The sequence below is a fragment of the Vibrio pacinii DSM 19139 genome (assembly GCF_000711795.1).
In the GTDB taxonomy this organism is placed as follows: Bacteria; Pseudomonadota; Gammaproteobacteria; order Enterobacterales; family Vibrionaceae; genus Vibrio; species Vibrio pacinii.
Window position 1 is genome coordinate 1 of record NZ_JONH01000001.1, and the last position, 57,671, is coordinate 57,671.

Here is a 57,671-nt window from a genome sequence, read left to right on the forward strand (position 1 = left end):
ACTGCTTATCCTTGATGACTGGGGAATGGAAAAACTGACTCAAGAGCATGCGGGCCATCTTCTGGAAGTGCTGGAAGACCGCTACCAAAACAGCAGCACGATCGTTATCAGTCAACTACCCGTTAAGGAATGGTACAACATGATCGGCAACGCCACTGTTGCAGACGCTCTAATGGATCGGCTGGTACACAATAGTCATCGAATAGAACTGGGAGGTGAGTCAATGAGAAAACTGGCGCAATCCGATCACTTAGAGTAAAAATAGGAAGAGAGAAAAACGGCAGGCTCAAGTGATCGGAATAAACCGAAACGAGCGATCGCAATCACCGAAATACGCAAACAATGCAATATCGTTACAAACAATTAAATGTGATATTAAAATACCCAAATCTGATCACATCCTTGAGTCTCGAACTTTTCATTTATATCCATATTTGACAACTTGTTTCATAATGGTCCGCTATAAAACGCTCAGTTATGGAGATAAAGTTGATATGGATTTAGGTCTAAAACTAAAAGGGGTTCTACTACTTCTGCTATTGGCTGGCAGCGTTCAGGCTCGTGAGTGTGATAACTCACCTACACCTAAGGAAAATCATGTTGTCGATAAAGGTACTTTTATGGTGACTTTAGTTGACAGTCATGCCCCTGTCTCTTCCTACCTGCCATCAGGCGCTGTTGTAAAACTGCTTGGTAAGCAAACGATTTATTACAAAAAGCGGCAAGGAAGACCCCCTATCTCGCAATGCTACTACCAAGTAAAAACGAACCTAGGTAAATCCGGGTATGTATTGCAAAACACTTTAGACCCCGCATCTATGTATGAAGGTGAATATGTCTTTCCCCGAACTGAAATTGAAATCTATAAACGAGCAAACCTAGAGCAAATAACCGACTATCGCTCGCAAGGCAAGACATCACGAAGTGCCGTTTTCATGTCTTCAACCAACCCAAAGGTTAATGAAAAACTTAAAGTGATTGGCATGGATCCCAATCAGGATTTTTATATCGTAACGGCTGAATTTCTGGGAGAAAATGTAAAAGGGTTTGTATTTGCAGACGATATTGATCGAGGAATGGCAGCGGTCGTGGACCCAAGAAATGTCGATTTTGTCGACCGACAAATCAAACAAGTGAGCAGTGACCTTAAACAAATCTTCAAAACACTCTTAAGTGATAAAGTGTATGATGAAATGAGCGGTTATTTCGAGGGCTTTGGACAAGGCGCGACCTTGGAAATGTGCAAACTTCCTTTAAGTGTCACTCCGTCAGCTGAACTAAAAGCCAATGCATGGTGGATCAGTGGCTCGATTAAGGTCGAAGGGAAGATGATGATTAAGCCGGAGAATCGAAGCTTCTCTCACGAGTCTTACACCATTGCCCGAGGAAATGAACACTATGATATTGAGTTCATGAAAAGCTTATCATGTGATACCGAGAGTATGTTGTATCCCGTGATACTTAAGATTAAGCAAGGATCTCTCGAGCTCAGAAGAGAAAACTTCAGCAAACTCGGTCCGATTTTTCGAACGAAGAAAGATCCTGTTGGAGAAAAGCAATATGAGACCATGTTAACCATCAAATCATACGGTGACTGGTATTCCGTTTATAGTCATTTAGACGACAATTTATCTGATTGGAAAGCCGAATTTGGTGATAGTTACGATGTCCTACTGGATATTCTCATTGACTCAATTTCTTATTTTCCACCATCTGAAAAACGTTCCGCTAGTAAAACATCGTAACCACTATCATTTTCTCTACGATGCCTCCAATCGTGTTACCCCAGTCATGAACAAAAAGTCATGGCTGGGTTTCAACGGGTTGACTCACTTTATTTCGATTTAACCTAACACCGTCATAGGGTCCCGTATTTTTGGTCCCTAACGTTTGCTTCCAGCGGCATTCTGCTTTGAGCCAAGCTTTCACTGATAAACTCAAGAACATAAATACCAAGTTGTTATACCCATTCTCCAACACATACAGGTTAAGATGTTTTGCATCACCATTGCTATTGAGGTGTTTTAGCCACAGCTCAAGATCCCTCCACAGCTGTATGCAGAACCAACATAGCGAGAAGTGCCATCAGTTGACCGCTGTAGGTAGACTCCAACTTGAGACAATACCTTCTTAAGTTCGTTGTCTGGCGACTCATCTTCAGAAATCGCAATGATCTCTTTCCAGGTAAATTCCATCCCCAAAACCTCGGTATCTGAAGTGTCCACATCAGGCAAAGCCAGACCTTCATACGCACTATTACGCGTGTATGTAACCCTCCCCAAAAAACTGTTATAACTATTCTCACTTAATTCACCTTGTTGCTACGACATAACACTAAAACCGTTCTAACTTAGAACCCCCTGTTGCTAAAACATATCGCCAAAGCCGTTCTAATTTGGAATGCCCTGCAGCTCGACATTCCGCTAAACAGCTCTAACTTAAAATGACGAGGCCATTATTCAACGTCCTAGATAAACCGCTGTCACTTCCTCTCGACTATGCCCTAACTCTTCGCTAATGATCATTCTGGCTTCATAGTCACGCTGCTTGTCTGCACCACTCAACCCTTTCGTTGACGGGCCTCCCGCAGCAGGAGCGCTATTACCCGTCAACTCAAGGTATCGCTGGTGCGCATACGCATGTCTCAAGCCATGTGCACGATCGAGCCCCATCTTGATACACGCTCGTTCGTATCTACCTAGGTGAGTTTTATACGTATCCTCTTTCGGTATAAGTGAGCCATCCCCCACCCACTTTTTTATCGAGTCGATGAGTTCACGCTGTGCTTGGGTTCTGATTGGTATGATTCGCGGTCTAGCGCCTTTCGTTTTAGTCAGGACTAAGTGATCACCTTTATCCGAAAATCGCAGTATTATCTTCATGCACTCTTCACGGCGAAGACCAAAAGCGGCTTGTAATCTGAAACTCGCTTCTAAATAGCGGTTATTGAGCCTAGATAACTTCTCATTTGATATGTGACGGGATCGATTGATGTTTGTGACATAGTGGCGCTTTTCAATACCTAGAGATGCATTGTTAGCGGGTATAAGCCCAGGCTTACCAATTTTTTCTGATAGCCATCTTAGGTGAGACATTCGGTTTTTTACTGTACCTGCCGATAAGCCTTGAGATTGCCAATGAGTTAACAACTTTACGGCGTGTCGACGGCCAAAGTTCTTTAACTCTAAATTTCGTACATTCAGCTCTTTCAGTTGACTATCCACCAGCTTGAGCACTTTCTTTCTCTCTGCTTGAGTGGCTTTCGAGCCATCTGGGTTTCGGTGTAGTAAACGGGTAATTTGGAAATAGAAATTAGTAGCCATGCGCTAACCCTCTTCTTGTTCAATGAAAAATAAAGAGCCGTATGGTGTCGGCTCTTTCTCTTGTCATTCGAAGGTTCTTATTTCACGGGTGCAGTAGTTAGGTATCAATGCGATTTCAGATTAGTGTTGTTACTCCCGTTCATTTCGACAGAACGCCTATCACTTCTTTGAAGCAATTAGGTAATGGAGTGAGACTACTGTGCGGTCAGAAATTCCGAACAATTGAATGACTGTAAGCCATGTGCAATTGCTTAATCCCCAGAAACCCGTAGGGCTGGTGAGATAAGAATGCGCTGGTAATTAGTTGGTTTCTTTTACAAGTAGGCTATGCAGCAATGGCTGCGTATTTAATTCCATTTCATTGTGTTCGATGGAGGCTGAGTATTCAAATTTAGTGACGCTCTCAGCGCCAGTTTTGGTTCGGCGTCATTCGATGGCAATTCTGAAAATCAGCTCGGAAGGTAGTAATGGTGGGCGCTGTCTGTCCTGTCACTCCATGTTTGGAGTGACAGGACTCACGTATCTTTACTTACTTCTACCTTGTTTTTATATCATTACTCCAACTTGTTCGCCCCCAAAAAACTGACTTAGATAGAAACTAAATAATCCACTGTATTCTTTAAGATGTAGGTGCGCATCGAGCAAATTTTTGCCCCGACCATTTTACTGATATGGTGCTAGGCTTTCAGTTCAAATGCTGAAAATTGGTCAACATTTACACACCTTTAAAGGCAGCGTTCATTTCTTGAAAGGCAATATACAGCAGACATCTCTAAGGGCATTGCAGCTGGTTTTATCGCTCAAGGAGTCACTCTTCTTGGGGTCGCAACGCTGAGTACTGTATTTGCTGTGCCAACAGCCTTAACACTCGGAGTCTTCGCTGTTAGTGCGTTTATAGTTGGACAGGAAATATCCAGACTAGATGATGAATTTAAGTTCACTGACCCCATGAAAAAGCAAATTGAGAAAACGATTGATGGTTTCTAGTATCGAATTTAACCGAAAGTTAAAGAGAAAACGTTGGCTAAAAGTAATGCTTAGTTGGCCTGTTATGGTTTTTATGGTTTGGTTGAGTTACAGCTCAATTAATGAGTTAGTCGGTATTAACAATTTAATTGGTACAGTTCCCAAAGTAAGAATTGCAGGGTTATTGAACAATATCGCTTCTTTTGTCGGCTTTCTAATATTTGGGTTTGTAACGATCATTCCCTTAGCTATGCTCCACCCATCAACGGAGCTATTACTAAAAATACCTTTTTCAACAAAAGCAGGGCTATATACTGTAGCGATAGTGGTGATGAGCAGTGTTGTTTCTGCTATATGGTTGGATAACAGCATCAGAAAAAAAATAGACCAATATAACTACATCGAATGTACATCTCAGCGAGAACTCACACTAAAATCCTCAAGCCGAACATATGTTTTAGACCCTAGCTTGTGTGACTGATTTGTCTTTCAAGCTCTTGACGTAACACGTTTATGTTCAAATGTATCCTTGAAGGCATTGATACCACTTGAGCAGTTCGAACTAATGCTCATTACTAACCTTAGGTTCCACCTCAATCGCTGGAACTTGATTCCAGCGAATATCATTTTCTCTCGTGTATATCTTCGTTGTATCTGCATTGGCATGGGCCATTCGCTCAGTTGCGCTTATACCCTGCTCTTCAATCATTCTGGCCGATAAACCTCGAATCTCGTGATAGGTAGGTCGAAGGGCTTTCTTGAGGTGATCGTATAGGCCCAAAGAATCTCTTACTTTACTGAACTCTTTGCTTATATTGTGGTGGTGAACCTGATAAAGATGGTCGGTTTCTTTAGAGATACCTCGCTGCAACTGACGAGGTTTTCTATGCACTACATACGGGCAGTGCAACCTTGAAGTTTTAGACAGATCGACAATGTCTTTAATCGCCTGAGTGACAGGAATCGCTACCGCAGAAGTCTCCGACTTTTGGACTTTCTGGCGATGGATATACAGCGTGCCATAGATGGGTTGGCCGTCAATGTAATCTACCCTGCCCTCTGGGTTCCAAAGGATGCCACATACACCTTCTCTAGGCTTCTTGATTCGATAACGTAATCGGTAGATTTCTCGCACAGCATGAGTCGTTTCTAGGGTTAAAGACATTGCGACTTTCAAGAACAGTGGCGCTGCTTCATAGATCTGGAGATAACTTTCGTAATCTAAGTTGTGACGCGCTTTGGTGTAATCCTCTTTCGATAAACGTCTCTGTTTCTTGTTAAGAACAAAGTTACTCTCTATCGCACTTTCATCAGCCAAATAGGAAAATATCTTTTTCAGATTGCTGATTTTTCCATTTAGCTGTCGATTATTAAGTTCTGCATAGTATTTACCAATGTGCTCATTGATATGCTGTAACTTCAGCGATTTTGTTAAGCACTTACCCATGTGCTCTTCCAACCTTTCGCAGTCACGTTCTAAGTTTCTAAATACATCTTTTGAAAGCTTCTCTTCAGCTTTGACACGGGCCAATACAACTGGAAGCCAATCTTTTAATGGCTTATTAAACTTATCTCTACGCCCTTTGGAGATAGCTCTTTGAAATTGAGTTGGCTCATTAAGATCGAAGTCTTGCGTCAATTCCGGCCTATTCTGCATGTTATAAACATACGCCGCTTGAATCGCTTCTTGCTCAGTTGTGCCACTAGGGAAAAGTCGTTTAACACCTTCAACTGTTGTAAAGCGAAAGCGAAGCTCTCCCCTGTGGCTCATTCGTACAAGAAATGCTGGGTAGTGAGCCGTTTCTTTACTTCTTGCTCGGCCTACCATTACGACTCCAGAAATCTGACTAACTCTGAAATTCGATCGGCTGGGTTGCCTATATCCTCATCTATACAGACAAGGTATCGGCCTGTGGGGGTTCGAGTGCCACCCAACTTCCCAATTTTTATCCAATTAATGATCGTGGCGCTGCACATACCAGATCCAGGATAAAACTCCTCAATGTACTGACTCGGTCTTAAGTATCGGATTGCCATGTTCTTCTCCTCACATTTCAAAAAATGAAAACTGCTTGAGAAAAACTATGCATGAAATTTTCGGTAAGATTTGTTTTACGCGGCAATTGGCCACAAAAGCAAATGAAGAGGAGTAAAGTGGCCGATGCCAGTCGCTATAGGGTGGACTTATACAGTAGTAGCAAAATTACAACCAATTGATTTATAAGCTTTTACCAATTAGAGCCTTTTCGCATTTAAGACGTCACTTTAAGATACGAAATGCTCTATAAAGTAATGAAAACATTTAAAATCAATACCCTACAATTGTGCTTACTACCAACATCGGGGTTTCACCGTTTTTGAGCCCTCAAAAACGCGCTCAATTTTCTTCAAATCATTGAAGTTAAAGTAATTTTCCGTTCTCTTTAATCACACTCTTCGTACTGAGTAGATACAAGATACCAAAATAGAACGTGCTAGTAAGAATGGTTTAAACATAGAAAATGAGCCTTACTTTTAGGTGGTACAGCGCTAAACTGAGAAGTTTCTGATTAAACTCTAAGTTGAAAGTTTGACTCAACTGAATTTTGGAAATAATAGGTTGTATATGCGTCAATAAGATAACTTGAGCCATCGGCTCGAATGATTTCGAAGATCTGCCAACGCGATGTACCTCTATCTGCTGGTTGAGGGATGTAACCCGCTGGACAACGCAACACCTTGGTATAAAAGGTATGCTCGTTAACCTTGAAGACATCAAAATACCGCCCCGTTGTCTCTGTTACGCGTCCCCAATTTCCTTCAATGGTGATGTAGTCATCCTGCTCTGAAATTAACCAATCCCAATCGCTCCCGTCAGGTAGGCCGCAAAAGACATAAGTGTAAGTGTCAGCAAAAGAGGAAGTGCTAATCAGTAGCGTGGTAGATAAGGCAAATAGAGGTAATTTCATAAGTTGATTATTAAAAAATTGTAAACAGGCAGAATGGTAAGGTATCAATGACCTGTAGAAAACACGTACACAGTTGAAGTTTGATCTGACTCTCATTGATAAAACTCGGTTTGACGTATTCACCAATGCGATAATACAAAGAAGTATTAATGGTTAATGGAAATAAGACCTAGGTATTATAATTTCATATCTGAGAGTAGGATTTTAGATGGACATAAGCTGCAAACATACAAATTTTTAAAGTCTCAAGATACTTTTTCTTATGTGAATTTATTCCTCTAAGTCATTTTAACTAAGAAACTTTTGTCCAAAAATTAGTTACGTCAACATGAATAGCTGTTGCCTTGATAGCCGTGTGTCGTTTTAAACGTTAAACTAAAAATCGGCTTAACGCTCAGTTAAGCCGATTTGATGTTTTTCTGTTTCTCGCTTTAACTATTTGAATTAGCTCAGCTTAAAGTTGGCGACCTGTCGCTTAAGATCGTCATTGGTGTCATTAAGCAACTCCGTCGCTTGTACCGTTTGCTGACCGCTAGTGACCAATGACTCGACAATATCTCGGATCGACAGCATATTACGACTTAACTCTTCTGCTACGGTACTTTGTTCTTCTGTAGCTGCCGCAATTTGAGTACTGACATCATCAATTTCTTGTACCGATGTGCTCATTACGGTCAGGCTTTCAGACACTTCAGCGGTTTTATCTGCGGTCTCTTGGCATTGCCTTTTGGTTGAGTCCATAGCCTTAACGACGCTTTCTGTACCACCAAGTAACTGATTAAGCATGTCAGAAATTTCCATCGTGCTGTTTTGCGTTCTCCCGGCAAGAGCACGAACTTCATCAGCAACAACGGCAAAACCCCGACCCTGCTCACCCGCGCGAGCGGCTTCTATCGCAGCGTTAAGCGCAAGTAAATTGGTTTGTTCAGAGATCTCACCAATCACAGTCAACACATTACTGATCTTATTCGCGTCTTGATTCATGCGAAGAATGCGGTTTGACATGTCCTCTACTTCTGTCACTAACGCACTTACGGTGCTAACAGCGTTATTAACAATGGCAAGAGATGATTCTGCTTCTTTACTCGCCTCTTCGGTGATGCGATTTGATTGATTGACGTTTTCTGCTACGGTTCGAGCGCTCTCACTCATTTCAGTAATGGCAGTCACCACTTGCTCTGTTTCACTTGAGTGGGTCACCAGTTTGGCCTCATTTTCACGCGCCGTCGTGCCCAACTGTTTAGCACTAACCGAGATATTTTGGCTGGCTTGCGATATATGCAGCATCATCTCTTGGAGGTTTTCAACAAATCGATTGAAGCCCTGACTTATCTGAGCTAAATCATCATCGCCTTCAATTTTGAGTCGCTGCGTCAGATCACCGGTACCATGAGACAAGTCAAGCACCGCGCTTTTTAATTTCAACAGCGGTCGATAAGCGTATTGTAAAATAACAAAAATCGCGCCACAGCTGACAAGCAGTAATATGCCGCCGGTCAGCAAAGATTCGTACATTGCTGCGTAAACATCCACCAGCGCACTCTCTTGATCAACAAATACCATCAAGGTCCAATACATATCGGGGGTCAGGTTAACGCGTTCGAAATAACCATCAAATTGAATACCGAGATAAGGAAAACTTAAATGGCCAGATTGTTGCGAGAAAAAGGCGCGCTCCATGTCAGCGAAATTTGCGCTAATTTGCGAAGGGGTTTTTCCGATATCATTCGAATCGTCACTGGCAAAAAATACCGCATTGTTGTCAGTTAGTGTCGCTGCACCACCAGCAAAACGCATATTGCTCACCGCACTGATCACATCGCCAAGTTTTATATCACCCAATAAAACGCCTATCAGCTGCCCCTCTTGCTTAACAGGCATCGTTACACTGACCACTTTCTGTTGAGTAATTTGGTCTTTATATACTCCGGTAACCGTGACGTCAGAGGCGTTTTTCGCACTTTGATACCAGTCTCTGGTACGAAAATCGTATTTGCTATCGTCAAGCGACATATACGAACGACCGTCTTGATAGGACATGATGACATTTGAAATCGAAGCGCTTGTCGCCAGAAGTTCAACTAAGCGTTGATTGTCGTCATCGTTGAGTTGGAGGTTAAAACTTTTGGCACCATTCTTAATCGCCTGAGTTTTAAACGTCATCATCTGCTCAAGCTCTGCCACATGAAAACTCAGTTTGTCTGATGTTTTCGCCACTAGGCCGTCAACCATATTGTCTCTCATCGCGACGATATTGAGCGTGCCCAATACGATGAGAGAAGCCGCGACGAGCACCCCTACGCCAATGTAAATTCTTGATTTAAAGCCTAAATTCATCTTATACCTCACGGTTTGCGTGTTAGAGCGGTATTTTTGATGATGTTGGTCATTAATTTTGTGCTTCACGTTACTGATCACTCAATACGCAAAGACGAAAACCAATCTATCACCTAGCCATGATAACTCTTTTTAATTATATGCAACTAAGTTATCAATAGAATGTTTAGTTGTTTTGACAACAACTATCAACATTTGAATAGTATTTATTCTCGAAAAATCGCCTTATTTAGTCTTTAGTAAATCCCGACAAGCATATATGCGACTGAGTTAATACTTTTAAAATTGCTCAAGATGATATTCAACCAGGTGACTATAGTAAGCGATACACGAACATATCGTGGTTGGCTAGGTAGCGAAAAAGCTCTCGCTACTTGTTCCGGATAAAACAATCTTAAAAACTTGGAGCAACAATTATGAGTGAAAAAACCAACATTAAGTACGGTCCTAGGCGAGAACCCTGGATAGAACAGGTGCCCGACTTCGCGCTTGGCAAGATCTCCCCACCTTCAGCAGATCCGACCAAGATCTATGCCGAAAGAAATTATGATTTTCACTACACCGAACAAGCCGTTAACAGCTTTGATGTAGAGCTGCCTCCCGGTGGGCAAACGGCAAGTGAACAAGACCAAGTTTTTCGACAACTTCTTGCCTATGTTGATGGACAAAAACTGCACTTTCTTGGTTATCAAACGGAAGAAAAAATCCACTATCAAAGTCATTTACCCCCTTTTCTTAACGCCAGTCTAAACAACGTGGGTGACCCTTTCGTCAACGGCAACTATACGATCAATTCAAAATGTGTAGAGCGCTCGGTGCTCGACTATTTTGCTTGTTTATGGAATGCAAAATGGCCATCTCAAGGGCCATATATCGATAAGAACAACCAGTTTCAATCAGGTGATCCACAGAGTTACTGGGGTTATGTCCTTACCATGGGCAGTACCGAAGGAAACCTATATGCGATGCTCAATGCTCGAGACTATTTAAGTGGTGTGATGTTGTTAGAAGAGGAAATACGATCTGAAACCGAAACCGGCACAACCATAATGAATAGCGAAGTCTATGCACACTACCCTTGCCCACCACCACAAAACGCCAATGCTTATACTCCTGTCGCATTTTTCTCAGAGGACACTCATTACTCGATCGTGAAGGCGATGGCGGTTGAAAAAATCGATACCTTTGGTGAACTTGGGAATCGACTTTACCCGCAACAGAACCCCGTCGAACTAGGAAAACCTTGGCCAAGCGAGGTCGAGTCAGAGAAACCAACTGCAGACCTTCCAGCAGGCTCCGGTGCAATTGATATTGAAAAACTCGTTAAATACGTGACGTTTTTTGCTGAAAAAGGTCACCCTATTTTGGTGGTTCTCAACTGCGGTACGACGTTTAAAGGCGCCTATGATGATGTTGACCATGTTACTCGTCGATTGGAACCAATTTTAAAAGCCAATGGACTGTGGCAAAGAAAGGTGCCCGTTGACCCTAAAGATCCCCAGAGCCACTACGAGACTCGCACAGGTTACTGGCTTCATATCGATGGAGCACTTGGCGCCAGCTACCTACCCTTCATTAAAATGGCCAAGGATTGCCAAGAGTATCAGACGTACTTTGCCAAGCATGGTGACGACACTGGGCCTAATTTTGACTTCAGTAACCCTATGGTTCACTCGATTGTCACTAGCGGACATAAATGGCCGGGGGCTCCTTGGCCGACAGGCGTCTACATGACCAAACAACAATTTATGGTTTCCCCACCTGATAACCCAGAATACATTGGCTCCCCCGATACCACCTTTGCTGGTTCACGTAATGGGCTCTCTCCGCTAGTACTTTGGGAATATTTTGCTCGTAACAGTTATCAGCAACAAATCGAGCTCGCCATGCAAGCACAACAAATGGCACATTATGCTTATGAGCAGTTGTCTCTTGTGGCCGACTTTTGGCGTAACAAGGGAGTGGGATTACCAAAAGGATTGTGGTTACAAAGAACACCATTGTCGCTCTCTCTTATCTTCTGCCAACCGAATGAATCGATCATTTTCCGTTACTCGCTTGCTAAAGAGAGCATCACCTTAGGAGAGGGCCAAAATAAAGAGCAGAGGCACTATGTTCACCTTTTCACGATGTGGGACGTAGACAAGACTCTGATCGACAGCTTATGTCATGATCTCAAACAGCCAGATGCATTTGATCCTGTTTTATTTGAGTCAATTAAGCACACAACAGTGACTAAACCTCGTGTCACGAATACCCTCAAACAAGTTCGTTTACCTCTTAGGGGGCGTTCATTTCGCTGATCAATTCGAACATTCATAAAGGCTAGTGGCACCTCAAATTCATCAGCATGTTTTTGAGGTGCGCGGCCTACTTTGGATATCAACGCATTTCACACCACTCATCACATTTACCAACTCAAATACTGTAATTTTGAGCAGCATCACTCGTGAAGCAACTTTTTTAGACTAGCCTTTCAGTGATTGAAAATTACTTAACTATCATTAGCTTGAGGTGTTCGTTGGTGGAAAAGATAAAAACCGTAGGTGCCGAATCCTTTTCTGTGGATCTTAAGCACGCGCTCGTCTGGGTAGCTCGGGCACTAGACTATGTCGGTGTCGATGACATTCACCACAATCATCGCGTCGCCTATATCGCGCATGAGTGTGCGAAACGACTCAACTGGCCGATAAAAAAACAAGAGTTTACTTTTTTCGCAGGCCTTATACACGATTGTGGTGTATCGCAAACGAATGAACACCAAGAACTTATCCGCGAATTAACACCAGCCCACGTCCAAACGCACTGCTCTGTCGGATTTAACGCCCTTAATAAGTGCAGTTTACTGGCCAAGTTTTCTACAATCATTCTTCATCATCATACCCATTGGGAGCTATTGAAAGAGATCGATTTGTCTCCTTACGAGAAGGATATCGCGGCGCTTATTTTTATTTCGGATCGATTGGACTTTCTGCGTGCCAAACATATTAGTTCTAATAGCGCTGACTTGGTAACACTACGCAAAAAGGAAATATCTGACGAACTCAATAAACGCAGCGGCACGCTTTTCCGTCCAGAATACGTTGAAGTTCTGTGTGAATTAGTGACCAAAGATGGTTTTTGGTTTGCGATGGAGCCTGAAAACATTGAATCAATACCGTTGCACTTCACTCACTTAGAATGGCTGCACAAAGATCTCTCGATGCATGATCTGATTCAGTTAGGCCGCTTTATTGCGGGTATTGTCGATGCTAAAAGTCCTTTTACTTACCAGCATTCAATCAAAGTTGCCGAGTTGTGCTTGCACCTTGCTCTGGCAATGCATCTACCTAGGCACACTGCACGTATGTTATATGTGTCTGGATTGGTTCATGATATCGGTAAGTTGCGTACACCAGACGAGATTTTGCATAAGCCCGGTCAGCTCACTGCTGAAGAGTATATTCACATCAAACGTCACACGATCGACACAGAAATTGCGCTGCAGATGGTGTTCCCTAACTCAAAGATTGGAGAATGGGCCTCAAATCATCACGAAAAACTCAATGGAACAGGTTACCCGTACAATAAATCAGCTAAAGACCTTGATTTACCCTCAAGAATCATTGCTGTTGCCGATATTTTTCAAGCCTTGTCGCAAGACCGCCCGTATCGTGATCGTCTTACAGCCAATGAAATTATCGACATCATGCAGCCGATGGTGACGGATAAACTAATTGACGATGAAGTTTTTCAATATCTCAATAATAACTTGGATGATTTCTACCTAATGTCGATATCACCAGATGAAAACATTCATCCTCTCTATGCAGCATGATCCATTGGCGAATCGATGAATAAAATGTCAAAAACGGGGAGCTAAGTGCTCCCCTAGTAATATCTTTTTATGCCACATAAAAGCCGTATCTAGTGAGTTGAACTATCACTACGCTGACCAAATTCGGCTTGGTGGTAGATATTGGCAAGACTTCGATCCTTACGAGACTTAGCTTTATTAGCTTGGCTCACACAACGTTGTTCTTGCGCCTGCAATGCTTTCTCATGCTCTTTGGCAGAATTAAGAAATTTAGGATCGCTCAACGCTTGTTGGCGTAGGCGGTTTACACGTTCAATCGTTTCTAACAACATACACACCTCCTTAACCTGTATTTATAAACAGTATAGTTCAGTTTAATAGCAATGCAAGAAAACACCTGTGTATATGCACAGACAATCATTTTAACTGCTTGTTTGTCTGGCCATTTAGTTAAGCTAGTCCTTATTGGTGTTATCTTGAACCAGTCATTCCCTATCAATTACATTGGTATTTTCTATCAATAGGAACACTCTATCGCAGTGATATACACCACCCATTTCAAAAACCTATCAACACTAATTACACTGTCGATATTGAAGAACAGCAGATGATGAAGTAACGATGAAAGCGATAGTGGTTGAAGGTGGGGCAATGCGAGGTATTTTTGCGGCAGGTGTGTTAGATCAGTTTATCGAGCAAAACTATTATCCCTTTGATTTCGCACTTGGAGTATCGGCGGGGGTCTCTAATTTAGTCGGGTACTTAGCCAAACAATCTGGTCGTAGTTACCAAGTGATTACTCAACTTGCGACAGATAAGCAGTTTTATAATCCTGCTCGCTTCCTTAAAGGAGGCAACCTTGTTGATGTAAAGTGGTTGGTGACACAATCGAATCAACAGTATCCGCTTGATACCGATACTATGTTTAACAACATCCCTTTAATTGCGACGGCGACTAATATCGAAACAGGCCGTGCTGACTACTATCAGGTAAATGCTGACAATTTAGAGAAAGTGCTAGAAGCCACTAGCGCGCTGCCAATCGCCTACAAACAGACTCCCTGTTTATCACGTGGCTGTTACACCGATGGCGGCGTCGCCGATTCGATCCCTGTCATCGAAGCTTATCGACGTGGTGCACGAGAGATCACGGTAATACTGTCTCATCCGCTCAGCTATCAAATGCCAGTACGAAAAAGCGCGTTAGTCTTTAAACGCCTTCTTAAACAGTATCCAAAGATAGGCGATGCGATGGTCGACCGAGCTAGGCGCTACAATCAATCGCTTGAGTTTATTCGCCATCCACCTGTTGATGCCACCATCAGAGTTATCGCACCCTCACAGACATTTGCCGTCAAGCGTTTAACCATGAAACAAACATTATTAGAGCAAGGTTATCAGATGGGACGTTCAAAAGGACAACAACACCTTGCTAGTCGACAAGGTGTACATGGCTTAACCCGTGAAAACTGTCACTTCTGTATCTAGTTGGCGATATCAAGCCGGTTGTTTTGTACTCCATTGACGCGAAACCACCCAGCAATACTGTAACGCTCACTATTGGTCGGCAACACTTCATGTGGAAATTGCTCAGAAAAAAACACCAGTAACCGACCTGACTTTGGGGCGATAGTCAGCAAGTGCTTATCTTCAAGGTCATAGATCGCTAGCTCACCAGCATCATCCACTGTCCATGAGTCGTTCAAGTAAAAGACGGTTGTCAGTTTACGATTCTCATTGCCTTTAAAACTGTCGAGGTGTTTTTGGTAGTAATCTCCTCGCTCGTACTTGGCAAAGTGGGCTTCATACTCAAATAAACCAAGAAAGAAATGACGATTTGCTTCTAATCGTAGGCATTCCATCTTATCGAGGTAGGACAAAACAGGGGCGTCCATCGCTCGGTGTAGCCAATGAACTTTATCACTGCGAATTGAGGTTGCACGCACTGCTTGCTCACCACGCCCGATTCGTGCTTTTTCCCATTCAGGTGGTAGACACTGCCGTAACTGCTCAACTTCATTTGGCGACAGAAAGTCATCCCAAACATAATATCCTTGGGTAAATAACGCATCGATAAGCTGGTTCATTTCTCGCGTGGAGTCCATTAAGGCGATTGGAACCACGCTTATACACAATCAATACAGACAACAACTAATCAGATTTCTTGTCGTAACGACAAATGAGGTCAAAACAGAAAATTGTGGCGCCACCACCAAGTCACGCCAAATTTCACACAAGGAAAACATTCACTACGCAACGATACCCTGCTCAAGCGCGTATTTTGCTAGCTCCGCGGTACTGTGTAAGTCCAGTTTGTGTTTGATATTTTGCCGATGCGTTTCCACTGTGCGGTAACTGATATTTAAAAGTGATGCGATTTTTTTACTACTATTGCCCTCCGCCACCAACTTCAAGATCGCCTCTTCTCGGCGACTGAGTGGATTTGGCCGTTGCGCTGCGGGGATCACTTCTTGGGAAAACAAGGTTTGTGTGACCGATTCACAAAAATAGGTCGAGCCTTGATAGACGGTTTTGATCGCTTGAACCATGCGTTGTGCGCAGATCTCTTTGAGCATATAACCGACGGCCCCCACCTGCATCACTTTCATAATGTACTCACGATTGTCATGCATGGTTAACATCAACACTTTTACATCAGGCATCGATTCTTTGATCACCTTCGTTGCATCAATACCGTTCATCAATGGCATGCTAACGTCCATTAAAACAACATCCGGTTGCAGCGCCTTCACAACCTCTATCGCCTCTAGCCCGTTACTTGCAGAGCCAACAACATCAATATCAGATTCGGTCTGCAGTCGCGCTTTAAAACCGTCTAAAACAACTTGGTGATCATCAACAATCACAACTTTAATCGGTTCATCCATAAACTAATCCGTCCAACTCCAACAATACGGTTATCTCAGTGCCCAACCCTGGCTGACTTTCGATATCCAGTTCGCCACCAATAAATTCGACACGTTCACGCATATTACGCAGACCAATGCCGCTTTTCCTCAAGGTTGCATTAACATCGAACCCGACCCCATCATCACGAATGATCAACTGCAGCATATTGCCCATCTGCTGCAAAATGACACTGACGCTGTCAGCGTGAGCGTGTTTTTCGATATTGGTCAGTGACTCCTGAGCTACGCGATACAATGTGGTCGCCACTTCCGATTTTAGCTTATTCGAAGAGTCAGTATTGAGTGTCGCTTCAACATCGATACCTGAGTGCGCCTTAAAGTCTAGCAGTAAACTGTTTAATGCGGCTTCTAAGCCAATATCATCAAGCGCACTTGGTCTCAGGTTATGCGAAATGTGCCTCACTTCATTGATCGCCGTCATCAATGATTGTTGCGATTGAGCCAGGTGCTGTTTAAGGGGAGCGTCATCAATTTTACTGGCCAATAACTCCAAATGACACTTGCTCGATACCAATAACTGATTGATACCATCGTGTAGCTCTCTGGCCAGATGCTTTTTCTCATCTTCTTGAAACATCACTGTTTTATGCGCGAGCTCTTTTAAACTCTTATCCGCCAATCGATGTTCATGCAGGTTAACTGCTAGCGTAATCACCACAATGACTCCTACGGTGACGCTCATAATGACGATCACCGAGAAAAACGTCGTATCAATGTTATTATTAACCTCGGACTTTAAATTCGCTACCTCATAGGTAACATCTTCAATGTAAAGCCCTGTTCCCACCATCCAGTTCCACCTTTCAAGCCAGGCGGCATAACTGAGTTTAGGGACATTTTCTCCTGTTGATGGTTTTTGCCATAAGTAACGATGAAAACCTCCACCATTTTGTGCCTCATTAAGCAGAGCTTCAATAAGGTGATCACCATTTTCGTCTTGAAGAAGCAGAAGATTTTGTCCGACCAACTCTGGCTGTATCGGGTGAACTAAGTTGACGCCAAATTGATCATAGGCAAAAAAATAGCCGTCTTTATCTTTGCCGTAACGAAGCTTATTTAACACCTCTTTAACCTGCTGTTTGGCTTGTTGCTCAGGTAAACTGGTGTCATTGTAGATATGCCCGATAGCATCAAAAGCAAGGTCAACATAATCTTTCAATGCTGTCTCTTTGGAACGAATCAATCCATCTTCAAAAATTTGAATCTCTTTTTCACCAAGCGTTTTAGCTTGGTGGATAGATATCCAACTGGTCAATGCCGTCACCAACATAAGTGGCAGTAGACTGAGAAGTATGAGTTTTCCTTGTAGAGGCATCCCTTTCCCCAATAAAAAAACAAAGGCTGCTTACCTTTCGGTTAAGCAGCCTCACTTTAGCAGGAGTTGTGATCAAATCGTAACTTGTTGATCACATTCCGTAGAATCCAGGGAAGACCAACAAGGAAGCCAGCACCAACACCTGAATCGCGATGAATGGCATTACACCTCGGTAGATGTCTCGGGTTGTCACACCATTTGGAGCGACCCCTTTTAGATAGAATAAACTAAAGCCAAACGGTGGGGTTAAGAATGATGTCTGCAAGTTCATCGCAACGAGGATTGCGAACCATGTCATGTTGATGCCCATCAGTTCAGCCACTGGCGCTATAATTGGCACAATGATGAAACAGATTTCAACGAAGTCGATGAAAAAGCCCAACACTAAGATAACCAACATAGTGATAATCAAGAAGCCCCATTTCTCACCTGGAAGCTGAAGCATCCACTCTTCAACCAAATAGTCACCACCTGTGTAGGTAAACGCCATTGAGAAAGCCGTTGCACCGAGTAAGATCGCAAAGACCATCGCCGTCACTTTAACCGTTTCTTTGGCCGCATCATAAACCATCATGAAACTGAATTGACCATACAGTAGCGCGAGTACAATCGCACCGGCACCACCCAACGCCGCCGATTCTGTCGGTGTCGCCACACCCGCAAAAATCGAGCCCAGTACCACAATAATCAACGCTAATGGCGGGACCACCGCTTTCAAAGCAGCAATAACTTCTTGCTTACGATTAAGATTCTCATCAGCTGGCATCGCTTTGGCCGCTTCAGGGTTTAATTTGGCATAGATAAGTATGTAGATGATGTAAGCTGCAACCAACACGAAACCTGGCCAAATCGCCGCTTGGAACAAGTCACCGACAGGGACACCTAGTACGTCGCCAAGCAGAATCAAAACAATAGAAGGTGGGATGATCTGGCCAAGCGTACCAGAAGCACAAATGGTGCCACACGCTAAGCCTTTATCGTAATTGTACTTGAGCATAACAGGGAGTGAAATCAACCCCATGGCAACAACAGAAGCACCAACAACACCTGTTGACGCCGCTAAAAGCGCACCAACCAATACGGTAGAGATTGCGATACCACCATTAACGCCGCCAAATAACTTGCCCATCGATTCTAGCAGTTGCTCAGCAAGACGCGTTTTTTGCAATACCAACCCCATAAAGACAAACAGGGGAACGGCCATTAACACGGTGTTTTCCATAATCGACTGGATTCGATATGGCATAAAGGCAAACATATCCATGCCTTCTGCCCAAACACCAAAAATCAACGCAATACCGCCAAAGGTAAACGCAACTGGAAAGCCAAGTAGCAAAGCAAACAAGGCTACAAAAAACATTACAATACCGACCATTTTCTTGTCTCCTTACTTTTGCTCTTGTGAATATATAAGATGTGGATTGACGATTTTGTTGATGGAGTGAAGCAATAAACCAACGCCACTTATCGCCATAAAGAAGAATGAAAGTGGGATCATCGCTTTGATTATCCAACGGTAAGGCAGACCACCAGGGTCACCGGATGTTTCGCCTAGCTCGTAACTCTCGCGAGCAAAGTCGACGCCGTAGTAAGCCACTAGCAGACAAAATGGGAATAAGAAAAACAGCGTACCGAGCACATCGATAATGGCTTGAGCTTTGTTCGACAGACGCTCATAAAACAAATCAACGCGAACATGCCCACCGGATTTAATCGCATAAGGAACGCCGAGTAGGAAAACGGCCGAGAATAGATGCCATTCCATTTCTTGAAACGCAATGGAAACATCATTGAACGCATAGCGCATCACAACATCGTAGACGACATTGGCCAGTAGCAAGATAAACAAAATGCTCGATAACCATCCGAGGAAGTCACCAAGGCGATTAAATGCTCGCTCGATATATATTAGGCTTCTCATTCCCTACTCCATGGAATTTTGAATAGATGCCACTCATAGAGCAGCGAAGTACTATCTGATAGGTTTCTTGGGTTAGCGAATGAGTGACAACGTCACCCATTCGCTTATTGTTATTGGTTACGCCAAATCTTTTATTGTTGTGCTTGGCTGTTGAGGTATGCGCGATGTGAGATGTTAGACCACGGACGAACCTGATTTAGGTAGTTCGCTTGAGACTGTTGAATCTCATTCGCCAATGCATCTTTCTCTGCATGATCTTTTAGCAAGCGATCATTAGCTTCACGTAGCGCTGTCATGACCTCTTCTGGGAAATCTTTAACCATGACATTAGGGTACTCAGACTTGATTGACGCCCAGTTCTTACCACTTTCGTGTTTTGACTGTGTGTACATATCGTAGGCTGCAGTCTTCATCGCGACACGTAAGATAGCTTGTAGATCAGCCGGTAGACGTTCCCATACACGTTTGTTAACCAAGAACTGAAGTTCTGTTGCTGGCTCATGCCAACCTGTGTAGTAGTAAGGCGCAATTTTGTGGAAGCCCATACGTAAATCAAGCGATGGACCGACCCACTCTAGTGCATCAATGGTACGACGCTCAAGTGAGGTATAAAGCTCGCCCGGGGCAATGTTAGTCGGTTTGGCGCCAAGTTCGGCAAGGATCTCACCGGCAAACCCTGGAATACGCATTTTCAGACCTTGTAAGTCTTCAACGGAGTTAATCTCTTTTTGGAACCAGCCACCCATCTGGGTATCGGTATTACCGCCAGGGAACGATAGAAGGTTATGTTGAGAATAAACCTGCTCCATTAGTTCCATACCACCGCCGTAGTAGAACCATGCGTACTGCTCTGTTGGTAGCATGCCGAAAGGCATCGAAGTGAAGTAAAGGGTGTTTGGCACTTTACCTTTCCAGTAATACGACGCTGAGTGGCCCATATCATATTGGCCAGACTTAACCATATCGAAAACACCTAGCGGCGCTTTATGTTTGTTGGCAGAGTCGATACGAATCTGTAGACGTCCGTTTGACATCTCTTCAGCCATTTTGGCCATATTTTTAGTGGCATCACCAAATATTGGAAAGTTTGGTCCCCATGTTTCTGCCAGCTTCAAGCGATATACTTTTTCTGCCGCAGAAGCAGAGGTAGCCATAACAGCTAACGCAGCTGCCATTGCGGTTCCTTTAAAAATTCGTTTTAGCGATTTTTTAATAACACTCATGTTCACGTCCTTTGTTAACGGGTCATACCTTTTTAGATATGTTCTATATCGATTACAGAGTGGTCGATCATTAGCAAAGATGAAATCAGCGTGAACACGGATGTTTTTTAACACACATGACGGAAGTTAGACTAAAGAACTACGTAGTACTACGTAATCCATAAGATACGAGATAATTTTATAGTAAAAAAATCAATAAATTAAACGGAAGAGAAATATAACTACCATGCGTTAACTACGTAGTGATAAACGCGAGTAAAACAACGCAGACATTAGCTGGAAATGTGACAAAGATATTAATAACACATTGAATAAATGATAAAGCCTCGACAAAATCGAGGCTTTTCAATGTACATTTAGCGGCATAAAGCACGCTGCTGCGGCGTTTAAATGGCTTTGTAAATAACTTTGTTACCCGCAAGCTGCTCTTTCGCTACTAGGTTTTCTTCCAGTAGTTTTTTCAAAGCGCCAGTCGCCCAAGAAGCCGCTTTAGCGTCATCTTGACCCGCTTCAAGGCCAATGCCTTTTGGATTGATACCGTCTGCATTTTTCACAACGATATCTAAAACTTGTTGTTGCTTTGGAGTGAGCGCAACGTCAGTTATTTTCGCCGCGGCTACAACTTGTTGTTTCGCTGCTGGCTTGGCCACTAGCTTTTTCTCAACAGCAGGCTTGGCTTTCTGTGTTGCTTCTACGTTTGCAACTGTCGCTTTAATGCGTTTTTGCAGCTTTAACTGCACCTTACGCTTATGAGCAAGTCTCATCGAGTATTTCTCCATTTCACTGCATACGTGGCAGTGGTGAAAATTTGAAGCGCGATTTATAGCAAATTTTTGGCTGAATTTACAGGGTATCGACGCCTTTATGCCACAAAAATACCCGATACGCAGGTATCAGACTACAATTTAATCAGTGTTATTGTGATCGATTCTTAGACTACTGATTATATAAACAGAGGTATCTCGCGACTTGAGTAATGAAGGATGCAAACCGTACACTTAACCAATCAACCTTTTGTATTTTCTTCTATCACCGTACGTTGGCTAACGGGTATTTTTACCATTGGTTGCGTATTTTTGATGGTGTATGCTCCTGGTTGGCAGCAGGGGTTGATCACGATAATCGCGATAGGCTGCGTGCTCGCCTTCGGCTACCTACTGATCCTGAAAAGCACCGTACGTTTTACTCTCACTGCCACGCATTTCCAGCAACACTTATTCAAGGGCGGTTGGGTAGTTAAATGGAATAACATCCAAAAAATTGATATTTGCACCTACGAGCAAGACGGTTGGCAGCACCCCTTGCCGTGGATCGGAATCAAGTTGAAATGCTACTCCCCTTACATCAATAGTATTTGCCCACGCATCGCTACCGAGCTGTTGCTAAGTCAACGAGCGCTGCTTTATTTAGGTGCGAGACAGCATAAACAAAGCGAAAATTTTGAGGATATTGTACTCGACTCAGCTATTTATAGAAATGAAGAGGGTGTGGAGTTTAAAGGCCTACAAGCGATGTTAGCCAACCGCATGCGCTATCAGCGGCGTTATTTCGATTACGATATTTTTATTGCAGCGCAAGACTTAGACAGAGCGCCAGAAGAATTCGTTGGCCTTGCACGGCGCTATCTCGCCGCTGCCGAGTCTGAGCCGACAGCTTGATGAACAACGGCGATAAAAAAGGCCGCATCAGCGACCTTTACTGTTTAAATACGCGTTAATAGAGCGGCATTTCGTCGGCAACAAATGGGTTTGAAGCGCGTTCGCGACCAAAAGTGGATTCTGGGCCATGACCTGGCACAAAGCGCACATCGTTACCTAACGGCCACAGCTTAGTTTTAATTGAAGTAATCAGAGTATTAAAGTCACCCTGAGGGAAATCAGTACGACCAACAGAACCATTGAATAGCACATCGCCAACAAAAGCTAATTTCGCTTGTTCGCTAAATAGCACCACATGGCCTGGAGTGTGACCAGGGGTATGAATAACATCAAGAACTTGCTGACCAAAGGTGATTTTATCACCCTCATCAAGCCACTGATTCGGCTCAAATGCTTGAGTCAGAGGAAAACCAAACATTTGGCTTTGCCCTTCTAATCCTTGTAGCCAGAAGTTATCGGCTTTATGTGGGCCAACAATCTCAACACCACCCAATTCACTGGCTAAAGGCTCAGTGCCACCTACGTGATCTAAATGGCCATGAGTCAAAACTAACTTGACCACTTTCACACCGAGTTGATTAATCAACATGCTAAGTTGTTGGACATCACCACCTGGATCGACAACGATGCCTTCCATGGTTTCATCACACCAAACAATAGAGCAATTCTGAGAGAACGAGGTAACAGGAACAACTTGATACTTAAGCGACATAGCTAACCTTTAGCAATCTTCTAAACTGGCAGAACTATGACATTTGCCGAGCCTTTTGACAACCAGAGACACGGCGAAGCTACGCCCAGTAACGTACGGGACCGGTGTCAATGTGAACAAAATTACTGCGTGGGTAATAGCCAACGCCACCAAAATCAAGCTCACGAGCGATATCTCGCACGCGTTTTAACTCGACACCATCAAGACGGAAATCGAGAGCTTGCCCCAACATGTGGTAGCTTTTCTTCGCCACACCATCGGATCGACTGCGCAGCGCTTCATTGGTTGCTGGCGAACGGTAGCCAGAAATGATCTGCACTTCGCTTTCAACACCGAGCTCGGTTTGAATTTGGCTAATATGATCAAACAAGCGTTTGTCCATCGGATGTACTTCATTGCGCCTGAAGTCTCGGCACAAATGGTTAATACGGCGCAGCTCTTTTGAAACGTACTCTGCCCCATCAAAATAGCAAGTTTCAAGCGCTTCTCTTGTATGCAGGTTAGTCAAAGCAAGCGAGCGAGGTTCTTCTGGGTAAGAGGCCAAGGCGATCGTCGGCGCACAACTTGCGACCACTAATCCACTTCCGGCTAATTTTAAAAAATCTCGTCGAGATAATGCCACAATCTTTTACCTTCACAATTGAGTTATTCAGTTTTCGGCAGCGACCGTACCGAACTCTATAGTGAAGTGCAAATGCATAAAACATGCTCAAACCGCTGTAAGCCACGGTAAGAAATGCTTACTTATTGAACCTATTAATAAAATAAACCAAATATAAAACACGTCATGATTGTGTTAATTCTATCCTTTTGTGTAACCAAATCTATCGAAACGGTAAATGTCTTCCCGATAGTGGACGGTTCCTTCCTCAAACCATGCCGTTTGGTAAATGATATGCACAGGAATACGGCTTCGCAGTGGAATTGACTGGTTTGGGGTCGGTTCACTGTCTGACTTAGGTTCCATCATCAAACCTTGTGACTCGAGCAATAAATTGGCAAACACATCGGCATTCTCAACGCGAATACACCCCGAACTGAACGCGCGCTGAGTCTGAGTGAACAGGTTTTTACTCGGCGTATCATGCAGATAAATGGCACGGCGATTTGGCGTATTAAATTTATACAACCCCAACGCATTGGCATTTCCTGATAACTGGGTCATCCGATATGGAAACGCTTGCGGTTTCAGGTTATCCCAATCAATCTCAGCAGGGTTGACTACTTCAGGCGAGCCCCACTTGGGTATGATTTTGATATTATGTTTTGTCAGGTACTGCTTGTCTTGTTTCACTTTCGGAATGATATCTTCGATCATAATCTTCCATGGTATATTCCAAGTCGGATTGAGGATCAGTGAATCTAAATTGGTTGTCATTACCGGGGTAGGACGCGCTTTTTTACCGACCACGACTTTAGAGTGAAAAACCTCTTCTCCTGCCGCCCAATATCTCATCTGAAAACTAGGAACATTGACCACAATTATAGTGTCACGTTGCACAGGCCAGTAACGAACACGTTCGGCATTCAGTGCCAACGTAGCCAAACGCTTTTCAATCGGCAGATTAAGCCACCTAACTGTCTCAGGGCCAATAATGCCGTCATCTTTTAACCCGTGTAAATACTGAAACTGCTTGATCGCAGCTTGTAATGACAAATCATACCAACTAACGTCTTTACGGACATCAGCCAGGTTAATGTCTACCATCGCCAAGCGTTGAAGCAACACGTCACGATAATCCAGCGTATCACCTACTCGTTTTAACCCAGCTTGTTGATAAAGCGGGAGTTCGAGTTGCTGAAACTTAATCAGATGCAGATAGGTATCCACCAGCTTTTGGTACTCACGGCTGTCTGGTGTATAAGCTTCTATTAACTCGCCAAGTTGCTGCTGAGCAATGGCTCGGTGCATCGCAATAAAGGCGCTATTTGGTGGCAGATCTAAGCCTCGTTTGAGTTTCGTCTGAAAAAACCATTGTTTGCCTTGAGTTTTAGCCAGTTCTGCATAGCTGAGATAGAGCAATAGCGTGTCAGTGGCAAGAATGTCGTATTCATACCAGCGATTACTTTTGCGATAGAACTGAAGGTAGCTAAGTTGACGAGAAAACAGCGGGCTAAACCCCGCATGTTGGATAACTTCTAATTGAAACTCCAGCTTGCTGCTTTGTTGCAAGTCAAACCAAATCATCTGGGTGTTATTGTTGCGATAGATGTCTTCTACAACGGCTGGATATTGCAGTATTTTCGTCAGTTGACTGTTCGACTCAAGCCAACCTATCTGATTAAAGTATTGCCCAGAAAAAGCCGCTGTGGGTGTTAGGCATAGTACCAACAACCAGCATGTCCATCTTCCCATTGATTCACCCCTTCACATCCATTTAAGAAGTATGGCAGAGATAAGTGACATAGGTATGACTTGTTGCTAAGAGTTCTAACCACGTCTACGTTTTTCTTGATTAGGTGATGACCGACCAATGATTATCCCATTGGATGCCCGATTGGCTCACATGCTTACTCGTAGCGTTGGATAAAGACACCACGCCCCCAGCCCCAGAACTTACTTTAAATGTCTCGTCCTGCACTACGACACCAGAAGCGTCGGGAAGCGGCGCTAACTCGACCAGTTTTAGTGTCTGCTTAGACCAAATTCCATAGCAATTACCACGTGGTGAAGTCGCTAAGATCCATTCCTTAGTTGCCGCAATACTGGCAATATAATGGTTAAAACGTGCCCACTGCTCTGGTTCTGCCTCAAGCTGCACCATCGGCCCCCCAGCTTTATGCATCGCTAATAGCGCTGGGTATTCCTCTGGTTCACCGCGATACTGCTGACCACATAACACCGTTTTATCTCCGTCATGAGCAAGATGGCGAATGCTCAGCTTGTGATCTCTAAGCCCGACTTGATCCACCAGCTCGCCATTTCGATCCAAATAACTAAGGCTCGGCGACATAGTGGTGAGATTGAGTGGCTCGCGTCCATTGGTATGTACGCCTCCAACGCCAATCACTAGCCTATCGTCCGGCATGACTATCACTTCATGTGGGCCAATACCAAAGCCACTAAACTCTGCCACTTTTTGATAGCCTGCAACAACGTCATACACACCGATGATTCCTCGACTGCTGCCGCGTTGCCCTTCTGTCGCATACAGCCATTGTCCATCGTTAGAGTAAACTCCATGACCATAGTAGTGACGATTGTTATCAGCTGGGCGCAGTTTTATCGACTCGCCAGTATTAAAGTCAAACACTTGAAAATAACGCCCTGGACGACGAGCGAAAGCCACCGCGTGATGCAGGCGTCGGTGGGTGGCAACACCATGCCCACGTTCAGGCAGCGCAACTTGGCGAATAAACTGACCATCCGCATTGGCAACAACCGCACAAAAACGATCGCGTCCATTGATCGCACAGCCAATAAGGGCAGGTTGGGTGTTTTTTGCTGACGTCGATACACACCCGACCAATGGATAAGCCGTGCCCAACAGAGCAACTTTAAGTAAACGACGTCTTGTATTATCAGTCACCATCTGTTGCGTTAAACCCTATTATGACACCTAGTTCAATCGCTACTTCTTCATGAATAAGGTAGTTGAGTTGCTCTAACTTATTCAATTGCGCATAGACCTTCTGATAGCCTGATTTGGTTTGCAGTAAAACAAACACACTTTGGTCACTTGGCCAAGTCTCTGCCATCGTATTGAACTGATTGACAATTCTATCTGCCAGGTTCGCTTTACCCCTATCACGCAGCACAGCGTCGATTCCGTGGCCATCAGCCAAATAGAGTGCCTGCAAAGCCATAATATTGGCTTGTAAGTTTTTCATCGAGGCTTGTGAGCGCCAAGATTCAGCAAAATACGGCCTTGGATGACCAAAATTTGCCAAAGGACGACTTAGCTTCTTGATACTATAATCGAGTTGATTGGATAGAAGAGCAATGTATTCTGCATGCCACTGTTTTTCATCAAGATTGAGCCATGGATTTGTGTGCCACGCACGGGCAATCTCACTGGTATTTCGTGCTAAATTATGACTGATAGCGATAGCGGTTTGGCATGTCGACGTGTTTGTAGTCAAGTCAGACGCCGAATCAAACAACAACCACTCCATTGCGCCTAACCCTTGCACTGTAACGCTTTGCTTAGCAATTTCAGCCTGAGTCCAACGCTTAGGTTGCGCGATAAGCTGATGCATTTTACGCCCGGTCGTGTTCTTCTTATCTGGCCAAAACTGCAGGTTCCAACTTTGAGCCAATGCCAACTCAGGCCCTCGTTGTTGGCCTTGTAATGCCATCCAGGCGAGCATAGTACGATGCCATTGCTGCTTTAACGACGCAAGATCACCATTGGCGGCGCAATAATCGCTCACCGTCTGGGATAAATTGATTGACTCAACTTTTAAGCGTTGAGCAAACTCAAACTCAAGCTTATAAACGTGGTGACTAGGATGACTAGAAATTTGTGGGTTGACCGTCTGTGTGTCTGTGCTCTGGCAACCTAACAGAGATATCGTCAGCAGTGAAGCTAACAGCACTTGCTTAAAATCCATTGGCCTACCCTATAACGAGTTTAAGAATGCAATTAATGCATCTCTTTGTTTTTGATTGAATGTTAATACCTGTTGCTGAGCCATTTTCGCCTCACCACCATGCCATAGTACCGCTTCCATCAAATTACGCGCTCGACCATCATGGAGAAAATAGGTGTGGCCATTCACTTCTTGGGTATAACCGATACCCCACAACGGCGCCGTACGCCACTCTTGTCCATTGGCTAAATATTCAGGTCGATGGTCAGCCAATCCAGGCCCCATATCGTGAAGCAGAAGATCGGTGTAAGGATGGATAGTTTGATTAGAAAGCGCCGGCAGATCGGAGCGCACCTCAGTCTTGGCACTCGGTTTATGACAGCTATCACAGCCTGCTTTAGCAAACAGTGTCTGACCAAGTTTAACCTGCGGATCATCAACATTTCGACGAACAGGCACCGCTAAATGCTGAGAGTAAAATTCAACGAAATTGAGGATGTTATCACTGACTTCAGGGGCGCCTCCATTAGGTAAATCATCACAGATGGATTGTGTCGCGGTACAGTTTTCTTGTGGAAACAAGGCGCTGGTTAAACCAACATCACCGTTGAATGCCGCTGCATTTTGCTGCATCAAATTAGGTTGACCTGCTTTCCAGCCAAAACGCCCAATCGCGAAATCCTTCTTGCGTACGTCCCAAACTCGATTCACTTTGCCGGAAATGCCGTCATTATCTTGGTCTTGTTGAGCAGACCAGTCGATCAGGGTTTGATCAGGGATACTTTCTAGCAGACCAAGACCAATCATAGGTGGCGCCACACGCGCGGACAGTTGAGTCTGGGGATGCATCGGCCCGTAACCTAATTGTGTAATCGATACATTCGGTTGGCGCAACGTCACTACCGTGCCATCAGAAAAAGTAACTGGAACCTCGTCATAGCGAATATCAATCGTTCCTTCTGGCTGCTCACCTTGTAGAGCAAAATCTTGCAGTTGGCCGCCATAATTGGGTTCTGGAATCACACCGTCTTTAATGTATGCCTTCTTTTGTTCTGCTGTCATAGCTGGAATACTTAAACGAACCAACATCGACACCGCGTGCTTGTCGCCTTTCTCAGGGGGATGACCACGACCATCTTTAATGTGGCAATTTTGACAGCCATTAGTATTAAATAACGGGCCTAAACCATCCCGAGCATCGGTTGAGGCTGGTGCCTGAACCCATGGATTACGAAAAAAGCTGTTACCGACGCTGAAATCCAGTCGCTTTGACATCGGTAAATTGGCGGCAGGAAGAGAATAGGCATTCGCGCCCTGCTTTTTAACAGCGGTGTCACCACCCGATTTCACTTCATAAGCAAATGCAGAGCATGCACTCAGTGCCAAACAGGTGACCATTAAAGATTTGGGAAAAAACGTCATTGCGATAACTCTATAAAGGTAAAAACCGAAGCATGAAAATGGGAATATTTCTCATAAACAAACAGGACTCATAACAGCAAAAGGGCTCTAGTGAGCCCTTTATCGATAACTGTCGCTGAGCTTAAAATTCGTGGTCCGCTGTGTCTGGATTAAGACTAGTAATACCAACAATTTTCGCAGCTCGTTCAATTTGTGCAGTTTGCGCGACCAAAGAGAGTATCGCTTGATTGACAAGTGCGTTGCCTTGAACGTTGCCTGCCGCAATCAATTGATCAAAGTGCTGATTGTGTTTTTCCGCCGACGTCACCAATTGGCCCACTTGCGCTCGAGTCAGATCAAATTGTTTTTGGATCTGCTGCGCTGCTTGTTTATCTTTTTGCGCAACTAAATCGTGGAGGCTAGGCCCAGAAAGTAAGGTTCCGTCTTCACGCTTATACAATCCGGTATAAACGTTGTAGATACCCTGCTCGTTGTAGTAATGCGAGTTGTGGGTGTTATCAGAAAAACAATCATGCTCATCTTCGGTTGAGTTTGCTTCGAGCGCGACTTTCATCCGTTCACCAGCCAGTTCACCTAATGAGAGTGAGCCCATGCCAAACAGCATTTTACGTAGACCATTTTCAGCAGACTCATTGAGAAGGGTTTCGCGGTAGTTGCCTTTTTCGTTAGCCGACCACTGCTTTTCCATCCACTCAAGATCTTGTACCAGCAGGTCCGCTGCCGCTTGCAGATAAGCACCACGGCGATCACAATGGCCATTAGTACAGGCGTCACCAACCACAAAATCGGTATAAGCGCGCGCACCTGCGCCCTCATTGGTACCGTTAAGGTCTTGGCCCCACAGTAAAAATTCGATGGCGTGATAGCCCGATGCCACATTCGCCTCAGAACCACCCACTTCATTCAAATCAGCAATCAATGTTGGAGTGATCGTCGATACATCCAGCGTTGATGGACCAATCTTCAGCGTTTTACTCGCAATGATGTTCGCGCTCGCCCCTTCGTTGCCGAGTTCATACTGGTAGTCAGCAGAGACGTAATCGATCAGACCTTCATCAAGCGGCCAGGCATTCAACTGCCCTTCCCAATCATCGACAATCGCATTACCAAAACGGAAAACTTCAGACTGTTGGTATGGTACGCGTGACGCTAGCCAAACTTGCTTAACCTGTTCAAACTTCTCTGCACTTGGGTTGGCTAAGAAGGATTCGATTACTGTGTCTAGCGCTTTAGCGGTGGTTAACGAGTCAGCAAATACCGCATGGGCCACATCGGCATAATGCTCAACCACTTGTTGTTGAGTGACCGGTGCGGCCAACGCAGAGCCACCAACGAGCAAAAGTGACGCGGCAACTGCTGATTGAGCGAAAAGCGTGTTTACATTCATTAAAGAGCATCCTTGTTGAGCTTAATTATCATTTGTTATATGTAGTGCTAATTATTATCATTTGCACTCTTAGGTGGGAATAATACAAATTTACATTTTTTTTGCAAGCACCAAACAAAAAAGCCTCACAAAAGTGAGGCTTTTATCAACATGGAATGGTTAACAAATTAGAGATCGAGATTGTGTTTGCCATGAGACACCTTCGCTTTCAGGTAACCTTCATTGCCTTCTTTGACGTGAGCAGAAGTGTTAACAACTTCTTCGATGGTAATACCATGCTCTTGCAGCTCTTTAACTTTCTTTGGATTATTGGTCACTAAACGAATATTGGTGATACCCAAGGCCGATAACATTTGCGCGGCTTCGGTAAAGTCACGTAGGTCATCGCCAAAACCGAGATGATTGTTAGCTTCGTAGGTGTTCATCCCTTCGCTTTGCAGCTTGTATGCATCAATTTTATTGTAAAGACCGATGCCACGACCTTCTTGACGCAAATAGAGGATGATACCGCCCGACTCTCCCATGCGGTTGATGGTTTCGTCGAGTTGCTCACCGCAGTCACAACGCGAAGAGTGAAATACATCTCCGGTTAAGCACTCTGAGTGCATGCGTACTAAAGGCGCTGGCTGGTTTTTATCAGCATGCTTAAAAATCACAGCGACATGCTCTTTATCTGTCTTTAAACCGCTGAAAGATAGGATTTCTGCATCAATATTACTTTTAACACCGACTTTGAAGTCAACTCTGGCTCTTACTTCCGCCATATTCTTACCCACTTGGAATTTTTTAATTGTTATATCTGTCGCTGCATTCATGCGATGCTCCGCTTTGAGGTTAACTATGGGGACTAATACTGAATAATTCAATATTAAGATCACAATTGTTATAATATAACAATTAATCGTTCAGGCAATAAAAAACCTCAATATGAAATATATTGAGGTTTTTCAACAACGATTGGCTATCAGTTGCTTAATCTTGCTGGTTTTTCCAAACTGATAATTCAATCCAGCAGGCTTCTAGTTCTCTGAGCTCTTCTTCAGTTAGTAGTGAAAGCGTCGGCTTAGTCTGAGGCAGCGCGTAGGCTTGTATAGCGCTAATATGCGCATAAAAATCTTCGCGTAATTGAGCTATGTTCATGGCCACTACTTTTCCCTAAGACGATGATGAAATGTGAAAAATAACTCACTGGATGTATTTGTCTTATAAATGATAACAAACACAAATTCCCACGCAAAAAATAGGTTCAATAATGGGCTTAAAATCACACTTTATCGTCAAACATACTCTTTACATTTCTGGCACTTAGTCGATCAATAATGATCTTCATTGGCTTAAGTACGATCATTAGATTCAACCACTAGCAAATAACATGTTATACAAGTTCGATAAGAGCCGCATGGCAAAGGACGCAATGCAAAAAAGCAGCTGACGCTGCTTTTATCTATTTACGTTGGCCTAATTTCACCTTGCCTTCGCTATCAAACCATAATGCTTCACTGCGTCGACGACCAATCAACATCGGGCCATCATCGTAAAAAAGGAAATTTTTCCAATACTTTTTAAAAAATGACCAACTGGTTTCGATCACGTTGTATTTCTCGTAACAAAAATAGACAGTGACATCATCTTGCCAGTCAACGAAGTCTAATACTTCTTGCGGCAATTGTTCGTCATCAGATTCCCAAGCCGCCATCCAATCAACGTTGTCTTTCCAGTTTGACTCTTTCATCGGCCAATCACTAGAACTGAAGCGATCGGCATCTGGACTTTGCGCACTGATGTTTTCTTTCCACAGCTGCGACGCGCGCAATTGAGTCATTGGTTTTATCGCCGCAAGCTCTGATTCAGGCACTGGCATTGACTGGTGAGTAAAAATCCATTTTCTTTGGTATTGATCCAAAGGTAGGTACGACATTTAGTTTCCTCTTAAAGCATGCTGCTTTCAGCCAGCCATATCTGCTGACTTGATAAATTACTATGATTCAGGTTGGTTTCAATGATGCACGATTACAATGTCTTCCAGTGCGGATTGATCAAAGATGTTAAGTTGTGGTCTTCCCACTTACCGTTGATCAACAGGTAATCTTGCGCAAAACCTTCTTTAACGAACCCAATCCGCTCAAGTACCGCTTCACTGCGTTTATTTTTCGGCATGTAGCTAGCCATGATGCGGTGGATATTCTGTATACGGAACATGTAGTCAACCGCTAAACGCAGTGCACGGGTCATCACGCCTTTTCCTTGCACCTCTTCGCCTAACGAATACCCCATATTGCAAGCATGAAAAGGAAAGCGCGACAAATTGCTAAATGAGATAGTGCCTAGCATTTGATCCGATTCTCTATCGATAATCAATAAGTAATAACCTAACCCCATTCGATGCAGTTCATTGAGCTTAATAAGACGCTGTGTCCATCCAGAGATAGAAAAAAACGCCTCTTCACGCTTGGGTTCCCACGCTTTAAGGTGTGCTCTATTGCGAATAAAGTAGTCCGCAATCAACGCGCCATCGGTTGGCTCAGCAGTGCGGACCACAATCTCATCATCAACCTCAAATACTTGAGTGGGGGTACTGACTCTGTCCATTAATTTTTCCGAATACCATATTCTCTGAGTTTGTTCGCCACTGAGGTGTGCGACACATTAAGACGTTTCGCAAGCTTACGACTTGATGGGAATGACTGATACAAACGCTCTAAGATCTGAGATTCATACTCTTTCATGATTTCATCCAGCGAACCATCGAGATTTAATGTTGGCGCGTTGCTGCTGGCTGACTCAAGTTGTGGCAAATGGAATAGATCCGCCGTCAGTTGATCGGACTCTAACTCGGTCAGTGCGCGCAGTACTACGTTTTCGAGCTGACGCATATTACCTGGCCATTGATAGCTAACCAGCTGATCAATCAACTCATCATCAATATTCGGTTTCGCCATTCCCAACTGTTTAACGTATTTCGCAACAAATAACTCAAGCAGCGGTGCAATATCATTCGATCGCTCTCTTAACGGTGGAATAAGCAGCGTTAATACATTGAGTCGATAGAATAGATCCTCGCGGAAAGTTCCTGATTCAGCCAAATCGGCAAGATGATGTCTTGTTGAGGCAATCACTCGCACATCAACATGTATTTCATCTTCTTCACCAACCCGGCGGAAAGTGCCATCTTGAAGTAGGCGTAACAATTTGATTTGCAAGTGCGAGCTCATCTCACCAATTTCATCAAGAAAGACGGTGCCACCGTTAGCTTGTTCAAAGATCCCTTTATGGCCTTGCTGGTGATTGAACGAGCCCGGCGCATGGCCAAACAACTCGGTTTCTGCCACATCATCGGGCATTGAAGCGCAACTCAAGACTAAAAATGGCCGTGCCGCGCGTTGAGAGCGATTATGGCATGCCCTAGCGAGCATCTCTTTGCCAGTACCTGTCTCACCCTGAATCAATAGCGGCTGATCAAGCATAGATAATTTCTTCGCCTGACTAATCAATGCCTTATGACGATTTGAAACCCCAACAAAGTGCTCAAAACCCAAGTTATTGTGCACAGAAAGAGAATCATCAAACAGCGGTTTTTCATTGCGCGAGCGAATAATCATCACCGTACTTGCCAACATTGACTCGTTGGTTTCATCGCTGATATAGACAGGCATGATTTCCATCATGTAGTCGAGGCCGCGGATGACGATTTCTTCTCTCAGGCGGGTGATCTTACCTTCCGCCCACTTGCTAAAGTTAAAGCTTGGCAGCAGTGAAGAGATTTGATGACCAATCATGTCACTCTCTTCATGGCCAAATAGTGTCAGAGCCGCATGGTTTGCCATATCAACATTGCCTTTCAAATCAATAGCAAGTACTGGTTCGGGCAAGTTGTTGAGCAATGAAATCAATTCGTTATTGTGTCTTTCAATGGGCATAAACTGAATTTTACGCACATCCTTAACACCCGAAATACGACGAATTTCAGCCATTAACTCGCTAAACATATCAAAATCAATGTCTGGGCAATTGAGATAAATAATACCGCTGACATCAATTTCGATACCACGCAAGTCTATGCTTTTAGACGCGAGGATATCGAGTAATTCACGAGTCAGACCAAGTCTGTCTTCACAGGAAACTTCTAGACGCACGGATGAGTTCCTAACTAGGTGTCACGAAAAGTTGACAGTAGTTTCCCTTAAGCCTAGATCCCCGTCAAGTAAACTGATAACGCTCGCGTCACATTCATACTATTTGAAGGTAATTGCGCCGATTTTTTCAACGATCTGCTTGCGAATTGCACCCAATTTAACCCGTCGCTGCGCGTTCCACGGCGTCGGTCTTAATAGCGTCATTGCTTTCAGCCCCAAACGGGCAGTCAGAATCCCCACGCCAAGACCTTGCCCGGCCCTTGCCGACACTTTGCCGGCTAAGTCCATCGACATCAGATCTATGCTGGCATCAACCGCCAATTCACTCGCTCCCGCCGCGGCCATATTGATCAAGGTCGCTTTAAATAGTTTCAAACGTGACCAGTAACCAAGCTCAACACCATAGACTTGCGCTAGACTGTCGATCATTTTAAAGTTGCGCCACGCCACCAGCAGCATATCAGCTAACGCTAGAGGGCTTATGGCCACCAACGCAGCAGACTCGGTTGCGTGTTGAGAGACAATGCGCGTTGCCACTTTGTCTTGCTCGGCAACCACCATAGCGTCGTACATATCGAGGATTTCTGCATCATTGTGCGACGCATTGATACTGTTTAGCCAACGGTCATAACTCGGTGACTCGGGCTTAATCCCCGCCTCTTGAGCTAAGGTCTGGCAAAAAGCCTTGGCTTGTCCGACATTGTGTGTGTTGATCATCACCTCACTCTGCTCTTGAACGCTAAAGTGATGCTTAAGCTTACGCAGTTTTAGAAGCTCTTTACCAATCGCACCAATCCCTAAACTCGCGAGCACAGTTACAAAGCCAACCCAGCCTAGCGCCAACCAATCCGCACTCTGTATTGCAGTCAGCACATTGTCTATCGCTTGCCAAGCCACTAGACCTGCAAAAGACGTTAATAAACCGGTAGTCAGCCACTTCGAACCACTTTTAGGTCTGATTACTTGTTCTAGTTTTTGCTCTGCCTCTGTCGGTGTTTCTGGTTCGATATTGACCGGAACAAACGTCTCGCTTTGAGCAAACTGCATCTTCGCTGTCAGCTCGGGATCAAGCTTAACATTGGTTTTATCCAAAGACTCATTGAAGACCTGTTTAGGTTTAAGCGGTGCTTTATCACTTGAGGTCATTTCAGTTTATCTCCTATTAAAAACTCTAACGCCTTATCGATACGGATATGCGGTAACGGTTCATCGATAGAATTTGCCATCGGCCTAAAACCAATAAACTCAAAGCCTTGTTGCTGCCAATAAGCTTTTTCTGGCAGTTTTTTCGGCACGTCTCCGGGGAAGACCGTCAACGGCTGCCCGTCAATAGTCACGCCACGCAATGCAGGATGTGATTGATCGCCTTGGGCAATAAAACCAGCTTCAGTGGCTTGAATCGACGCTAATGTCATGCAGCTCATCTCAATGTTTTCATAAGATGCCGTTTGCCACGCCGGATGCACCATTTGTTGTAACAGTGACACCAAGTTATTGTGCTGCTCTGGAGTCACGTGGTCAGCCTTGGTTGCTGCAAACAAAATCTTGTCGATACGCGGTGCAAACAAACGTTTAAGCACATTACTGCGACCATAACGAAAACTGTGCATGATCTGTTCTAACGCTTGACGCATATCGTTAAACGACTCGTGACCTGCATTGAGTGGTTGCAAGCAATCCACCAGTACGATTTGACGGTCAAACGTTGAAAAGTGATGTTTGTAAAACGCCTTAACCACTTTTTGTTGATACTCTCGATAGCGCGCTTTTAGCATCGCTAAGTTCGAGCCCTTGACCACTTTGTGCTCTGGATCAAAACGGCATGGGAAGAACTGCAGCACTGGCGCACCTTCAAGCTCTCCGGGTAACACAAAACGCCCCGGTTGCACCCAATGCAAGCCATGATCCTTACACGCAAACAAAAAGTCGCTGTAGCTAGATGATATCTGGGCAATCTGTTTTTCATCTAACGGCGCGTCAGGGTCAAAGCGCTCAATCTGCGTAAGCCACTGTTGGGCCAAATCCGCACGTAAACCTTTTAGCGCGGTAAACTGACTCTGGGACCAATGATTAAAATCCATGTCTAACAAAGGCAAGTCGAGCAACCATTCACCTGGATAATCGATGATGTCGATATTGAGTGTTGCGGTACTACCGAAGAGTTTTTTAGTCCGTTTTGTTGGACGATACTTTACCGCCAGACGAATTTCACTCACATCTCGCGTCGGCTCAGGCCATGTTGGTGGCGTTGCATGGACTTGGTCCATGGCTTGGTCATAAGCAAAACGCGGCACCAGCATGTTGCTTTGTGGCTCTCGTTTTGCACCAATCACTCGCTTATCCCGAGCCGCGGCAAACAATGGCAGATTGTCGTGCGTCGAAGTATGAAGTAACTGATTCACCAGTGAACTAATAAAAGCGGTTTTACCTGCGCGCGATAACCCCGTCACCGCGATACGAACATGGGAGTCCATAGTACGGCTAAGTAAATCATTCATTTCTTGCGTTAATTGCTTCATTCACACTCTCTTTTGCGATTGATAGCCCTAGCTTATTGTGACTAACCTTAATCCTAGATGAACAAAAAAGCCCCTGAAGAGATCCAGAGGCTTAAAATATATGTGCTATCAACGAAAATTTAATCGTCTTCGATCAATTTATAGATAATAAACAGGGCAATTTCTACTATTAGCAACAACACACAGGTGATCGTCACGTACTTCTCATCGAAGATACTAATACCATGTAAAATAAGGTCATAACAGACAAATGCACCCACCACCACCGCAATGAAGATTTGCAAGATTTGAATAAAACGTGGCATGTAAGCTCCTGACGATTTTAAAATATTAGAGTATACAGACTAAAGGTGGTGCCTTGGCGCCACCTTTGTCAAATATTTGCTAATTAAATCAGTAATTTCTTTCAAAATTAACCGTTATTATTACGATTTAACATCCATTTCTTGGATTTTTACTTTCCAAGTATCTGGACCTATTTGGTGAGCATTAGCACCGTTTGCGTCAACTGCCACTGTCACTGGCATATCTTCAACTTCGAACTCGTAAATCGCTTCCATACCCAAATCTTCGAATGCGACCACGCGCGCTTTCTTAATCGCTTTAGCGACTAAGTAGGCAGCACCACCGACGGCCATTAGGTAAACCGCTTTATGCTTTTTGATTGATTCAACTGTCGCAGGTCCGCGCTCAGCTTTACCAATCATACCCATAATGCCCGCATCTTCGAGCATCATGTCGGTGAACTTGTCCATGCGGGTTGACGTTGTAGGGCCAGCAGGGCCAACCACTTCATCACCCACGGCATCAACTGGGCCGACGTAATAGATAAACTTACCTTTTAAATCAACGCCATTTGGTAGCTTTTCACCCTTTTCAAGCAAGCCTTGAATACGCTTATGCGCCGCATCACGACCTGTCAGAATTTTACCCGATAGGAGTACCGTTTCACCGGTTTTCCACTCTTGAACTTGCTCTTTAGTGACCGTATCTAAGTTCACGCGACGTGTGTTCTCACCTGCTTCCCAAGTAATATCTGGCCAATCTTCAAGTTTTGGTGGCGTCAATTCTGCAGGGCCGCTGCCATCAAGTGTGAAGTGAACATGGCGCGTCGCCGCACAGTTCGGGATCAAACAGACAGGCTTAGAGGCCGCATGGGTTGGCGCCGTTTTAATTTTGACATCAACAACGGTCGTCAAACCGCCAAGACCTTGCGCGCCGATACCGAGTTTATTGACACGATCAAAGATATCGAGACGTAACTCTTCTTCTGCATTTTCTGGACCGCGATCGATAAGCTCTTGAATATCGATATGCTCCATCAGAGACTCTTTCGCAAGCACGGCTGCTTTTTCAGCCGTGCCACCAATACCGATACCGAGCATGCCCGGTGGACACCAGCCCGCGCCCATTGTTGGCAAGGTTTTTTCTACCCACTCAGCTATATCATCGGAAGGATTGAGCATCACCATTTTGGTTTTGTTTTCACTGCCGCCACCTTTGGCTGCAATCTGAATATCAACCTTGTCGCCTGGCACCATACTGATATGAACGACCGCCGGAGTATTGTCTTTGGTATTGATGCGTTTTCCTGCTGGGTCTTTCAATATAGAAGCACGTAACGGATTATCCGGGTTGGTATAAGCTTGACGCACACCTTCATCAATCATCTGCTGCACGGTCATATCGGTCGCGTCCCACTGCACGTTCATACCGATGTAGACAAAACAGGTCACAATACCCGTATCTTGACAGATCGGGCGGTGCCCTTCGGCAGACATACGTGAGTTAATCAGAATTTGCGCCATGGCGTCTTTTGCCGCTTGGCTTTGTTCACGGTGGTAGGCTTTTTCTAGGGCTTGGACAAAGTCTAATGGATGGTAATAAGAGATGTACTGAAGTGCATCAGCAACACTACTGATCACATCCTGTTGGCGAATTACGGTCATTGCATGCCTCGTTATCGTTATGCTTCCTTTTGTCATCGCACACAAACGATTGCTAAACGAACTTGTATTAGCAACACGCTGGTGTAGCGACATTTATGGTCATTATGATACTCTTGCTTTCCTCAACACGCCACGGTAGCAACGATCTCTTTGTCACAAATTAAACAAATGAATAACAACAAGCCAAATCGCTTAGAAATCAAGCCGATTACCTATAAAAACACCTTAGCAATCGAGCTTTTTAATCTTGTCGAGTCACAGCCGTGGGCGATGTTACTCCGCTCTCCCTCGCCTTCTCATATCGATAGCCGTTTTGACATTCTTGTCGTCAATCCGGTGGCGACCCTAACCACCACTGGCGACAAAACATGCCTTGTCAAAAAGGGTCATATCAGCGAGTCACAGCAAGATCCCTTTGAGCTACTTAAGCAGATTCAATCCGAGCTCCTACCTGAAATCGACTATCAGGGAGAGCTACCCTTTATTGGTGGCGCGCTCGGTTATTTTGCTTACGACTTGGGTCGCCGTGTTGAGCGTTTACCGGTAATTGCCGAGCAAGATCTCACGACTCCGGATATGGCTGTCGGCATTTATGATTGGGCGGTTGTGGTTGATCACCAGACAAAGCAAGCATTCGTGGTTGGCGTTGATGTTGATATCGAGGCGCGTTGGCAGTGGTTACAACTTCAAACGTCAGAGAGCAATAAAGCTTTCTCGCTTACCAGTGACTGGCAATCGAATATGACCAAAGCAAGCTACAGTGACAAGTTTCATCAAGTGCAAGAGTACCTGCGCTGTGGGGATTGCTATCAGATCAATCTTGCCCAACGATTTAACGCCGAATACCAAGGCAGCGAATGGCAAGCCTACCTAGAACTTGAGCAGGTCAATCAGGGCCCATTTTCAGCGTTTGTTCGTACGGATAAGAGCGCGATCATCAGCGTCTCACCTGAGCGTTTCTTGCAAGTTAAACAGGGCAAGATCGAAACCAAGCCAATCAAAGGAACTCGACCAAGACACGTCGATGAAACGCTTGACCAGCAAGCGGCCGACGAACTCGCTCATGCTGAAAAGGATCAAGCTGAAAACTTGATGATCGTTGATTTACTGCGTAACGATGTCGGTCGGGTGGCTAAGCCAGGCAGTGTGCATGTACCGAAACTGTTTGAAATCGAAAGCTTTCCAGCTGTTCACCACCTCGTCAGCACGATTCGAGCTCAACTGGATGACGGTTTCGCTGCCGCCGATCTACTTAGAGCATCGTTTCCGGGAGGCTCAATTACTGGCGCTCCGAAAATCAGAGCAATGGAAATCATTGAGGAGTTAGAGCCACATCGTCGCAGTGCATACTGCGGTAGCATTGGTTACATCAGTCGACATGGCGCCATGGACACTAGCATTACCATTCGTACTTTGGTCGCCGAAAACAATCAGCTTTATGTATGGGCTGGAGGCGGCCTCGTAGCCGATAGTCAATGCGATAGCGAATACCAAGAGACACTTGATAAGCTCAGTCGCATTTTACCCGTGTTAAGTCGCCAAAGGCGCGAACACTAAACCCATTTATCTAGCGTCTGTGTTAAATCCTTAGCGGTATACGGTTTGGTTAAAATATCATTCATGCCGCTTTGGATGCATTTTTCACGTTCACCTAAGGTTGTACTTGCCGTCAGGGCAATAATGGGCAATTGATAGCCTTGCTCACGTAAGTATTGTGTTGCTTCAAAACCGTCCATTTCGGGCATGCGGCAATCCATAAAAATCAAATCATACTGACCGCTACACACCGCTTTAATGGCCTCAATACCATTGTTAGCGATATCTGGCGTAATCGACAACTTTTTGAGCATCTGGTTAATAATAACTTGATTCATACGAATATCATCCACAACCAAAATTGCCAACGCATCAAGTGGTTTCTTACGATTCTCTGGCACCAGTTGTAAGTCGCGCGCTTGCTCTACCGTGCCTGCTTTTAAAGGCAATATCACCTCAAAGCAGCTTCCTTTGCCTAGCTGACTACTGAGAGTGATTGACCCTGACATCAGCTCAACTAAGTTTTTACATATCGCCAAACCAAGGCCAGTGCCTTCAAAGTGACGCTTTGCTGTTCGGTCGACCTGAACAAATGGGTTAAACAGATCTTTTTGCGCATCTGGGCTTATCCCTACCCCAGTGTCTTCGACTAAAATGCGCAATTGGTCTTGATGCCAGTCGACAACCACACTCACTTTACCCTCAAGGGTAAACTTTACTGCGTTACCAATCAGGTTAACGAGAATTTGTCCAATACGCTCAAAATCGCCAATCAGCGCAGCGGGTAACGAGTTTTCTTGACGAATTTCAAACTCAATGCCTTTTTCACGCGCAGGGTTGTCAAAGATGCCAATAAGTGTTTCACACAAGTCTGTCCATGAAAACTGAGATGGAATAAGCTCCATCATGCCAGCGTTCATTTTGCTGAAATCAAGCAGGTCATTAATAATATGGCGCAATAAGTCACCGGAATGGGAAAGATTAGACAGCAGTGCTTGTTGCTCTTCCGTCAATGGTGTGTCGGCTAATAATTCGGCACTGCCTAGCAAACCATTGAGGGGCGTTCGCAGTTCATGATTGATCATTGCCACAAACTCTTGAGTCGAGCGTTCAGACTCTTCTGCTCTTGCCCGAGCTTGCTGATTGCTAATTACGATTAACTGGCGACTGATTGCGCTGCAGACCAACTCAGACACCAGTAACATCTGGCTGACGATGAAATCTTTTTCGATATCACTTTCATTGACGAAGATAGTTAATTCACCCACTACTTGCTGATCAACTTCTATCGGTAAGCGCAACCGTAAACCATCCCAAACCGGGTATGGCTTAGTCATATGTAACGCTGATTCACTGCATTGACCAAATTCACTTTCGACTACCGTTGCAATCAGCTCAGTTTGAAGAATTAAACTGGCGGTTTTTATTACGCTGAGTGCTTCAAGGCATTCCAGCAAACTGATGATCAACCCATCATCAAAATTACGCCTCAGAAAAGCGCGACCAAAATGAATCAGCGCGTCGTTAATATGCTGTTCAAATTCAAGTTTGTTCAGGTCAGTGCGTGTTTGCAATTTGAGTTGATTTAGAACCAGCTCTAAATGTTGGTTGGATTGATACAGCTCTAAACTCTTATTTTCTAAAAGCAGTTCTGCTTGTTTTCGTGAAGCAATTTCACGGATTAATTTTCTCTCTAGCGGCGATTGATTTTCCATATCGATTACTCAACTAAAGTGACCATAAACCGAACTTGGTGACCATCTTCGCTTTGGTTCTCCATTTCAACCGCCACTTTTTGTTGATAGTACTCAGCGCAACCTTCGATCAATCCAAGGCAAACATGTGACATGCAACGAGCACTTATGTAATCAAACACTAACTTCGTTTGCGAGTCGGATAAGAACTCAAACCTTGGTGGTTTGGCATCTGGATAGAGTTTTTTTACCTCGACATGAATATAGTCTTCAACCAACTTTATGAATTGAAAGGTAGATTTGCAATTCTGTAGACTACTATTACTAGGTAAGGTGCGATATAAATTGTGAAAGACGGACTGACCGAATATACGTTGCAGTTGTTGAGGGGAAATGCCGGTACGCTGACTCAATTGGACGATGAGCTTAACTAGGTTTCTGTGATCATAGCTACCTACTGTGGTGTAGACACCGTTGTCTTCAGCTTGAGATAGAACAGCGTCTAGCTCTTCAAGACCGAACTGCTGTTCAACTAAATCCATAAATTCGGTGAATATAATTCCTTTCATCCGTTTCGCTATCCTTACGCGATTTTTGCTTACCAAAAGCATGAGTCATTTTATTCACATTTTCAAATTGCACTAGGAGCTAACGTGTTGTCTGAGTTAAATAAAAGCAGCCTAATTCAGCGCTTCCAATTGCACAAGACCGTTGACTATCATCAAGAGGCGATCCGACGTGTTGCGCATTTACAACCGAGTAAGCTAAGAAAAGCCTCGGTACTAATTGGTTTTGTTGAAAGAGACAACGGCTTACACGTACTCTTTACTCGCCGAGCGATCCACCTTAAACACCATCCAGGTCAAGTGAGCTTTCCCGGAGGCAAATATGAGCTTAGTGATGGTGATTTGGCCACCACCGCACTGAGGGAGACCTATGAAGAAGTGGGAATTAGCCAAGATAAAATACAAATTCTTGGTCAGTTACCTGAGCTAGTGACAGTGAGTAAGTTCACGGTCACTCCTTTCGTCGCTTTTATCGCTTCTGACTATCAAACCAAGATCGATCACAACGAAGTCGACCAAGTGTTTGAAGTCCCGGCTAACGTCGTTTTAGATACTCAGAAATTGCACAGTGAGCAGTTCTTAATCAACAACTATTGCCATCGCGTATTTGGTTTATCCTATCAAAACCACTTTATTTGGGGAATGACAGCACAAATTATCGATGCGATGCAAAAACAGATTATGCATAGTAGCGAAAAAACCGACTAGCTCTTGATAATCCGTCACATTAGGTAAATTGTTTTTTAATATAGCAATCGTTTTCTATCGACATCGATTAAACAAATTCATAACATCATTAGTTTTTCTAATGCCACGTATTAGCATAAATCACTAGTAGCACATCATTTTCGTGAGCAAAAACCTATTTTTGACATATCCTATTATAACTCTTATCAATTCATGACTTAGATCTACTTTTCATGTAAAGAAATTCTGCAGAATTGCACCCGACTTATTTCCTGTTCCCAAAAATGAGTATCACAAAATGAATACTGCTAATACAGTGGCTTCTGCCACACAATCGTCTAGTAAATTTAATTACAAGGACTTCACCTGGTGTCTGTCGCTTTTTGGTACTGCGGTCGGCGCTGGCGTACTTTTCCTACCAATCAAAGCAGGTGCTGGTGGTTTTTGGCCATTAGTTATCCTTGCTCTAATCGCAGCACCAATGACTTGGTTTGCGCATAAATCTCTTGCTCGTTTCGTGCTTTCTGCGAAAAACCCTGAAGCTGACATTACGGACACTGTTGAAGAACATTTTGGTAAGACTGGCGCAAACCTTATTACTTTCGCTTACTTCTTCGCTATCTACCCAATCGTTCTTATCTACGGCGTTGGTATCACCAACACGGTTGACTCTTTCTTGGTTAATCAAGTCGGTATGGAATCTATTCCACGCTGGTTACTGTCTGGTGCACTTATCACGGCCATGACAGCGGGCGTGGTATTTGGTAAAGAATTGATGCTAAAAGCAACGTCAGCGATGGTTTACCCACTTGTCGCTATCTTGCTTGCGCTATCTTTCTTCCTTATCCCAGACTGGAACAGCTCAATGGTTTCTGTCGCACCGGATTGGTCTGCAATGCCATCTATCGTTTGGTTAGCAATCCCAATCATCGTGTTCTCTTTCAACCACAGCCCAATCATCTCACAGTTCTCTAAAGAGCAACGTCGTGTATACGGTGATGACGCAGTGAAGAAAACCGACGCGATCACGGGCGGCGCAGCAATGATGCTGATGGGCTTCGTAATGTTCTTCGTTTTCTCTGTAGTACTTTCACTGTCTCCAGAGCAACTTGCTATGGCGCAAGAGCAAAACATCTCAGTGCTTTCTTACCTTGCTAACGTTCACGAATCACCGCTGATCTCTTACATGGGTCCTTTGGTTGCATTCGCAGCAATCACTTCTAGCTACTTTGGTCACTTCCTAGGCGCTCACGAAGGTTTGGTTGGTTTAGTTAAGTCTCGCTCTAGCGCATCAGTCAAAAAAATTGAAAAAGTGTCACTGCTGTTCATCGTCATTACTACTTGGATCGTAGCTATCGTTAACCCAAGTATCCTAGGTATGATTGAAACAATGGGCGCACCAATGATCGCGGGTATCTTGTTCCTAATGCCTGTATTCGCAATGCATAAAGTGCCAGCGATGGCGAAGTACAAAACTTCTGCACCCGTACAGATTTTCACAACTATCTGTGGTCTTGCTGCAATTAGTTCTGTAATCTACGGCGCTCTTTAATCTTAAGACTTTACACAGTCTGATTAAGCCAAAAATATAACGATAATAATAAGCCTCCCAACCCTTGGGAGGCTTAGTTTTGAGGTAATCGATATGATTAGTGTTTTTGACATCTATAAGATCGGCGTTGGTCCTTCAAGCTCACACACTGTAGGCCCAATGAAAGCGGGTAAAGAATTTATTGATGATTTACGTTCAATGGGAAAATTGCGCGACATCACTAAAATTACCGTGGACGTCTATGGATCACTATCACTGACAGGGAAAGGTCACCACACCGATATCGCCATCATTATGGGTCTTGCTGGTAATACGCCAGAGAAAGTTGATATCGACTCTATTCCGGGCTTTATTGCTCGCGTAGAAGAAACTGAGCGCCTTCCTGTTGGCATGCACTGTCACACAGTATCGTTCCCGAAAGAAGGTGGTATGAACTTCCATACTACCAACCTTGAACTACACGAAAACGGCATGCAGATCCACGCGTGGGTCGATGACGAAAAAGCGTATTCAAAGACTTATTACTCTATCGGCGGTGGTTTCATCGTTGATGAAGAAAACTTCGGTAAAGAAGAACAAAATCCAGTTAAAGCACCTTACGAATTCACCAGCGCTGAAGAGCTAATGAAGCAATGTAAGGAGAGTGGCCTTTCTATCAGTACCTTGGTGATGAAGAACCAAGCTGCACTACATACTGAAGAAGAATCACATACTTATTTTGCCAAGATTTGGAAAACCATGCGCGAGTGTATGGAACGCGGTATGAATACCGAAGGTATTTTGCCAGGTCCCCTACGTGTGCCGCGTCGTGCAGCAGCGCTACGCCAGCAACTGATTACTTCAGAGAAAACCACCAACGATCCGATGACTGTGGTTGACTGGGTAAACATGTTTGCTTTTGCTGTTAACGAAGAGAACGCAGCAGGCGGTCGTGTTGTGACAGCACCAACCAACGGTGCGTGTGGCATCATCCCTGCGGTACTGGCTTACTATGACAAGTTCATTCAGACGGTTACTGAAAAAGATTACATCCGCTACTTTGCTGCTTCTGGCGCGATTGGTGGTCTGTACAAGCGTAACGCATCCATTTCAGGCGCTGAAGTAGGTTGCCAAGGCGAAGTGGGTGTTGCGTGTTCGATGGCTGCGGCTGGTCTTGCAGAGCTTATGGGTGGTAGCCCTGAGCAAGTCTGCATGGCAGCAGAAATTGCCATGGAGCACAACCTAGGTCTAACGTGTGACCCTGTTGCTGGCCAAGTTCAGGTACCTTGTATCGAACGTAACGGCATTGCTGCTGTGAAAGCGATCAACTCGACTCGTATGGCGCTACGTCGTTCTTCTGCTCCAACCGTTTCTCTAGATAAGGTTATCGAGACCATGCTAGAGACAGGTAAAGATATGAACGCAAAATACCGTGAGACTTCCCAAGGTGGCTTAGCAATCAAAGTTATTTGCTAAATACCCGCCTTGTATAATCTAAAAAGCCCGAGCATTTGTTCGGGCTTTTTTATGGATTGTTACCAGATATCAAACATGAAATCCTACCCATTTTCCGTTGCGGTTTACCCTATTCAAGATAAGATCAACCGCAGCTCTTTTATTGCATCACATCAGCTGTGAGGTAATAAGAAACACGCCAAACAATAAACTAAAGATCAGCATGGACGTACCACCTTCAGCTCGATATCGTTGCGACATGATCTCTGCTCTGCGTGCTTTTATCACCATGATTAACGGCATGCCAACGGCTAACAACACGAGAATAATCCCCGCATAAGCCAGTACTGACAAAAACTTATCCGCTGCCCCTATCGCGCCAAGCAATGGCAATATAAAGGTAACCACGTAAATCAGCGTGCGATTACTACCCAGCGCATCACTGTTTTGATGAAACAATGCCATCGCCACACCAAAAAATGATGTCAGTAACGCCAAACCAGTAAACAGTGACAATACGTTCCCTATCCATGGGGTTTGCTGCTGAAAAACGCTCATCAATTCAGACACATTAGTAAACTGTTTCAATTGTTGTGCTGGCAAGCTCCCTACCACGGCAAACAACCAACACAAGTAACAAACTAAGGGAATAATTGAGCCAAGTATGATCATGTTTCTTAGCTGTTTGTCGGTCGCTTCATTGTTGTATGTCACCAAGCTTGGGATAACGACCATAAAACCAAAACTGGTGAATAGCACCGAACTGGTTTCGATTAAACTAAAGTGATCGTGATTACTCACCTGCTGTAACGCAGTAAAAGAAAACTGTGGTAAAAGCGCGCCGAGTGTTAAAACTAAACACAAGATCATCACCATAAACAGCACGCGATTAAGCTTGTCAATCACGCCCGTACCACAGGTAACGATTGCACCTGCCGCTAAGGTAAACATTACTTGGCTTTCAACCTGACTCAGAGTTAGGCCAACGCTGGATAATAATTGTGCTAACAAATCGGCAGCACCCAGAATATAAGCCATTAGCAGACAGATAAGCAGCGCATACAGCAGGCTGTTACTTAGCCATTGGCCGCTTCGGCCCAACAGTTTTCTCGCGATCGAATTAAGCCCAATGCCACCATCTGATTTGATGGTCGCTTCAAGTAACAACAACGCGGCATAAGTGGTACCAAACCATATAAAGGCCATTAACAAGGAGCCATAAGCCAAGCCAAATTGAGCTAATACCATAGGTATAGCTAGCATACCGGCACCAAGAGCGGTCCCCGAAACAATGAGCGCACTGCCCAATAGTTTTGTATTCATTTTTTGTAAAACCGTAATAATTAATTATTTTTGACTGTATGTGGGTATTTTGAGCACGGGTATAGAATGCAATGATCAATACAAGGCGCTAAAGCGAGAAAATGAATAGGACTTTAAATAGGGGCTGCGGCAAAGTGGGGAAAGCAGTGATGATAAGGAATATTGGCAAATGAAAACCGCGCGATGGGGTGATCCTTCTGTCGGCTCTATTATCGGTGTCGTTATTTTGAAAATCACTTTGGTATCCTAACAAACAACCATCCGCTGGCTGAAATAATAGCGCTTCATGCTCTATGTCATCTCACATCGAGATATTTTTATCTTATCGTCAAAACAAACGATTGCAACGGACGAGCAGTCAAGTGACTAAAGTTCAGGCAGTTAATGGTAATAAAAAAGCGAAGTCTGTGCTTCGCTTTTCGATTAACCGTTAGGCTTCGCCTTTATAGATACAACCTGCGGTACAGGTTTCTTTGATTTCGATTTTGCTCAGGAGTGGCAAGCTTGGTTTCAGCTCATTCCAAATCCATTTAGCAAGGACTTCGCTAGTTGGGTTTTCTAACCCTTTAATATCATTTAGGTAATAATGATCAAGTCGGTCGTAAATCGGTTTAAAGGCGACTTTAATCTCAGAAAAGTCGATCACCCAGCCTGTATGTGGATCCACCTCACCTTCAACATAAAGGCGAACTAAAAAAGAGTGCCCATGGAGACGACCACATTTATGGCCTTCCGGAACATGCGGAAGATGGTGCGCCGCTTCAAACATAAACTCTTTGTATAATTCTGTTTTCATCTTAGATCTCAGGCTTGTCAAAACAGACGCAATACTAAGGAATAACGACAAGTGAGACAAGCTTTGCTCTCGACATTCGTCCACTTATTCTGCGATTAAACGATACCCTGCCCCTAGCACGTCAATTTCACGTTACCGCGTCAATTTTTTGATTACATTACGCTTACATCACATTTACAATACCCTTGAAGAGAGTAAGGTCACAGTATAAAGTTCGCTATCTTTTTTTCTGCTAGTAGATAAGACAAGATCTTTTAAGTTCATTCCAATAATTCTAAATAATAAGTCTATCATGCGCTTAACAATTACAACCAAGTTGCTTATCACCCTTTTAACCGTGTTCGGACTGGTATTGGTCGCATCAACAACCTACCAATACCTCCAACAACGTGAACTTATCAACTCCGTTTTAAGTGAACAATTGCACGATAAAGCGAGCAATTATTTCGATAGCTTAAATATGATGATGCTAACCGGAACCATGGCTCAAAAAGAGACATTGCGCCAGAAAGCACTGGCACAAGACGGTATCGAGCAAGTCAAAGTCTTGCGTGCCGATGCCGTCAGCAAACTGTACGGTCCGGGTCAGGACAATCAAGTTCCAACTGATGAAATTGACCAACGTGCGTTGGCGGGCGAATTGGTGATTGAGCCAATTTCTGCCGATTGGGGTAAAGGGATTGTGGTTGCTTTGCCGATGAAGTCTAGTGAAAACTACCGCGGAACTAACTGCGTGGCCTGCCATATGGCCGCAGAAGGTGAAGTATTGGGCGCGATTCGACTTGAGTACAACCTTTCTCATGTTAATCAATTAATCAGTCAACGAGCGTTTATCGCTTTAGCAATCATGTCTGCGTTTGGTTTCGTCGGCTTCCTTATTACTATGGCACTGATTCGTAAGATAATTGTTCGCCCGATTCAAAAAACATCCGGGTTTATGCAAAGCTTGAGCGCAACAAAAGATTTAACCCAACGCCTAGACGCTACGCAAAAAGACGAAATCGGCCAGCTTTCTGGCGCGATTAACTCGTTTATGGATACAGTGAACGACAGCCTTGAACAAGTTCAAACCACCTCGCATAAAGTGGCGGTTAGCGCGACTGAACTGACTCAGGTGGCTCAGATGACTGACTCTGCCGCCGACAATCAGCAACGCGAAACCTCAGACGTTCAAGACCACATCGAAAATATGCAAGCGCAGCAGGTTCAAGTCGAGCAAGCCACCAAAGACGCCTCTTCTTTGATCACCCATACCACTACCATTGCCAATCAAAGTGCTGGGCAAGCACACAACGCCAGCCATGATATAAAATCCTTGGTCGATGATATTGAACACGTCAAAGACAGTATCGTTTCCCTCAATAATCAAACTTCTGAAGTATCAAGTATCCTTGAAGTGATTAAAGGCGTTGCTGAACAAACCAATTTACTGGCACTCAACGCTGCGATCGAAGCGGCGCGCGCGGGCGAACAAGGGCGCGGCTTTGCGGTCGTGGCCGATGAAGTACGTAATCTCGCTAGTCGTACCGCAGAGGCCACCAGTAGCATCGAAACCATTATTTCTCAGTTCCAACATGACAGCCAAACCTCGTTGAACTCTGTTGACAGTGTATGTAGTACTGCCCACCAGCGTTCGACAGAAATTGAGCAGCTTTCACAAGCGATGTCGGGAGTGGTAAAAGAGATGCAACAAGCACTGTCACACGCCAACAGTATCGAACAGCAAACCAATACGTCCGCGGCCATCAGTCAGGAGGTACAGGGTAAAGTGCAGATCATTACCAAACATGCCAACCAAACTAGCGAGTCCGCGGCTCAAACTCATAATATCAGTATGAATCTTGAGCAACTTTCCGAACATTTGGAGGCTCTGCTTGATCAATTCACCCTTTCAACCAAAAAATAACCCTTTATCGGCTATTTTTGTCCGACTAAACGACAATAAAGGTTGAAGCTTAGTAATTGAAAGGTAATATGTCACATTGAAGTACTAGAATTCTATCCAACCCAATGTTTGTTCATTATTTATTCGTAAACTAATGTCACATTGGGTTGAATTTTCATCTCAATGGGGAATATTTACAACATGACTTACGCGCCTGTATCAGACGTTTTGAAAGGTCAGCTAGCAGTAGACAGTGAAGTGACTGTTCGTGGCTGGATCCGTTCACGTCGTGATTCCAAAGCTGGAATCTCTTTTCTCGCCATTTATGACGGCTCTTGTTTCGACCCGATTCAGGCCGTGGTCCCTAATAATCTGAATAATTACGATAACGAAGTACTCAAGCTAACCACTGGCTGCTCTGTTGAAGTAACAGGTAAGATTGTTGCGTCTCCTGCGAAGGGCCAAGATTTTGAGTTAGCGGCTACTGATGTAAAAGTAGTCGGTTGGGTTGAGGATGCAGAAACTTACCCAATGGCGAAAACTCGTCACTCAATTGAATACCTTCGCGAAGTTGCACACCTACGTCCACGTACAAACGTGATCGGTGCAGTAGCGCGTGTTCGTAACTGTCTTTCACAAGCGATTCACCGCTTCTACCACGAACAAGGTTATTTCTGGGTGTCAGCACCACTTATCACCGCGTCTGATGCTGAAGGTGCTGGTGAAATGTTCCGCGTATCAACGCTAGACATGGAAAACCTACCTCGTACAGAGCAAGGCAATGTCGATTACAACGAAGATTTCTTCGGTAAAGAGACGTTCCTAACCGTATCAGGTCAGCTAAACGCAGAAGCCTACGCTTGTGCGCTAAGCAAAGTTTACACGTTTGGACCTACTTTCCGCGCTGAAAACTCAAACACCAGTCGCCACCTAGCGGAATTCTGGATGGTTGAACCAGAAGTTGCGTTCGCTGATCTCGACGATGTAGCTAAATTGTCTGAAGATATGCTTAAGTATGTGTTTAAAGCCGTACTTGCTGAGTGCCGCGATGATCTTGAGTTCTTTGCTCAACGTATCGACAAAGAGGCCATTACACGCCTTGAGCAGTTTGTTTCATCTGACTTTGCCCAAGTTGACTACACTGACGCGATTCAAATCTTGATTGAATCAGGTCGTGAGTTTGAGTTCCCTGTTGAATGGGGTATCGACATGTCTTCTGAGCACGAGCGCTTCCTTGCAGAAGAGCATTTCAAAGCGCCTGTTATCGTTAAGAACTACCCGAAAGACATCAAAGCGTTCTACATGCGTCTCAATGAAGACGGCAAAACTGTAGCTGCAATGGATGTCCTTGCACCGGGTATCGGTGAAATCATTGGTGGTTCTCAGCGTGAAGAGCGTCTGGACGTTCTCGATGCACGTATGCGTGAAGTCGGTATCGATCCTGAACACATGAACTGGTACCGCGATCTACGCCGTTACGGCACAGTGCCGCACGCCGGTTTTGGTTTAGGTTTTGAACGCCTTGTGTCTTATGTCACAGGTATGGGCAATGTTCGTGATGTGATTCCTTTCCCACGTACGCCACGCTCAGCTAACTTCTAACTTGGCGCACAACGTTAGGTTATAGTGTAAAAAAGCCTTCATATCGTGAAGGCTTTTTTGTGTCTATCGCTATTAGAGAAATTAGAGAACCGATGTGTAATCAGCTAGTTTCAGCATATTTGTTGTTGATGCCTCTTACCTAAATGATTAAGCAAAACACCCATTACTGCTTGTCATCTGGCCCTATTGCAGCGTAACGGATGCTGTATAAGCAAAGCCCGAATATAATAAAAGGGATCGCTGCCGCGGTGTACTCTGTCCAGATTAATTCAGCAAACCCTTTCGCTAAAATAACATGACCAAACACTAAGAGTGCTGCGCAAATAACCGCAATGATGATCAGGCGAGATTCACGTGTTGACTTCCTCGTTGCTTGCATACTTGTACCTCATTGATTCCAATGACACTATTTAATCACGCAAGCTACATTCTGTTACGGTACAGTTAAACGGAAAAATGACTAAGCAGTTGCTTGCTGACGTAATAATAATCCTATTCGTCTTAGAGCCTGCTCAAGTTGTTCACTCGGTGCTAACGACACATTTAATCTCATGCAGTGACGGTATTGGGGCTTGCTAGCAAACAGACCACCATATGCAATAGAAATTCCATCGGCCAATGCCTGAGTGTAGACTGAATAACAGTCAATATCGTCAGCCAATTCTAGCCACACAAAGTAGCCGCCCTCGGCACTATGCAGGGTGATATCAGCAGGGAAATATTGTCTAATCATCGCGATGGTATCAGCCTGACGCTGTTGCAACGTCTTACGTAATTTGCGCAAATGGTTATCGTAGCTTTCATGTTGCAGATAATGCGCGATACCTTGTTGTACCGGAGCGCTACCCGACAGTGTTGATAGCATTTGCTGTTTCTGTAGTTGGCCATTGAAACCTTGATTGACCACCCAACCGATACGGTAACCAGGACAAAGCGATTTCGACAATGAGCCGCACAGCAACACCCTATCCTGCTTGTCATAATATTTGAATGGTTTTAGCGAAGTCGCAGCAAATCCAAGTTCAGCGTAAACATCATCTTCAATAATCGCAACATGGTATTGATTTGCCAGCTCCACCACTCGCTGTTTTCCTGCATCGCTTAAACAAGCACCTGTTGGGTTTTGAAAACGTGACATTAACCAGCACGCTGTGACGGGTTGAGATTGCAGCGCTCGCTCGAAGGAAGCGAGACAGAGACCAGACTGAGGATCAACCGGCACCTCAATCGCGTTTAAGCCCAGTCTCTCGACGGCTTGTCGTGCACCATAAAATGCTGGCGACTCAATCACCACAGTATCACCAGCCTTACATAACGTGGCTAGACTGAGGTTAAGTGCTTCCATCGCTCCCGAGGTAATCACAATATCTTGATGCGAAACGGTGAGGCCATTAGCCAGGTAGCGCTGGGCTATGCTACGGCGTAGAGATTCATTTCCCGGAGGCATACTATGTAACACACTTTCAACAGGAAGCTTGCGCCCTGCACTTGCCAAATGACGATTGAGCAGTGCCAATGGAAACAAATCGGGTGAAGGAAAAGCGGCCCCAAGCGCGATGCTGGCTTGATTGCTGTCTTTTAGGTAGTCATACAATTGATCGTGATACGACGTTACTGTGGTAGGTAAAGCTGGCTTCGCATGATGATGTGCAAGTCTCGATGCAACGAAATACCCCGATTGCGGTTTCGCGATCAGCCAACCTTCGCTCTCTAATCGCTGATAAGCTTGCAATACGGTCGCGGCACTCACTGCATAACTTTTACTCGCGGCACGAATGGAAAGTATTTTGTCACCTGGACGCCATACCTGCTGCTCGATTTGCACTTGGATTGTCTGGGCCAACTGTTGATAACGGTTCATAACTTCCTCAGCTTCACTGCGCCAGCTTACCACAAGCAAGTCAAACTCGGCCTCCAATCAACGACACAAAAAGTGATTGTGTTAGGCGAACTCGATTTATTGAAGCAAATCACATTAATACTTGACGAGTTTGTTACATTTATCAGGTTAAAGTGATCAAAACAACCTTACATTAGGGACAAGATGATAATGAAAAAATACGATTCCTCGCACATCGAGTACAAAGGCGAAACTAACGGCGTACACAGTTGGATCGCACCAAGTGGTCAGCCATACTACTGGCACCCTGACTGGCTGCATATTGCTGAAGATGCCATGGGCTCTCACCCTAAGCAAGCGCTTGATGTCAGTGCTGGCGAAACGGCTAATGAAAAACACGCCGTTACCGCCATTTTGTCTCATCTCAATCAGTGGGCAGCAGACAAACTAAATAAAAACCCAGACATTGAAGCGAATGCTGTCGAATCTCAACTCGATTTAAAAAAATAATTGCCTGTCGCACACCTCTTAAGGTGTGCGAACGCTACTTGCTTTGGCTTTATAGCTTTAGCACTTAAGTTGCAAAAACATATCAATAAATGCAATAAATCGATACTATCAACGGTCTTGTATTGAGTAGATGGATGATTACTCGACTTTCTTTCTGCGTTGCTAACCTGAACTCGCAATGCATCATAGAATATAGGCTTCGATATGACACATTCCCCTTATAATGCACCATTAACTCTCAAACTCTATGTATTAGCTGGTGTGGTGTTTGGTATCTATGCTGGACGAGTGTGTCCAATGCTAGAAACCCTCTCTTTTACCCAATTGTTCAGCCACATTACCTTAACGTTTGGCGTGGTATTTTTAATACGTCACTTTCTACTCCGCGACCATAGTTTAGTGACTCAACAGCGACAAGCCCGTTTAGACACGACATTGATGTTTTTTGCCAGTTTGATACTCGCCGCTTTCTACAACCTTCACTACGACTTCACCCTAGACAGTAATCTTAAAGTCCTGTTCGGTATGACCTTGTTTGGTTTCTTTACTGGCCTGCTTTTGCAACTCGACTCAAAAATCGCCACCTTTGATGGATTAGATAAACAGCAGCGTGCGCAATTTGAACTCAGCGGCCAACGCCAATCGTTGGTAAAACAGATGATATTGCTGATCAGCCTGTTACTGTTCACTCTGACAACAATGTTAACCATGGTAGCAGTCAAAGACATTTTTTGGCTTGAGCACAATCCACAACGTATTCTAGATGGCAGTGGCAAGATAAGTGTCATTAAAGAGTTCCTTTATATCGCCTTGGTGTTAGGGGGCTATGTCATCGCGATTATGGTCCAGTGGAGCAAATTAATGCATCGTGTTTTACTCTCTCACGAACGTTCTCTAATGGAAGTCACACAGGGCAACATTTCTAAGCGCCTGCCCATCTTTGAACATAATGAGTTGGGCTCGGTGGCGTCGTTAACAAACCAAATGCTCGACAGTCTTGAATCCTCTCAAGATGAGGTAAAAACCACTCGAGATGTCGCTATTGTCAGCCTTTCTGCGCTCGCAGAATCAAGAGATAACGAAACCGGTGCGCATATCCTGCGTACACAGGAGTATGTCCGCGCTCTGGCAATGCACTTGTCTCAGTTTGAATGCTATAAAGACTTGCTCACTGACAACTATATTGAGCTACTTTATAAATCCGCCCCACTTCACGATGTGGGTAAAGTTGGTATCCCCGACAATATCTTACTCAAGCCAGGTAAACTGACTGACGAAGAGTTTGAAATCATGAAAGGACACCCTGAAATTGGTGCTAAGGCGTTATCCATGGCAGAAGGCCAGTTAGGGAGTAACTCTTTCTTACAGCTGGCCAAAGAAATTTCGCTTACTCACCATGAAAAGTGGGATGGTTCCGGTTATCCAAACCAGCTAAAAGAGCAAGAAATCCCACTTTCAGGACGATTGATGGCATTAGCAGATGTTTATGACGCACTCATCTCTGAACGCGTCTATAAAAAAGCGTTTAGCCACGATAAAGCCAAATCGATTATTTTGCAGGGCAACGGTAACCATTTCGACCCTCAAGTTGTCGAAGCCTTTTTAGCTATTGAACAGCAGTTCGTCGCCATTGCGGACAAATATCGCAGCATGGAAGCCAGTGAGAACGCATTAGAAGAAGGCGTCATGCCCAGCTAGTGTCTGATTAAAATAACATCATCAAGACAGATAAAGTCTCGCTACTCGGTTTGATAGCGGGACTTTTTATATAGAAATCCATGTTAAGAGAAGTGTGGCTATAAAATGCTGCTATTTTTAGATTTTTCTTTGCTTTGCGGTTGTTTCGTTCATCTTAGAAAGGTATAAATAACCAAGTTATTTACTATCCTCCCTTCGATTAACATGGATGACGATTATGTTTGAAAAAGTAGTTGCTGCTCCGGCTGACCCTATCCTCGGCCTGACTGAAGAATTTAAAAAAGATCCGCGCGCAGAAAAAATCAACCTTGGTGTTGGTATTTACAAAAATGAACAAGGTGAAACCCCCGTTCTTGCGACGGTGAAAAAAGCAGAAACGGCACTGGTAGAAACTGAGAAAACCAAGTCATACCTAACCATCGAAGGGACAGCCGAATACGGCCTCGCCGTACAAAAACTCCTGTTCGGTGCAGACGCTGAAATCGTCAGCGCCAAACGTGCTAAAACAGCGCAAGCTCCAGGCGGTACAGGTGCGCTGCGCGTTGCAGGCGAATTCATCAAACGCCAACTTGGCGACGTGAAAATTTGGATCAGTAACCCAACGTGGGCAAACCACAACGGTGTCTTCACTGCTGCAGGCATCGAAACTGCGCAATACAGCTACTACAACGCAGACACTCAAGACAAAGATTTCTCGGCAATGCTCGCGGATCTCGATAAAGCGGCAGCAGGCGATATCGTTCTGTTGCACGGCTGCTGTCATAACCCTACGGGCATCGACCCAACCGCTGAAGAGTGGGAAACATTAGCAAAACTGATCGCCGATAAAAAACTACTGCCACTTTTCGACTTCGCATACCAAGGCTTTGCTAAAGGTGTCGAAGAAGATGCCGCCGGTCTGCGTATTTTCGCCAAGTACAATAAAGAGATTCTCGTCGCGAGTTCATTCTCGAAGAACTTTGGCCTCTACAATGAACGTGTGGGTGCATTTACCTTGGTGGCTGAGTCTGCTGACGTCGCAACGACCGCATTTTCACAAGTGAAAGCGATCATTCGTTCTATCTACTCAAACCCACCAGCACACGGCAGCGCTGTTGTTACTCATATCCTTAACAATCCAGCCTTGCGCGCTGAATGGGAACAGGAAGTGAAAGAGATGCGTGACCGTATTCAAGCGATGCGCGAACTCTTCGTTACGACGTTAAAAGAGCAAGGCGTTGACGCTGACTTTAGCTTTATTGAGCGCCAAAATGGCATGTTCTCTTTCTCTGGTCTAAGTAAAGAGCAGGTCAACCGCTTAAAAGACGAATTTGCTATCTACATTGTCGGCTCGGGTCGCATCAGTGTTGCAGGCATGACGCGCAACAACATGCTACCACTATGTAAAGGCATTGCAGCCGTTCTTTAATCGCGGCTGATTTAACTAAAAAGAGCCAGCAATTAATTGCTGGCTCTTTTGGTTTCTATGCTGGGGCT

The 57,671-nt window shown here is 44.5% G+C and carries 51 protein-coding genes and 1 pseudogene (1 of these 52 running past the window's edge); 16 read left to right on the top strand and 36 right to left on the bottom strand.

Annotated features, from left to right (window positions below; genetic code table 11):
• A pseudogene (gene istB / locus BS19_RS00005) lies at positions 1–259 on the top strand (IS21-like element ISVch3 family helper ATPase IstB); the annotation flags it as partial.
• Positions 260–494: 235 nt separating this feature from the next.
• On the top strand, positions 495–1,745 hold the full coding sequence (locus tag BS19_RS00010) for a hypothetical protein (protein ID WP_038172375.1): 1,251 nt from the start codon (positions 495–497) through the stop codon (positions 1,743–1,745).
• Positions 1,746–2,024: 279 nt separating this feature from the next.
• Here BS19_RS00010 and BS19_RS20515 read toward each other — a convergent pair whose 3' ends face one another.
• Together BS19_RS20515 and BS19_RS00020 are read right to left on the bottom strand one after the other, a co-directional pair.
• Positions 2,025–2,195 (bottom strand): GIY-YIG nuclease family protein, encoded by a 171-nt coding sequence (locus BS19_RS20515; protein WP_245609240.1) that lies wholly within the window; start codon positions 2,193–2,195, stop codon positions 2,025–2,027.
• A 264-nt stretch (positions 2,196–2,459) separates the two neighbouring features.
• Positions 2,460–3,323, bottom strand: coding sequence for a phage integrase N-terminal domain-containing protein (locus BS19_RS00020; RefSeq protein ID WP_038172385.1), 864 nt, complete (start codon positions 3,321–3,323; stop codon positions 2,460–2,462).
• Between the two features lie 976 nt (positions 3,324–4,299).
• On the opposite strand from BS19_RS00020, the gene BS19_RS00025 reads away from it, so the two are divergent.
• On the top strand, positions 4,300–4,770 hold the full coding sequence (locus tag BS19_RS00025; protein WP_038172386.1) for a hypothetical protein: 471 nt from the start codon (positions 4,300–4,302) through the stop codon (positions 4,768–4,770).
• Positions 4,771–4,851: 81 nt separating this feature from the next.
• On the opposite strand, the gene BS19_RS00030 is transcribed toward BS19_RS00025, so the two are convergent.
• The 3 genes from BS19_RS00030 to BS19_RS00045 form a co-directional block, all read right to left on the bottom strand.
• A complete protein-coding gene (locus tag BS19_RS00030; protein WP_038172387.1) occupies positions 4,852–6,117 on the bottom strand; it encodes a site-specific integrase in 1,266 nt (421 codons plus the stop codon).
• A gap of 721 nt (positions 6,118–6,838) precedes the next feature.
• Complete coding sequence (locus BS19_RS00040; RefSeq protein WP_038172398.1) at positions 6,839–7,237, bottom strand: hypothetical protein; 399 nt, start codon at positions 7,235–7,237, stop codon at positions 6,839–6,841.
• 444 nt (positions 7,238–7,681) lie between these two features.
• Positions 7,682–9,574: a methyl-accepting chemotaxis protein gene (locus BS19_RS00045; RefSeq protein WP_038172402.1), complete on the bottom strand. Its 1,893-nt coding sequence runs from the start codon at positions 9,572–9,574 to the stop codon at positions 7,682–7,684.
• Between the two features lie 416 nt (positions 9,575–9,990).
• Here BS19_RS00045 and BS19_RS00050 point away from each other — a divergent pair, with 416 nt between their 5' ends.
• Entirely contained in the window at positions 9,991–11,877 is a 1,887-nt protein-coding gene (locus BS19_RS00050; protein WP_038172404.1) for a PLP-dependent aminotransferase family protein, read from the top strand.
• Positions 11,878–12,098: 221 nt separating this feature from the next.
• On the top strand, positions 12,099–13,391 hold the full coding sequence (locus BS19_RS00055) for an HD-GYP domain-containing protein (RefSeq protein WP_038172405.1): 1,293 nt from the start codon (positions 12,099–12,101) through the stop codon (positions 13,389–13,391).
• A gap of 89 nt (positions 13,392–13,480) precedes the next feature.
• On the opposite strand, the gene BS19_RS00060 is transcribed toward BS19_RS00055, so the two are convergent.
• Positions 13,481–13,702, bottom strand: a complete 222-nt coding sequence (locus BS19_RS00060) for a hypothetical protein (protein WP_038172406.1) — start codon at positions 13,700–13,702, stop codon at positions 13,481–13,483.
• 289 nt (positions 13,703–13,991) lie between these two features.
• Between BS19_RS00060 and BS19_RS00065 the strand changes: the two genes are divergently transcribed.
• Entirely contained in the window at positions 13,992–14,858 is an 867-nt protein-coding gene (locus tag BS19_RS00065) for a patatin-like phospholipase family protein (RefSeq protein WP_038172407.1), read from the top strand.
• On the opposite strand, the gene BS19_RS00070 is transcribed toward BS19_RS00065, so the two are convergent.
• The 7 genes from BS19_RS00070 to BS19_RS00100 all read right to left on the bottom strand — a co-directional run bounded on the left by BS19_RS00070 (position 14,855) and on the right by BS19_RS00100 (position 21,523).
• Positions 14,855–15,457, bottom strand: coding sequence for a 2OG-Fe(II) oxygenase (locus tag BS19_RS00070; RefSeq protein ID WP_038172411.1), 603 nt, complete (start codon positions 15,455–15,457; stop codon positions 14,855–14,857). The two genes, BS19_RS00065 and BS19_RS00070, sit on opposite strands and share 4 nt — an antisense overlap.
• A gap of 162 nt (positions 15,458–15,619) precedes the next feature.
• Positions 15,620–16,258, bottom strand: coding sequence for a response regulator (locus BS19_RS00075; protein ID WP_038172413.1), 639 nt, complete (start codon positions 16,256–16,258; stop codon positions 15,620–15,622).
• A complete protein-coding gene (locus tag BS19_RS00080; protein ID WP_038172417.1) occupies positions 16,251–17,615 on the bottom strand; it encodes a cache domain-containing protein in 1,365 nt (454 codons plus the stop codon). Before BS19_RS00080 ends, BS19_RS00075 begins: the two co-directional genes overlap by 8 nt.
• Before the next feature lie 91 nt (positions 17,616–17,706).
• A complete protein-coding gene (locus BS19_RS00085) occupies positions 17,707–18,990 on the bottom strand; it encodes a TRAP transporter large permease (protein ID WP_038172420.1) in 1,284 nt (427 codons plus the stop codon).
• Positions 18,991–19,002: 12 nt separating this feature from the next.
• On the bottom strand, positions 19,003–19,536 hold the full coding sequence (locus tag BS19_RS20125) for a TRAP transporter small permease subunit (RefSeq protein ID WP_038172425.1): 534 nt from the start codon (positions 19,534–19,536) through the stop codon (positions 19,003–19,005).
• A 131-nt stretch (positions 19,537–19,667) separates the two neighbouring features.
• Positions 19,668–20,759 carry a TRAP transporter substrate-binding protein gene (locus BS19_RS00095; protein WP_038172428.1) on the bottom strand — a complete coding sequence of 364 codons (1,092 nt, stop codon included), beginning with the start codon at positions 20,757–20,759 and terminating at the stop codon, positions 19,668–19,670.
• Between the two features lie 386 nt (positions 20,760–21,145).
• Positions 21,146–21,523 carry a hypothetical protein gene (locus BS19_RS00100; protein ID WP_038172431.1) on the bottom strand — a complete coding sequence of 126 codons (378 nt, stop codon included), beginning with the start codon at positions 21,521–21,523 and terminating at the stop codon, positions 21,146–21,148.
• Positions 21,524–21,742: 219 nt separating this feature from the next.
• Here BS19_RS00100 and BS19_RS00105 point away from each other — a divergent pair, with 219 nt between their 5' ends.
• Positions 21,743–22,417 (top strand): DUF2982 domain-containing protein, encoded by a 675-nt coding sequence (locus tag BS19_RS00105; RefSeq protein ID WP_038172434.1) that lies wholly within the window; start codon positions 21,743–21,745, stop codon positions 22,415–22,417.
• 55 nt (positions 22,418–22,472) lie between these two features.
• Here BS19_RS00105 and BS19_RS00110 read toward each other — a convergent pair whose 3' ends face one another.
• From BS19_RS00110 to BS19_RS00185, 16 genes are all read right to left on the bottom strand, one after another.
• Complete coding sequence (locus BS19_RS00110) at positions 22,473–23,129, bottom strand: MBL fold metallo-hydrolase (protein ID WP_038172437.1); 657 nt, start codon at positions 23,127–23,129, stop codon at positions 22,473–22,475.
• A gap of 79 nt (positions 23,130–23,208) precedes the next feature.
• Complete coding sequence (gene mepK / locus BS19_RS00115) at positions 23,209–23,751, bottom strand: peptidoglycan L,D-endopeptidase MepK (RefSeq protein WP_038172439.1); 543 nt, start codon at positions 23,749–23,751, stop codon at positions 23,209–23,211.
• A 180-nt stretch (positions 23,752–23,931) separates the two neighbouring features.
• The gene (locus BS19_RS00120) at positions 23,932–25,485 is read right to left on the bottom strand and encodes a L,D-transpeptidase family protein (RefSeq protein ID WP_038172442.1); all 1,554 of its coding nucleotides are present in this window, start codon (positions 25,483–25,485) and stop codon (positions 23,932–23,934) included.
• Between the two features lie 100 nt (positions 25,486–25,585).
• Positions 25,586–26,662 carry a DUF1513 domain-containing protein gene (locus tag BS19_RS00125; RefSeq protein WP_038172445.1) on the bottom strand — a complete coding sequence of 359 codons (1,077 nt, stop codon included), beginning with the start codon at positions 26,660–26,662 and terminating at the stop codon, positions 25,586–25,588.
• Complete coding sequence (locus BS19_RS00130; RefSeq protein WP_038172447.1) at positions 26,652–27,683, bottom strand: imelysin family protein; 1,032 nt, start codon at positions 27,681–27,683, stop codon at positions 26,652–26,654. The genes BS19_RS00125 and BS19_RS00130 overlap by 11 nt, the downstream gene beginning before the upstream one ends.
• A gap of 9 nt (positions 27,684–27,692) precedes the next feature.
• Positions 27,693–29,084, bottom strand: coding sequence for a di-heme oxidoreductase family protein (locus tag BS19_RS00135; protein WP_038172449.1), 1,392 nt, complete (start codon positions 29,082–29,084; stop codon positions 27,693–27,695).
• A 121-nt stretch (positions 29,085–29,205) separates the two neighbouring features.
• Positions 29,206–30,471: an imelysin family protein gene (locus tag BS19_RS00140; protein WP_038172452.1), complete on the bottom strand. Its 1,266-nt coding sequence runs from the start codon at positions 30,469–30,471 to the stop codon at positions 29,206–29,208.
• 167 nt (positions 30,472–30,638) lie between these two features.
• Complete coding sequence (locus BS19_RS00145) at positions 30,639–31,286, bottom strand: GTP cyclohydrolase II (RefSeq protein ID WP_038172454.1); 648 nt, start codon at positions 31,284–31,286, stop codon at positions 30,639–30,641.
• A 157-nt stretch (positions 31,287–31,443) separates the two neighbouring features.
• Positions 31,444–31,617, bottom strand: coding sequence for a hypothetical protein (locus BS19_RS20335; RefSeq protein ID WP_169738994.1), 174 nt, complete (start codon positions 31,615–31,617; stop codon positions 31,444–31,446).
• A gap of 298 nt (positions 31,618–31,915) precedes the next feature.
• A complete protein-coding gene (locus BS19_RS00155) occupies positions 31,916–32,389 on the bottom strand; it encodes a DUF2947 domain-containing protein (protein WP_038172458.1) in 474 nt (157 codons plus the stop codon).
• 92 nt (positions 32,390–32,481) lie between these two features.
• Complete coding sequence (rimJ, locus tag BS19_RS00160; RefSeq protein ID WP_038172459.1) at positions 32,482–33,060, bottom strand: ribosomal protein S5-alanine N-acetyltransferase; 579 nt, start codon at positions 33,058–33,060, stop codon at positions 32,482–32,484.
• The gene (tyrR, locus tag BS19_RS00165) at positions 33,060–34,604 is read right to left on the bottom strand and encodes a transcriptional regulator TyrR (RefSeq protein WP_038172461.1); all 1,545 of its coding nucleotides are present in this window, start codon (positions 34,602–34,604) and stop codon (positions 33,060–33,062) included. The genes rimJ and tyrR overlap by 1 nt, the downstream gene beginning before the upstream one ends.
• Before the next feature lie 99 nt (positions 34,605–34,703).
• Positions 34,704–35,750: a YcjF family protein gene (locus tag BS19_RS00170; RefSeq protein ID WP_038172464.1), complete on the bottom strand. Its 1,047-nt coding sequence runs from the start codon at positions 35,748–35,750 to the stop codon at positions 34,704–34,706.
• Positions 35,747–37,123: a YcjX family GTP-binding protein gene (locus tag BS19_RS00175; RefSeq protein WP_038172466.1), complete on the bottom strand. Its 1,377-nt coding sequence runs from the start codon at positions 37,121–37,123 to the stop codon at positions 35,747–35,749. The genes BS19_RS00170 and BS19_RS00175 overlap by 4 nt, the downstream gene beginning before the upstream one ends.
• Before the next feature lie 119 nt (positions 37,124–37,242).
• Positions 37,243–37,428 (bottom strand): hypothetical protein, encoded by a 186-nt coding sequence (locus BS19_RS00180; RefSeq protein WP_038172468.1) that lies wholly within the window; start codon positions 37,426–37,428, stop codon positions 37,243–37,245.
• 120 nt (positions 37,429–37,548) lie between these two features.
• Positions 37,549–39,072: a fumarate hydratase gene (locus BS19_RS00185; RefSeq protein WP_038172471.1), complete on the bottom strand. Its 1,524-nt coding sequence runs from the start codon at positions 39,070–39,072 to the stop codon at positions 37,549–37,551.
• Positions 39,073–39,240: 168 nt separating this feature from the next.
• Here BS19_RS00185 and pabB point away from each other — a divergent pair, with 168 nt between their 5' ends.
• Entirely contained in the window at positions 39,241–40,629 is a 1,389-nt protein-coding gene (gene pabB / locus BS19_RS00190) for an aminodeoxychorismate synthase component 1 (RefSeq protein ID WP_038172475.1), read from the top strand.
• On the opposite strand, the gene BS19_RS00195 is transcribed toward pabB, so the two are convergent.
• Complete coding sequence (locus BS19_RS00195; RefSeq protein WP_038172477.1) at positions 40,626–42,323, bottom strand: ATP-binding protein; 1,698 nt, start codon at positions 42,321–42,323, stop codon at positions 40,626–40,628. The two genes, pabB and BS19_RS00195, sit on opposite strands and share 4 nt — an antisense overlap.
• A 5-nt stretch (positions 42,324–42,328) precedes the next feature.
• Entirely contained in the window at positions 42,329–42,871 is a 543-nt protein-coding gene (locus BS19_RS00200) for a heme NO-binding domain-containing protein (protein WP_038172479.1), read from the bottom strand.
• A gap of 84 nt (positions 42,872–42,955) precedes the next feature.
• On the opposite strand from BS19_RS00200, the gene BS19_RS00205 reads away from it, so the two are divergent.
• The 3 genes from BS19_RS00205 to BS19_RS00215 all read left to right on the top strand — a co-directional run bounded on the left by BS19_RS00205 (position 42,956) and on the right by BS19_RS00215 (position 46,562).
• The gene (locus tag BS19_RS00205) at positions 42,956–43,576 is read left to right on the top strand and encodes a CoA pyrophosphatase (RefSeq protein ID WP_038172481.1); all 621 of its coding nucleotides are present in this window, start codon (positions 42,956–42,958) and stop codon (positions 43,574–43,576) included.
• A gap of 277 nt (positions 43,577–43,853) precedes the next feature.
• Complete coding sequence (locus BS19_RS00210; RefSeq protein ID WP_038172484.1) at positions 43,854–45,107, top strand: aromatic amino acid transport family protein; 1,254 nt, start codon at positions 43,854–43,856, stop codon at positions 45,105–45,107.
• A gap of 93 nt (positions 45,108–45,200) precedes the next feature.
• Entirely contained in the window at positions 45,201–46,562 is a 1,362-nt protein-coding gene (locus tag BS19_RS00215) for an L-serine ammonia-lyase (RefSeq protein WP_038172486.1), read from the top strand.
• Between the two features lie 147 nt (positions 46,563–46,709).
• Here BS19_RS00215 and BS19_RS00220 read toward each other — a convergent pair whose 3' ends face one another.
• Positions 46,710–47,864: an amino acid permease gene (locus BS19_RS00220; RefSeq protein ID WP_038172489.1), complete on the bottom strand. Its 1,155-nt coding sequence runs from the start codon at positions 47,862–47,864 to the stop codon at positions 46,710–46,712.
• A gap of 430 nt (positions 47,865–48,294) precedes the next feature.
• Positions 48,295–48,660, bottom strand: a complete 366-nt coding sequence (gene queD / locus BS19_RS00225) for a 6-carboxytetrahydropterin synthase QueD (protein WP_038172492.1) — start codon at positions 48,658–48,660, stop codon at positions 48,295–48,297.
• 292 nt (positions 48,661–48,952) lie between these two features.
• Between queD and BS19_RS00230 the strand changes: the two genes are divergently transcribed.
• Positions 48,953–50,566: a methyl-accepting chemotaxis protein gene (locus tag BS19_RS00230; protein WP_038172493.1), complete on the top strand. Its 1,614-nt coding sequence runs from the start codon at positions 48,953–48,955 to the stop codon at positions 50,564–50,566.
• A 180-nt stretch (positions 50,567–50,746) separates the two neighbouring features.
• Positions 50,747–52,147, top strand: a complete 1,401-nt coding sequence (gene asnS / locus BS19_RS00235) for an asparagine--tRNA ligase (RefSeq protein ID WP_038172494.1) — start codon at positions 50,747–50,749, stop codon at positions 52,145–52,147.
• Between the two features lie 163 nt (positions 52,148–52,310).
• Here asnS and BS19_RS00240 read toward each other — a convergent pair whose 3' ends face one another.
• Together BS19_RS00240 and BS19_RS00245 are read right to left on the bottom strand one after the other, a co-directional pair.
• Positions 52,311–52,526 (bottom strand): hypothetical protein, encoded by a 216-nt coding sequence (locus BS19_RS00240; protein ID WP_038172495.1) that lies wholly within the window; start codon positions 52,524–52,526, stop codon positions 52,311–52,313.
• Positions 52,527–52,607: 81 nt separating this feature from the next.
• Complete coding sequence (locus BS19_RS00245; protein ID WP_038173051.1) at positions 52,608–54,008, bottom strand: aminotransferase-like domain-containing protein; 1,401 nt, start codon at positions 54,006–54,008, stop codon at positions 52,608–52,610.
• Between the two features lie 189 nt (positions 54,009–54,197).
• Here BS19_RS00245 and BS19_RS00250 point away from each other — a divergent pair, with 189 nt between their 5' ends.
• The 3 genes from BS19_RS00250 to BS19_RS00260 all read left to right on the top strand — a co-directional run bounded on the left by BS19_RS00250 (position 54,198) and on the right by BS19_RS00260 (position 57,603).
• A complete protein-coding gene (locus BS19_RS00250; RefSeq protein WP_038172497.1) occupies positions 54,198–54,497 on the top strand; it encodes a hypothetical protein in 300 nt (99 codons plus the stop codon).
• 204 nt (positions 54,498–54,701) lie between these two features.
• On the top strand, positions 54,702–56,195 hold the full coding sequence (locus tag BS19_RS00255) for an HD domain-containing phosphohydrolase (protein WP_038172500.1): 1,494 nt from the start codon (positions 54,702–54,704) through the stop codon (positions 56,193–56,195).
• A 217-nt stretch (positions 56,196–56,412) separates the two neighbouring features.
• Positions 56,413–57,603 carry an amino acid aminotransferase gene (locus BS19_RS00260; protein ID WP_038172502.1) on the top strand — a complete coding sequence of 397 codons (1,191 nt, stop codon included), beginning with the start codon at positions 56,413–56,415 and terminating at the stop codon, positions 57,601–57,603.
• 66 nt (positions 57,604–57,669) lie between these two features.
• Here the strand turns inward: BS19_RS00260 and BS19_RS00265 are convergent, their stop codons facing one another.
• On the bottom strand, positions 57,670–57,671 hold a 2-nt sliver of the coding sequence (locus BS19_RS00265; RefSeq protein ID WP_038172504.1) for an outer membrane beta-barrel protein. The gene runs 652 nt beyond the window's last position; only 2 of the gene's 654 nt are visible here; its start codon lies off the right edge, out of view; its stop codon straddles the right edge of the window (only 2 of its three bases are visible, at positions 57,670–57,671).

Bases quoted from the DNA above. Each gene is read 5' to 3' on its own strand.
- BS19_RS00125 (WP_038172445.1), bottom strand. From the start codon at position 26,662: ATGGTGACTGATAATACAAGACGTCGTTTACTTAAAGTTGCTCTGTTG.
- BS19_RS00250 (WP_038172497.1), top strand. From the start codon at position 54,198: ATGAAAAAATACGATTCCTCGCACATCGAGTACAAAGGCGAAACTAAC.
- BS19_RS00175 (WP_038172466.1), bottom strand. From the start codon at position 37,123: ATGAAGCAATTAACGCAAGAAATGAATGATTTACTTAGCCGTACTATG.
- BS19_RS00180 (WP_038172468.1), bottom strand. From the start codon at position 37,428: ATGCCACGTTTTATTCAAATCTTGCAAATCTTCATTGCGGTGGTGGTG.
- BS19_RS00120 (WP_038172442.1), bottom strand. From the start codon at position 25,485: ATGGGAAGATGGACATGCTGGTTGTTGGTACTATGCCTAACACCCACA.
- BS19_RS00105 (WP_038172434.1), top strand. From the start codon at position 21,743: ATGCAAACCGTACACTTAACCAATCAACCTTTTGTATTTTCTTCTATC.
- BS19_RS00140 (WP_038172452.1), bottom strand. From the start codon at position 30,471: ATGAATGTAAACACGCTTTTCGCTCAATCAGCAGTTGCCGCGTCACTT.
- BS19_RS00130 (WP_038172447.1), bottom strand. From the start codon at position 27,683: ATGGATTTTAAGCAAGTGCTGTTAGCTTCACTGCTGACGATATCTCTG.
- BS19_RS00240 (WP_038172495.1), bottom strand. From the start codon at position 52,526: ATGCAAGCAACGAGGAAGTCAACACGTGAATCTCGCCTGATCATCATT.
- BS19_RS00045 (WP_038172402.1), bottom strand. From the start codon at position 9,574: ATGAATTTAGGCTTTAAATCAAGAATTTACATTGGCGTAGGGGTGCTC.
- BS19_RS00030 (WP_038172387.1), bottom strand. From the start codon at position 6,117: ATGGTAGGCCGAGCAAGAAGTAAAGAAACGGCTCACTACCCAGCATTT.
- queD (WP_038172492.1), bottom strand. From the start codon at position 48,660: ATGAAAACAGAATTATACAAAGAGTTTATGTTTGAAGCGGCGCACCAT.
- BS19_RS00100 (WP_038172431.1), bottom strand. From the start codon at position 21,523: ATGAGACTTGCTCATAAGCGTAAGGTGCAGTTAAAGCTGCAAAAACGC.
- BS19_RS00025 (WP_038172386.1), top strand. From the start codon at position 4,300: ATGGTTTCTAGTATCGAATTTAACCGAAAGTTAAAGAGAAAACGTTGG.
- BS19_RS00155 (WP_038172458.1), bottom strand. From the start codon at position 32,389: ATGTCGTACCTACCTTTGGATCAATACCAAAGAAAATGGATTTTTACT.
- BS19_RS00110 (WP_038172437.1), bottom strand. From the start codon at position 23,129: ATGTCGCTTAAGTATCAAGTTGTTCCTGTTACCTCGTTCTCTCAGAAT.
- BS19_RS00075 (WP_038172413.1), bottom strand. From the start codon at position 16,258: ATGGATGAACCGATTAAAGTTGTGATTGTTGATGATCACCAAGTTGTT.
- BS19_RS00200 (WP_038172479.1), bottom strand. From the start codon at position 42,871: ATGAAAGGAATTATATTCACCGAATTTATGGATTTAGTTGAACAGCAG.
- BS19_RS20125 (WP_038172425.1), bottom strand. From the start codon at position 19,536: ATGAGAAGCCTAATATATATCGAGCGAGCATTTAATCGCCTTGGTGAC.
- BS19_RS00050 (WP_038172404.1), top strand. From the start codon at position 9,991: ATGAGTGAAAAAACCAACATTAAGTACGGTCCTAGGCGAGAACCCTGG.
- BS19_RS00195 (WP_038172477.1), bottom strand. From the start codon at position 42,323: ATGGAAAATCAATCGCCGCTAGAGAGAAAATTAATCCGTGAAATTGCT.
- BS19_RS00095 (WP_038172428.1), bottom strand. From the start codon at position 20,759: ATGAGTGTTATTAAAAAATCGCTAAAACGAATTTTTAAAGGAACCGCA.
- BS19_RS00135 (WP_038172449.1), bottom strand. From the start codon at position 29,084: ATGACGTTTTTTCCCAAATCTTTAATGGTCACCTGTTTGGCACTGAGT.
- BS19_RS00040 (WP_038172398.1), bottom strand. From the start codon at position 7,237: ATGAAATTACCTCTATTTGCCTTATCTACCACGCTACTGATTAGCACT.
- BS19_RS00070 (WP_038172411.1), bottom strand. From the start codon at position 15,457: ATGAACCAGCTTATCGATGCGTTATTTACCCAAGGATATTATGTTTGG.
- pabB (WP_038172475.1), top strand. From the start codon at position 39,241: ATGAATAACAACAAGCCAAATCGCTTAGAAATCAAGCCGATTACCTAT.
- BS19_RS00215 (WP_038172486.1), top strand. From the start codon at position 45,201: ATGATTAGTGTTTTTGACATCTATAAGATCGGCGTTGGTCCTTCAAGC.
- BS19_RS20515 (WP_245609240.1), bottom strand. From the start codon at position 2,195: ATGGAATTTACCTGGAAAGAGATCATTGCGATTTCTGAAGATGAGTCG.
- rimJ (WP_038172459.1), bottom strand. From the start codon at position 33,060: ATGGACAGAGTCAGTACCCCCACTCAAGTATTTGAGGTTGATGATGAG.
- BS19_RS00085 (WP_038172420.1), bottom strand. From the start codon at position 18,990: ATGGTCGGTATTGTAATGTTTTTTGTAGCCTTGTTTGCTTTGCTACTT.
- BS19_RS00080 (WP_038172417.1), bottom strand. From the start codon at position 17,615: ATGCCTCTACAAGGAAAACTCATACTTCTCAGTCTACTGCCACTTATG.
- BS19_RS00010 (WP_038172375.1), top strand. From the start codon at position 495: ATGGATTTAGGTCTAAAACTAAAAGGGGTTCTACTACTTCTGCTATTG.
- BS19_RS00020 (WP_038172385.1), bottom strand. From the start codon at position 3,323: ATGGCTACTAATTTCTATTTCCAAATTACCCGTTTACTACACCGAAAC.
- BS19_RS00170 (WP_038172464.1), bottom strand. From the start codon at position 35,750: ATGACCTCAAGTGATAAAGCACCGCTTAAACCTAAACAGGTCTTCAAT.
- BS19_RS00145 (WP_038172454.1), bottom strand. From the start codon at position 31,286: ATGAATGCAGCGACAGATATAACAATTAAAAAATTCCAAGTGGGTAAG.
- BS19_RS00060 (WP_038172406.1), bottom strand. From the start codon at position 13,702: ATGTTGTTAGAAACGATTGAACGTGTAAACCGCCTACGCCAACAAGCG.
- BS19_RS00255 (WP_038172500.1), top strand. From the start codon at position 54,702: ATGACACATTCCCCTTATAATGCACCATTAACTCTCAAACTCTATGTA.
- BS19_RS00220 (WP_038172489.1), bottom strand. From the start codon at position 47,864: ATGAATACAAAACTATTGGGCAGTGCGCTCATTGTTTCGGGGACCGCT.
- BS19_RS00245 (WP_038173051.1), bottom strand. From the start codon at position 54,008: ATGAACCGTTATCAACAGTTGGCCCAGACAATCCAAGTGCAAATCGAG.
- BS19_RS00065 (WP_038172407.1), top strand. From the start codon at position 13,992: ATGAAAGCGATAGTGGTTGAAGGTGGGGCAATGCGAGGTATTTTTGCG.
- asnS (WP_038172494.1), top strand. From the start codon at position 50,747: ATGACTTACGCGCCTGTATCAGACGTTTTGAAAGGTCAGCTAGCAGTA.
- BS19_RS00230 (WP_038172493.1), top strand. From the start codon at position 48,953: ATGCGCTTAACAATTACAACCAAGTTGCTTATCACCCTTTTAACCGTG.
- BS19_RS00210 (WP_038172484.1), top strand. From the start codon at position 43,854: ATGAATACTGCTAATACAGTGGCTTCTGCCACACAATCGTCTAGTAAA.
- BS19_RS00260 (WP_038172502.1), top strand. From the start codon at position 56,413: ATGTTTGAAAAAGTAGTTGCTGCTCCGGCTGACCCTATCCTCGGCCTG.
- BS19_RS00185 (WP_038172471.1), bottom strand. From the start codon at position 39,072: ATGACCGTAATTCGCCAACAGGATGTGATCAGTAGTGTTGCTGATGCA.